The organism is Flexithrix dorotheae DSM 6795, assembly GCF_000379765.1.
Classification (GTDB): domain Bacteria; phylum Bacteroidota; class Bacteroidia; order Cytophagales; family Flammeovirgaceae; genus Flexithrix; species Flexithrix dorotheae.
On the sequence record NZ_KB903460.1, the window covers coordinates 1 to 48,821 of the forward strand.

Annotated in this window: 35 protein-coding genes; 10 read left to right on the forward strand and 25 right to left on the reverse strand. The window is 36.3% G+C overall.

Translation table 11 applies throughout. The features are described from left to right. Nucleotides 1-152: 152 nt before the first annotated feature. The 4 genes from A3EM_RS0125805 to A3EM_RS0125820 form a co-directional block, all read right to left on the reverse strand. A complete protein-coding gene (locus A3EM_RS0125805; protein WP_020531140.1) occupies nt 153-2,399 on the reverse strand; it encodes a TonB-dependent receptor in 2,247 nt (748 codons plus the stop codon). A 57-nt stretch (nt 2,400-2,456) separates the two neighbouring features. Continuing rightward, nucleotides 2,457-3,815 (reverse strand): tetratricopeptide repeat protein, encoded by a 1,359-nt coding sequence (locus A3EM_RS0125810; RefSeq protein WP_020531141.1) that lies wholly within the window; start codon nt 3,813-3,815, stop codon nt 2,457-2,459. 392 nt (nt 3,816-4,207) lie between these two features. After that, complete coding sequence (locus tag A3EM_RS46280; protein ID WP_020531142.1) at nt 4,208-5,068, reverse strand: DUF4331 family protein; 861 nt, start codon at nt 5,066-5,068, stop codon at nt 4,208-4,210. A 99-nt stretch (nt 5,069-5,167) separates the two neighbouring features. Beyond that, nucleotides 5,168-5,911 carry a DUF4331 family protein gene (locus tag A3EM_RS0125820; protein WP_020531143.1) on the reverse strand — a complete coding sequence of 248 codons (744 nt, stop codon included), beginning with the start codon at nt 5,909-5,911 and terminating at the stop codon, nt 5,168-5,170. A gap of 938 nt (nt 5,912-6,849) precedes the next feature. Between A3EM_RS0125820 and A3EM_RS0125830 the strand changes: the two genes are divergently transcribed. After that, nucleotides 6,850-8,532, forward strand: a complete 1,683-nt coding sequence (locus A3EM_RS0125830) for a PAS domain S-box protein (RefSeq protein ID WP_020531145.1) — start codon at nt 6,850-6,852, stop codon at nt 8,530-8,532. Further along, on the forward strand, nt 8,529-9,188 hold the full coding sequence (locus tag A3EM_RS0125835) for a response regulator (RefSeq protein WP_020531146.1): 660 nt from the start codon (nt 8,529-8,531) through the stop codon (nt 9,186-9,188). The genes A3EM_RS0125830 and A3EM_RS0125835 overlap by 4 nt, the downstream gene beginning before the upstream one ends. A gap of 55 nt (nt 9,189-9,243) precedes the next feature. Here the strand turns inward: A3EM_RS0125835 and A3EM_RS0125840 are convergent, their stop codons facing one another. The 14 genes from A3EM_RS0125840 to A3EM_RS0125925 form a co-directional block, all read right to left on the reverse strand. Continuing rightward, nucleotides 9,244-10,431: a PepSY-associated TM helix domain-containing protein gene (locus A3EM_RS0125840; protein ID WP_157638090.1), complete on the reverse strand. Its 1,188-nt coding sequence runs from the start codon at nt 10,429-10,431 to the stop codon at nt 9,244-9,246. Nucleotides 10,432-10,924: 493 nt separating this feature from the next. Continuing rightward, nucleotides 10,925-12,415: a RagB/SusD family nutrient uptake outer membrane protein gene (locus tag A3EM_RS0125850; protein WP_020531149.1), complete on the reverse strand. Its 1,491-nt coding sequence runs from the start codon at nt 12,413-12,415 to the stop codon at nt 10,925-10,927. Nucleotides 12,416-12,439: 24 nt separating this feature from the next. Beyond that, complete coding sequence (locus tag A3EM_RS0125855; protein ID WP_169513405.1) at nt 12,440-15,778, reverse strand: TonB-dependent receptor; 3,339 nt, start codon at nt 15,776-15,778, stop codon at nt 12,440-12,442. Nucleotides 15,779-15,964: 186 nt separating this feature from the next. After that, nucleotides 15,965-17,002, reverse strand: coding sequence for a FecR family protein (locus A3EM_RS0125860; protein ID WP_020531151.1), 1,038 nt, complete (start codon nt 17,000-17,002; stop codon nt 15,965-15,967). 202 nt (nt 17,003-17,204) lie between these two features. Further along, the gene (locus A3EM_RS0125865; RefSeq protein WP_020531152.1) at nt 17,205-17,774 is read right to left on the reverse strand and encodes an RNA polymerase sigma factor; all 570 of its coding nucleotides are present in this window, start codon (nt 17,772-17,774) and stop codon (nt 17,205-17,207) included. A gap of 280 nt (nt 17,775-18,054) precedes the next feature. Then, nucleotides 18,055-19,107: a serine hydrolase domain-containing protein gene (locus A3EM_RS0125875; RefSeq protein WP_020531154.1), complete on the reverse strand. Its 1,053-nt coding sequence runs from the start codon at nt 19,105-19,107 to the stop codon at nt 18,055-18,057. Nucleotides 19,108-19,199: 92 nt separating this feature from the next. After that, a complete protein-coding gene (locus A3EM_RS0125880; protein ID WP_020531155.1) occupies nt 19,200-19,601 on the reverse strand; it encodes a VOC family protein in 402 nt (133 codons plus the stop codon). A gap of 340 nt (nt 19,602-19,941) precedes the next feature. Beyond that, nucleotides 19,942-20,676: a glycine-rich domain-containing protein gene (locus A3EM_RS48060; protein WP_020531156.1), complete on the reverse strand. Its 735-nt coding sequence runs from the start codon at nt 20,674-20,676 to the stop codon at nt 19,942-19,944. 7 nt (nt 20,677-20,683) lie between these two features. Then, on the reverse strand, nt 20,684-21,208 hold the full coding sequence (locus tag A3EM_RS0125890) for a GNAT family N-acetyltransferase (RefSeq protein ID WP_020531157.1): 525 nt from the start codon (nt 21,206-21,208) through the stop codon (nt 20,684-20,686). Nucleotides 21,209-21,569: 361 nt separating this feature from the next. Beyond that, nucleotides 21,570-21,797: a hypothetical protein gene (locus tag A3EM_RS0125900; protein ID WP_020531159.1), complete on the reverse strand. Its 228-nt coding sequence runs from the start codon at nt 21,795-21,797 to the stop codon at nt 21,570-21,572. A gap of 348 nt (nt 21,798-22,145) precedes the next feature. After that, nucleotides 22,146-23,105 (reverse strand): ParB/Srx family N-terminal domain-containing protein, encoded by a 960-nt coding sequence (locus A3EM_RS46290; protein ID WP_020531161.1) that lies wholly within the window; start codon nt 23,103-23,105, stop codon nt 22,146-22,148. A 5-nt stretch (nt 23,106-23,110) separates the two neighbouring features. Next, on the reverse strand, nt 23,111-23,869 hold the full coding sequence (locus tag A3EM_RS0125915; protein WP_020531162.1) for a ParA family protein: 759 nt from the start codon (nt 23,867-23,869) through the stop codon (nt 23,111-23,113). A gap of 183 nt (nt 23,870-24,052) precedes the next feature. Then, nucleotides 24,053-24,847, reverse strand: a complete 795-nt coding sequence (locus A3EM_RS46295) for a BRO family protein (RefSeq protein WP_020531163.1) — start codon at nt 24,845-24,847, stop codon at nt 24,053-24,055. A 28-nt stretch (nt 24,848-24,875) separates the two neighbouring features. Then, entirely contained in the window at nt 24,876-25,832 is a 957-nt protein-coding gene (locus A3EM_RS0125925; protein ID WP_020531164.1) for a hypothetical protein, read from the reverse strand. A gap of 1,110 nt (nt 25,833-26,942) precedes the next feature. Here A3EM_RS0125925 and A3EM_RS0125935 point away from each other — a divergent pair. Then, nucleotides 26,943-27,809, forward strand: a complete 867-nt coding sequence (locus A3EM_RS0125935) for an Rpn family recombination-promoting nuclease/putative transposase (RefSeq protein WP_020531166.1) — start codon at nt 26,943-26,945, stop codon at nt 27,807-27,809. Nucleotides 27,810-28,190: 381 nt separating this feature from the next. On the opposite strand, the gene A3EM_RS0125945 is transcribed toward A3EM_RS0125935, so the two are convergent. Further along, entirely contained in the window at nt 28,191-29,342 is a 1,152-nt protein-coding gene (locus A3EM_RS0125945; protein WP_020531168.1) for an alpha-hydroxy acid oxidase, read from the reverse strand. Between the two features lie 277 nt (nt 29,343-29,619). After that, entirely contained in the window at nt 29,620-30,504 is an 885-nt protein-coding gene (locus tag A3EM_RS0125950) for an AraC family transcriptional regulator (protein ID WP_020531169.1), read from the reverse strand. A gap of 74 nt (nt 30,505-30,578) precedes the next feature. On the opposite strand from A3EM_RS0125950, the gene A3EM_RS0125955 reads away from it, so the two are divergent. The 4 genes from A3EM_RS0125955 (at nt 30,579) to A3EM_RS43730 (ending at nt 37,497) form a co-directional block, all read left to right on the forward strand. Next, nucleotides 30,579-32,078: an L-fucose/L-arabinose isomerase family protein gene (locus tag A3EM_RS0125955; protein ID WP_020531170.1), complete on the forward strand. Its 1,500-nt coding sequence runs from the start codon at nt 30,579-30,581 to the stop codon at nt 32,076-32,078. Beyond that, entirely contained in the window at nt 32,075-33,523 is a 1,449-nt protein-coding gene (locus A3EM_RS0125960; protein WP_020531171.1) for a sodium:solute symporter, read from the forward strand. The genes A3EM_RS0125955 and A3EM_RS0125960 overlap by 4 nt, the downstream gene beginning before the upstream one ends. A gap of 5 nt (nt 33,524-33,528) precedes the next feature. Then, nucleotides 33,529-36,564, forward strand: a complete 3,036-nt coding sequence (locus tag A3EM_RS43725; RefSeq protein ID WP_020531172.1) for a glycosyl hydrolase — start codon at nt 33,529-33,531, stop codon at nt 36,562-36,564. Nucleotides 36,565-36,723: 159 nt separating this feature from the next. Beyond that, nucleotides 36,724-37,497 (forward strand): cupin domain-containing protein, encoded by a 774-nt coding sequence (locus A3EM_RS43730; protein WP_020531173.1) that lies wholly within the window; start codon nt 36,724-36,726, stop codon nt 37,495-37,497. Between the two features lie 293 nt (nt 37,498-37,790). Here the strand turns inward: A3EM_RS43730 and A3EM_RS0125975 are convergent, their stop codons facing one another. The 3 genes from A3EM_RS0125975 to A3EM_RS0125985 form a co-directional block, all read right to left on the reverse strand. Beyond that, complete coding sequence (locus A3EM_RS0125975; RefSeq protein WP_020531174.1) at nt 37,791-38,276, reverse strand: SRPBCC family protein; 486 nt, start codon at nt 38,274-38,276, stop codon at nt 37,791-37,793. Nucleotides 38,277-38,417: 141 nt separating this feature from the next. Continuing rightward, complete coding sequence (locus A3EM_RS0125980; RefSeq protein ID WP_020531175.1) at nt 38,418-38,738, reverse strand: ArsR/SmtB family transcription factor; 321 nt, start codon at nt 38,736-38,738, stop codon at nt 38,418-38,420. Nucleotides 38,739-38,919: 181 nt separating this feature from the next. After that, a complete protein-coding gene (locus A3EM_RS0125985; RefSeq protein WP_052323389.1) occupies nt 38,920-40,335 on the reverse strand; it encodes a BNR repeat-containing protein in 1,416 nt (471 codons plus the stop codon). A 348-nt stretch (nt 40,336-40,683) separates the two neighbouring features. On the opposite strand from A3EM_RS0125985, the gene A3EM_RS0125990 reads away from it, so the two are divergent. Next, entirely contained in the window at nt 40,684-43,011 is a 2,328-nt protein-coding gene (locus A3EM_RS0125990; protein WP_020531177.1) for a TonB-dependent receptor, read from the forward strand. Nucleotides 43,012-43,063: 52 nt separating this feature from the next. Here the strand turns inward: A3EM_RS0125990 and A3EM_RS0125995 are convergent, their stop codons facing one another. Together A3EM_RS0125995 and A3EM_RS0126000 are read right to left on the reverse strand one after the other, a co-directional pair. Next, nucleotides 43,064-43,819 carry a hypothetical protein gene (locus A3EM_RS0125995; RefSeq protein ID WP_211212015.1) on the reverse strand — a complete coding sequence of 252 codons (756 nt, stop codon included), beginning with the start codon at nt 43,817-43,819 and terminating at the stop codon, nt 43,064-43,066. 302 nt (nt 43,820-44,121) lie between these two features. Beyond that, entirely contained in the window at nt 44,122-46,575 is a 2,454-nt protein-coding gene (locus tag A3EM_RS0126000) for a TonB-dependent receptor (protein ID WP_157638089.1), read from the reverse strand. Nucleotides 46,576-46,895: 320 nt separating this feature from the next. On the opposite strand from A3EM_RS0126000, the gene A3EM_RS0126005 reads away from it, so the two are divergent. Together A3EM_RS0126005 and A3EM_RS0126010 are read left to right on the forward strand one after the other, a co-directional pair. After that, the gene (locus tag A3EM_RS0126005; protein WP_044239855.1) at nt 46,896-48,017 is read left to right on the forward strand and encodes a sensor histidine kinase; all 1,122 of its coding nucleotides are present in this window, start codon (nt 46,896-46,898) and stop codon (nt 48,015-48,017) included. A 3-nt stretch (nt 48,018-48,020) separates the two neighbouring features. Next, nucleotides 48,021-48,749, forward strand: coding sequence for a LytR/AlgR family response regulator transcription factor (locus A3EM_RS0126010; RefSeq protein WP_020531181.1), 729 nt, complete (start codon nt 48,021-48,023; stop codon nt 48,747-48,749). Nucleotides 48,750-48,821 lie beyond the last annotated feature (72 nt).

A 48,821-nucleotide genomic window follows, 5' to 3' on the forward strand; every position in this document is an offset into this window, starting at 1 on the left:
AAGAATAACTAAGAAAAGTGCAAAATGGAATCAGGTTATCCAAATCGCAAAATATGGAAAAATGGCGGCATAATTGGGATGTTTTTCGTACACCCAATTAAATGGTTGTTATTTCTGTCCACCTCCAACTATAATTTCTATACAAGAACCAGTTAAAAACTATAAGTAATACTTCCTTTCACAAACACGGGGGTTCCAGGTGTAAAATGAATCTCAGTTACAGGAGCGGGTTCATTTTTTAGTCTGGAAGTAGTCGCAAATTGAGCTTCATTCCATTCAGTATTGAAAATATTTTCTACCGATGCTCCAAATTGAAAGTTTTCAATCGTATAATTTATCACTGCATCCGAAATAAAATATCCTTTAGCCACTAGACTATTGTCTTCATTGGCAGGTCGGTCGTGTAAGTACCTGTATCTTAAGCTCCCGCTTAAACCTTTACTTACTTTCCAGGTGATTCCCCCTGTAGAAGTGAAGTTTGGTGCCAGGGGAATATATGCTTCATGCTCCTCTTCCTCAGTGGCCCGGGCTCTTGTGAGGGTAAAATCAACATCGGCAAATAATTTAGGATTAATTTGATACCTCAAAGAAGTTTCAATACCAGTTCTAAACGTTTTTCCGGAAGGTTCCACAATACCCTCATCCCCCACATACACAAATTCCTGGTCCAGTTTTAAAGCCCAAAGCGTCCATTCCAAAATAAAGTGTGGGGTGGGTTTAATTAATCCTCCCAGATCAATTCCATATGCTCTGGGCAATGTTTCTGCCCGGTTTTCCTTGGTGACGGCTACCCTGGAATCATTGGAATGAAAACCAATCCCCGATTTTAGATAAAAGGTAATTTTATTATTCAAGACATAATCAAAATTCAGCTTAGGGCTAAGCAATAGGTGATTTTTGTCGCTTTCAGTTTGAGCCAGTTTATCCTGGTAATTGAATTGGAAATAATCCAGCCTTAAACCAGTGGTCATATTCAGTTTAGAAGCCAATGGCCAGGTTAAATCACCATAGGCAAAAACATTTCCCTCATTGACATCACCCAGTGAAATTCTTTCTTTTGTAAAAGACCGGTTGATGGTGCTACTAAGTTCATTGTCATTTACATCATCATACCGAAAGCCAATTCCGCTTGTGGAAGATACCGTTAATCCGGCCAGGTGAAAATGTCTTCTATATTCAGAGGTATAGCCAAATAAATTTCTTTCCTCTTTCTGGCGAATCTGGTCTCCATTTTCCGGATCGTTCAGGAAGAAGGTAAAGTTGGAATATAATTCAAAATCATAATGACTGTAATAAATTTGATGCGACAGCCAGCCCTGATCACCGGTTTTGTGCATAAATTTTAGATTTACATTTTGCCTGCTGGTTTCCCCCCCTTCGGTATCGTCTATCGCACCGAACCTGGTAATTTCCCCGCTTTTCACTGCCCTTTCCGGAATCTGACCAGAAGCCATCCACTGGCTGTAAAAGTTGGAAACCGTTGCTGTAAGCCAGCTGTTATTGCCTACTTTTCCATGGTATTTGCCCAAAAAATTCATCCTTTTAAAATCCTGCGGGCTTTCAAAGTACCCATCAGACCGAAAAAACTCTCCTGCCAAATAAGCATGTTGATGTTTTTCCTGCATTTTTTCAGGCAGTATGTTTATCATACCCACCGTTCTAAAAGTTCCAAAAGCCCCGGCTTCCAACTTTAGCATGTTTCTGTCCAAAGTTTTTTTGGTTTGATATTCAGCAAAGCCAGCTGTATTGAAATTCCCTTTGTTCGCATAATAAGGTCCTTTTTCAAAATGTAACTGCTCTATGGTTTCTGGAATAATAAAATGCAGATCAGAATAACCTTGTCCGTGGGCATGGGAAACCATATTTATTGGGATTCCATCCACTGAAAGTGTGATATCAGTTCCGTGATCGATATCAAAACCCCTTAAGAATATTTGCTCCGCTTTTCCTCCTCCCGCATGTTGAGCGATAAATAAACCAGGAACTGCCCGCAAAATTTCCTGGGCATTATTTACCGGTCTTAATTGTAAATCTATGGCACTGATGAGGTTAACCTCTCTTTCCTTATTGGCAGAAATGGAAACCTCTTCCAACTCAAGTTCCCCCTCTTCCAGGGTTAACTCAAAACCTTCATGAGATTTGGAATTGATGGGAATTAACCTTGTTTTAAAACCAATGTGGCTGACCTCTAATAAAAATTCATCTTTTAGAGGGACAAGACTGAAATATCCAAAAGGATCGGTAACTGTTACAATATCCTCTTCCACCATTCTTACATTTGCTCCATGGACAGGAAGGTTGGTTTCATCCAAGATCCTCCCTGTAAAAACAGGGTGTTGTGCATGGGCATTGATATAAATACACGAAAAAATAAATGTGATTAAAAAGGTAAGTTTCATGTGATTCTCTTTGATCATTAGAAAGTATAAAATCCTGGAAAATTAAATGTTATCTGATTATGGTAGTGGAAAGGGTTTCTCTGCTGCAAACATAAAATCGAAATTCTTTTCTTTTGATAATTCCACTAACTTTTTTTCCTTCAATGGCCCTAATTCAAAAGAACTCTCTTCCGCCATGGCCAATAAGGTTTTGGCTCTTTCTCTTTTCTTGTTTATAAGATAAATTATACCTGCCTGGTACAAAATTTCCGGTTCACTACTTTTCCCTTCTACCTTTTGCTGAATGACCGCAAGTGCTTTTTCCTTTTCACCTGAATGCAGATAAGCCCAGGCAAGTAATGCATAAGTTTCCGGGGTTGGCCGGTTTTTCACTTCTTTTTTGGCAAGTTGTAATGCTTTTTCTGGTTTTCTTAATTCCTCGGAATAGGCCAAAATCAAATATTTATTGTACATATCTCCATATTCAGGCTCAGATGCTATTTGGCAAAATTCATTTAATAATTTTAGCCTTTTACCCTGGTCTCCTTTGTGTCCAGCCAATTCTGCCTTTAACCACAACAAATCCGGAATAGATTTTTTAATGAATAAAGAATCAATGATGCGGTTTGCGGCTATGGTATTTCCATCATGGGCATAAGCCATCCAGGCCAGTCCTTTCCATGCGTGATCGTAGCCCGGATCTTGTGACAATACTTTCAAAAAAGCTTCATACGATTTTTTAATTTCTCCTGCATGTCCGTACATGTCACCCAGATTTCCCAAAGTCCAGGTATAAAGTGGATGGCTTTTGTTGTTTTTGACCAATTCGAATGCCTTTTCCATTAGAGCAATGGCAGTGGGTAAATCCCCTTCATGGTCTTTAAATTTGGATTGTCTGATTAAGATATCAAAATCTTCCTGTTCTTTGAAAAGCTCAAGAATTTCTGCGGCTTTCCCATACTCTCCCAATTCCATAGCCACATCAAAAGCAACCAACTTGGAGGGAATAACAAAATAGTGAGTCTCGGCTGCCAGGTTAACATAAGTTTCAGCTTTTTTGAATTGGTGTTGGGTGATGGCATTTTGAGCAAGTCTGAGATAATCAGCTGCTTTTTCCTTATCATTCAGGTAAGGCAAAACTTTTTGGAGTAAACTGTCTACCCTCATTAAATCCTCACCATTTCCCGTAAGTTCAAACCTTTCCTCAAAAGCATCAGCCAGTTTTTGGTAATAGATATACCCGTCTTGCCTTTGGTTCAGTTTTTCTTCCCAAAATTTGATGGTCAGGTTACATTGTTCCAAATCCGTCCCATGTTTTTTCATAGAAGTGATTAAAAACTTGTCATAATCCTTAGAGGATACAATTTGCTCCTTTTGCGCTGAATTACAAGCAGACAGGGCCAGGGCAATCAAAAAAAATAAGATTATCGTTTTCATTGAATTTAAAGTTTTGAAATTAAACACCAGTGCTCCGCACCGGGTACTCCATACCGGGTACTCTATACCAGGTACTATTATTTCCGAGAAATAGTAATCTCTCTATAAGTCTTTTAGGGCAAATTTGAATTACTACTTAAGTTGCAGTGATGAAGTCGAATCGATTTGTTGAAATTGGCACAAGGTTGGACCTTGTACCAATTCAGCCCATCATTATTTTGTAAAGACTACCTGCCTGCCTAAGTCCCAAATGGTGGATCATCATTATAGTTAACACATAGGTTCCCAGGGGGATATCTTTATTCCCAAAGGCAAATTCCATAAAAGCTTGGAGGCAGGTAGTGTGTTGGTTAGCTGGTTATATTTTTTAAGCAATCACTCCCCGCATTGACTTAGTGTGGTGCAGCCACATAGGGGAATTCATTGTTAAAGGATTTATCATTTTCCTGAACATTATCCGAGATTAATCCTTTTTGCACATCGTTTAAAGCCGAAAGATCATTCCCGGCAAAGGCCAAAATCAGAGTTACATCAATGATATCATCCTGAAGTTTTCTGCCATTTAAAACATTTACAAAAGGCTGTGGATTATCCAAATCGGAGGGTCCATAAGTGGATGGAGCAGTAATATTGCAATTTAAAACATCCACGGCCAGAATTCCTGAAGTTGTGGAATTATCCAGTCCTAAAACGTTATTATAGGCACTGGCATCCAGACCGATATAGCTTTGCAAGGCATCCAGTATTCCTTTAAATGGAGTCGCATTGGCAGAACCTTCAGTAGGTATTACCTGATTATAACCATTTTTGGCATCGGCATCACCAAAGTAATTAAATACTGTGTTTATGGTTGGTCTTCCCATCTGATCTGCCAAAGCAAAAACAGGATCATCTGCAGATACCGTAACCATATCAGTCATGGTTTGGTCACCCACTTTTACCATAAAATCAAGTATATAATCTCCCTCCACATCCGGGATAAAACTTGGAGTAAGTGTAGTAGCATCCATAATGGTGGCATTACTTCCGGAGGGTACATTGTTAAATGCCCATTGATATGTAACCTGAGCATTAGGATCACTTACCGTAGCACTACCGGAAAGTGCAACCTCATCATAAATTTCTACCATTTTCTCATCACCTGCATTTGGGGTAATGGTAAGCGATGGCGTCATGTTTTCGTCATCTTTGCAACTATACAGGAATAGCATACCCAGGGCGATCCCTGCGATCTTTAATTTCGATAAATTCATTGTTTTAAAATTTTAAAGTATTGATGCTTAAGTATGGTCAGTTAAGCACAAATTCCAGGTTTGTAATTAAGGATTGAATAATTGTGATGGATAATTCAATTACATTTTAATTTTTGATTCGGACCAAACGGAAAAATTATCCGCAGTACCTAACATTGTTTTCGGTACTTCTACCACAATACTCATCACATTGGTTCCTGCCAAAGCATCAGTTGCTTCTTCAGCTGGTAAAAATCCAGCAGGATAAGGTTCGCCATCCCCATTTAATCTTTCCGGATCATAAACACCCGTATTATTCTCATCTCCCAGAGAGGCCCCTACCCCATTCACAATTGACCTGAATTGAAAAAGATCGAAGAAAAATGGATCATCAGATGGACCGGCAAAAGCTTTTACCCCATTATTTGAGCCTACTTTGGGGGATTCGTTATAAGGCGTCACTTCTACTCTAGTCAGGTTGGCCGTTCTTACCAATTTGCTGTCTCTACCCGATTCCGATGGAGCAATTGGTCCATAAACGTGTAACATCCCATTCCTGACCCTGCACTGAATAACTAAGTCTTCTACATTGTCAGCATCATTATCAATGTTAAATTCATACATTACATTTTCATCAAATGAAACATCTCCGGTTCCTGAAGGTGGCAGTAACCCCGAAGCAGTCACTACAAATACATAATTTTCTGAGTTGGCCGGACTTTCAAAGGCATATAAGTCGGCAATGTCGGCAAGCGAACTTCCTTCAGTGAGTGATCCAACTGCCGGAGCATCCACATGGTCAGCTCCAATCACCCAAATCCCAATACTGATGAGCAAAGATGCTATAAGCGCTGTTTTTTTCATTTTAGTTAACTGTTTTATTAAAAAATTGAATTACAGCATAGCTACGAGGTGACTTCAGCATTTGGATTTTTTAGATTGAAAAAAACAATGAAAACAGGCTTATAAAATTGAAATAAGGATTATAATCGACTGATTATTAAAAGATTATATCAATAATAATTCTTTCCAATTAAGATAAAAAAATGTAGAAATAAAATGATTACGTAAACCAGCAAGGGAAAACCCTTGAAAAAATCAAGTCCCTTTTTCTTTAATTCAGGGAGTTACTCCATATTAACAATTATGCTTAGTTCCAATATTTGCAGTACAATTAAATCATTTAATTTAAAATTTACAGCTTTGAAAACTGCTTACTTATTCACTTTAGTTTTTTTTCTTTTTGGTATTTGTTTCTAACTGTTTAACTGAATTCATTTCTCAGGTGAATTCAAAATCAAGATTTAAAGTAGGACATGGCCGAAAAATCTTTTGAAACTTAAATTGAAGAAAAGGGAGATGAATAAAAAACTTTTAATGGAGGCCAAAGTATAGGAGCAGGTATTTTTGGAATATGATGCCAAATTTAAGGCTCTGGCTTGTAAATCCATTTCATGATTATGTGCGAAAGTGTGAACTTGTTAATCACCGCTTTCTGGTTAGAATAATTCGGTTATCACTAAAAACATTGTATTTCAGTTCTTATGGAAGTTTTTTCCTGAATACGATGTAGATAACCGGATTTTCTACCTTTTTCTAATTAAATCCTTTAAATTGTATTGTTGTTATTAATTTCTTGATGAAAATCAGAATGACAAAAACATCTGGTTATTCAAAAATTACAACAAAACCAGAGCCTTCAAACACACACACAATAAAGGGTGGGTTTAAAATAATTCTCCAATAATCTAAACAGAACGGGGGAAATAAAACTAAAGGTAAATTGATCTATCGACTGAATAATGACAAATCAAGGGAACCTACAGCAAAATATAAAGGGTGAAATTCAAAGGACAAAGGGAGCCATAATTGACAAGGTAATTTTGGCTTCCTTTATTTTTGGAATAATGTCCTCCTCTTTTGGCGCCCTTAGAGATGAAGTGGCTCAAACACTTAAGTTTCCTACTTCCTGGACAATTATCATGAATGCCTGTTCATTATTGATCCTGGTTGTAATTTACTATTATCGGAAAAGTCTGAATATCACGACTAAAACCCTTATCCTTTCTTTTATATTTTTAATTGTTTTTGTGAGGGGCACCCTGAACTATGGCTGGATTGTTAATGGCTATGTTTTTCTAGGGTTTTGTAGTTTTATTTTTGTCATTTCATTTCAATATAAAACCAGTATCATTCTGAATTTTTTAATCTGTTTGCTCATTCCTTTATTGGGTTATTTTATTGTAAACAATTACATTATTTATGATTATGACTTTCAGGGTTTAATTCAAAATAAAATTCACTGGCTATCAGGCTTCTTTATTTACCTGTTATTTTCATCGGTTATTATTATTGGGATTGGCCAGTTTCAAAAGGAGTTGTTCAATAATTTCATATCTATTAATAACCGAAATCAGGAACTTCAAAACCTGGTAAATGAATTAAACAATCAGGTTCAGAAAAAGGAGAACTATCAGCAGGAAATGATTTTCAATGAAAATAAGTTTAGGAGCTTATTTGAGGCAAGTGGAGACGGTATTTTACTTATTGATGAAAATAGAAATATACTGGAAATAAATCCTGCTTTAATAGAGATAACAGGATACGATTTCGAAGATGTCCAACACATTAATGCATTCGATGTAGTCGCTCCTGATTTCAGAGGTTTAATTGAAGACCGGTTTAGCAAGATTTTGGAGGGTACTACTTATCCTCCTACTGAAATTGAAATTCTCAAAAAAGATGGTACAACAATTTCAGTAGAAATTTACAGTAAACTGATTTTAAATGAACCCTATTCTATGATTCTTACCTCTGTACGGGATATCAGTTTGAGGAAGGATTATGAACATAAAAAGCTGAATGCAGTAGTGGAAGCGGAAGAGAAGGAAAGAGAGCGGTTTTCAAGGGATTTACACGATGATCTGGGACCAATTTTTAGTACTGTAAAACTTTACCTTCAGTCCTTATTGAAAATGGAAGAAGACTTGAGTAAAAAAATAATTCTGGAGAATCTTTCGAATGTGGTGGACAATAGTGTGAAACAGGTGAGGGAAATATCCCATAACTTAAGTCCTTACATATTGTGGGACAAGGGATTAATAGAGGCTATAAAACATCATATTGATAAAGTAAATCAATCGAGTAAAGTTGCGGTCTTTTTTACCGAAAAGCGGGAATACTCCGCAAGGCTTGCTGAAAATGTGGAAATATTGATTTACAGGGTTTTCCTTGAACTACTAAATAATACCATTAAACATTCCGGAGCAGACAAAGTATCTATAGATCTTTTTATCTCTAACCATAAACTGGTTTTGGATTATGTAGACAATGGCCGGGGATACGATATAGAAACTATCCATCAGCGTGCTGGTGGGGGAATTGGCTTGAAAAACATTGTCACCAGAATAAAGGCCTTCAGGGGAAAAGTTACTTTTGAGTATAAAAACAGTTTAATGAAAACAAAAATTTCCATTCCGTTATGATTAAGGTAGTGATCGTTGATGACCATAAAATGTTTAGGGATGGTTTGCGCTTTGCCTTATCTCAAGTACCTGACTTTGAGGTAGTAAAGGATTATGAAAATGGCTTAAACTTTATTGCGGATTTTCAAAAAGCAAAGCCCGATGTAATCCTAATGGATATTGGAATGCCTGAGATGGATGGAGTTCAGGCTACAATTGAAGCTTTAAGGTTGTTGCCCAAAACAAAAATTATTGCCCTATCGATGTTCAGTGATTCGGAATATTATCACAAAATGGTTTCCATAGGTGTAAAAGGATTTCTGATGAAAGAAGCTGGAGTTGATGAACTTGAAAAAGCTATTCGGGTGGTACATGCCGGAAAAACCTTCTTTTCTCAGGAATTACTCCAAAAAATCATCATGTATATCTCGAATCCGAAAGTGAAAAGCCCGGGGAAAAATTTAGTTGAAATTACCCGAAGAGAAGAAGAAGTATTAAAACTCATTTGTAAGGGATATGATAACAAGGAGATTTCTGAACTTTTATTTATTAGCCAAAAAACAGTAGAAGGACATAAAACCAACCTTATGGCCAAAACCAATACAAAAAACTCAATCAACCTGATGCTGTTTGCCATTAAGCATAATTTGATCGATTTAAACCAGCTTAACAATTAAACTCCATCTTCTGAAAAAGTTTGGAAATCCTTTCTTTTACCCTGACTTAATGATCTTATACTTTCTGCATTAAAGGTCTGCTCCTCTTGGGTTCATTAACTTCACTATTCAAGCTTATTTTACTTTTTTTATTTCGCCCCCACCATAATAAAAATCCAGTGATGGGTAAGGAAGCTGCCAACAGACTTATAAAAAAAGCAATAATTTTCCCAGGTAAGCCCCCAATTGCCCCTACGTGAATATCGTAATTCATCCTCATGACTTTATCGGCAATGGATGCACGATTATATTTTCCATAGATTCCGGGCGTTTCAATTTCTTCCAGGGTATACTGGTCAAAAAATCTATAATCAGAATTATAATAAACCCCTGATTGGCTGGAAATTTCCACATAAATAGAGGAAGAATCTGCATGTGGATAATGTAGTTCAAAACTCTCATATTCCGGATATTCCTCCACCAACTTTGCAAAAAGAAAGTTAATAGCAGGTTCCCGGGTATCAGCCTCCGGACTTTGAGTCAGGTTATTGGGGATTAAAAATTGAGGAGTCTTATCTCCTCCCCAGGTTTTGTAAGTTACAAAATAAACCCAATCGAATGCCATTACAAGCCCGGAAAAGGCAATGATCAGGGCAAGTGAGGAAATGTAAAATCCAAGAATGCTATGGAGGTCAAAATTTTTCCTTCTCCATCTGGTGGAGGATTTCCAGAGAAATTGCATCCTTTGCTTTCTCCCCTTTTTATTTTTGGGCCACCATAGAATAATTCCGGTAATCAATAAAATGACAAAAACCATTGTCCCGTATCTGGTTAATTCGGTTCCGATTGCTTTTGGAAGCCATAGATATAAATGTCCTTTTAACACAAACCAAAAAAATCCCGAGCGATGATTTTTTATCTCCAATACTTCCCCACTATATGGATTTAGAAAAACAGACTGGTAAAATTCCGGTTCAACTTCATAAAAAATAACTTCTAAAGGGTCAGAGGAATGTCCATACACGGTACCATGGACCTGTTTTTCCGGAAAAACTTCTTGGGCAATTTGTTTTGCTTTTTCGGGGGAAATAAAAGGTTTATTTTCTATTTGGACTTTCCTTTCCCCTTCTATTAATTGGGTAAATTCTTCCTGAAACACCCAAAAACATCCTGTCAGGGATACAATTAGAACAATTATCCCAGATACAAGTCCCAAATAAAGATGAATCTGTCCTGTAATTTTTTTAAATCTTTTATTGCCCATTTTCAATGACATTTTTTTAAATTGGATTGGGTAGTTTTTTATTACCTGGACATGAAAAATGAACCAAATAAATACCTAAAGAAATCAGCTCTTTTTTCACCCAGATCAGTTAGAACCCCTAAATCTGACCTTTCTATCAAAATTGTGATTCCAGTTGCAGGTATTATATCCGAAGCCGGTTTTATTCCAATTTGGAAATCACTATAATCAAGAAAAATAAGTGGGTGAAAATTAATTAGAACAATTCTAAACAATGGCAAATATCAGTACTAAATCTTGGATGACCAATCGCTAGTCTTAGCTATTTTAGCTTCATAATTATTAGCTATTAGTAGGTATAAATGATACCAATTAGACAAAACGATCGGTTATGAGGCCATAAACTTTGATGTGGACGCTTTTATGATAAGGTTATTCTAAAATAAAACAAGTGAACAGCCCTTTTCAAAAGGCTATTCACTTGTTACATACTTACTTTAATAAAACAATTTACTTACTCAGGAGATTCATATCCAGGATTTTGAGTGATAGTGCCTTGAGAGATTTCCACTTCTCTGTTAGGAATAGGCATTAAAACGTGAAAATTCTGGATGTTATCAGAAGGAATTTCCAAAAATGGTGAGGTAGAATTTCTAATAGTTTCCACAAAAATCCCCCATCTCAGCAAATCATATTTTCTATGACCTTCAAAACCCAATTCAGTGGCTCTTTCCTTTCTCAATGCTTGCCTGAAGCTTTCCTGAGTAAGACCAGATAATCCCGCTAAACCGGCTCTTTCTCTTACCAGATTAATATATTGATACGCATTTCCCGGACCGTTCAATTCATTTTCAGCTTCCGCTTTCATCAATAAAACATCGGCATACCGGATTACATAAGTGTTCTGGCTATTGTTATTATTTTTAGGTGTTTCGGCATAGTCAATGTACTTTCCGGTAATTGGGCCTGCTCCCGGTGTTCTTGGTGATTCTAATACATTACCATCCAATACGGTTACATAACTTTTTTCCTTTCTCAAATCACCCTCTTCAAACATGTCCCCATATTCAGGAAGCGGCAACATATTCTCCCAACCACCGCCTGGTGCATTAACCGCTCCAACAATGTCTACATCTCTGGAGCCTACCCATGAAGTCACAAAACCATTTCTTTCATTTTGTTTCCATTGAATATCGAAAACATTTTCATTTACAAGATTTCCATTTTTATCAGGTTTCATCACATGTTCATTTTCTATTCCCCACAAACTGTTATAATCTGCAAAAAGTCCATAGTTTCCCGATCCAATAACTTCATCAAATTTGCTACCTGCTTCTCCCCATTCCTTTAAGGTAAGATGTACTTTCCCCAATAAGGCAGTTGCGGCTCCCCAGGTTGCCCTTCCTTTCTGATCTGCGGGATAAGAATCAGGTAAAACAGGAATAGCTTCAGTCAAATCCTTTTTTATAAAGGCATAAACTTCCTCCACACTATTACGGGTAATTCCTACCAAATCCTCCGGACCATTATTGAGCTGGTCCAAAATTGGCACCCCACCATAAATCCTAACCAGGTCAAAATAATAAAAAGCCCTCAAAAATTTAGCTTCTCCAATTATGGCATCTCTTGTAACGGGGTCCATATCTACATCAGGTACCAGGGAAATCACGGTATTAGTTCTCAATATTCCTTCATAAGCCTCTCTCCACATACTATTGGCATCACCATTCAGGGAATTGAGGTTAGTAAAATAACTACTTGGCCGTTTGTTATGAAAACCCTGGAAGGCTATATCACTTGGGGTAAAACTATAATACCAGGTAATAATACTGCTATTTAATCTGGAATAAGCGGCATTTACTGCAGCTGTAGCATCCTTTTCGTTGGCAGGAAAAGTACCGGGTGTCAGAAAACTTTTAGGTTCTTCTGTAAGAATGTCTTCACAGGAAGTTCCGGAGAAACAAAAAAGCAGAAGGATTAAATGTATCTTATATATCTTTTTCATATTTATCAAAATTTTATGCCTTATTTAGAAATCTAGTTTTAAACCCATAGTCAGTGTTTTCATGGCCGGGTCCTGAGCCAGGTCGTAACCTCTTTTGGTATTTTCAGTCCCCCTGTTAATTTCAGGATCATATCCACTGTATTTATCGAATAAAATCAGGTTAGTACCTGAAGCATAAATTTTGGCTTTACTCAACCAACTGATTTTATCCACTGGAAGGTTATAGGCAATATTTAAATTTCGTAATCTTAAAAAGGAACCATCTTCTATCACAGAGGTATTCGAGGTAGTTAAAGGCCTTTCTACTCCCTGAGCTGAAGGAATATCCGTATCCATATTATCAGGTGTCCACCTGTTCACAAATCTTTGGAAGGTATTGTTATCAAATGCAACTGCCAGTCTGGAATCGGTCTCATTGAAAATTTCATTTCCATAAATGAAGGAGAAATAAAGGTAAAGTTCAAACCCTTTCCAGGAAAGGGTATTGCCAATACCTCCGAAAAAATCAGGGTTAGGATTGCCTATGATTTGCCTGTCTGCCGTAGCATCAATTACATTATCTCCATCAAGGTCTGCATACCTTCTTGCTCCTGGAAAAACTGAAAAACCACTCAATCCGGAAGCATCAATTTCAGACTGGGAATGCCATATGCCTTCTGAAACCATACCATAGAAAGTACCCATGGGCTGGCCTTCCTGCAATACAGCAGAATTTACACTAACTCCTCTTCCTATTGGATTGATGAAAATTTGACCTTCTTCCGTATCAAGACTGGCAATTTTGTTTCTATAAGAAGATATATTAAAATTGGTTTCCCAACGGAAATCTTTACTGTCGATATTTATAGAGGTTAAAGTTAATTCAAGTCCTTTGTTAGTTACCTCACCAAAGTTACTTAAGGAAGTTTCAAAACCAGTTAACCACAGTAATGGCACATCTACCAATAAATCCTGAGTGGATTTGGAGAAATAATCGAGCGAAGTTTGCAATCTGTTGGATATAAAAGAGGCATCAATTCCTATATTAAACTGCTTGGTGGTTTCCCATTTGAGGTTATCATTTCCGAAGGTATTCGCAGCAATTCCGGCCACTATATCCTGATTAACCCCCAAAATATAATTATTTCCTACCTGACCCAGCCTGGTTAAAGAAGCTCCCGGATTCACACCAGGATTACCAAGTTCTCCATAACTTGCTCTTAGTTTTAAATCATCAAAAAAGGAAGTATTCTGCATGAAATTCTCTTCCTTAATTCTCCAGGCGGCTGCTATTGAAGGAAAAACACCCCATTTATTATTTTTGGCAAAAACAGAAGACCCATCAGCTCTGGCGGAAATGGTTAATAAATACCGGTTGTTGTATTCGTAATTTGCCCTAAATAAATAGGATTCCAAACCTTCCTCCTGAAAATTAGAACCCGCTCCGGATCTTATGGTACCCGCTCCAAGGTTATGGTATGAATATGCATCCGTAACAAAACCTGTAGTCTGAACATTACTACTTGTTTCAGTTATAGTCTGTCTGGTATAACCCAATAACCCACCTACTTGATGCTTTCCAAATGTTTTGGAATAATTTAAAGTATTTTCAATTAATAGGTTTAAAGATTCAAAGTTTGTGATCGTAGCTGTTCCCTGGTTGGCCGTTTGGGAAAATAAGGTAGAAGGGGCATATTGCTCCCGTCTTGTATTATACAAGTTTGCCCCAAGATTTAATTTATAGGATAATCCTTCTATTATTTCAAGCTCACCAAATACATTACCCAATATTCTGGTTCCAGTTAATTGATTCTGATTTTGCACAGCATTACTTACCGGATTATCCGCAGACAATTCTGAACTTACCGTCTGGTAGGTAAAGTTGCCATCCGCATCTTTCACCGGAATAGAAGGATCCCAGCCCAATAAGTTCTCTGCTCCTGAGGTTCTTTGGTTATTAATCGTTCTGCTAATGGTAAGATTTTGACCAAGTTTAAATTTTTCGCCAATCTTATGGTCGGTATTTACCCTTAACTGATATCGCTTGAAATTACTCTCAATATGAATCCCATCCTGATCAAAATAATTTCCAGAAATATAATACCGACTTTTTTCATTTCCTCCATTGAATGAAAGGTTATGGTTAACCATTAAGGCATTTTTCTTATAAACTTCATTTTGCCAGTCAGTTCCTTCCCCTAATTCACCCGGGTTGGGAAACACATTTGTGCCTTTCACCTCGTTTATCCAATCTCCGTATTCTGAAGCATTCATCATGTTCAGCAATCTTGTTGGGGACTGTACACTGTAATAGGTATCGTAAGTTAAGGTAGACTTGCCGGAAGAACCTTTTTTAGTGGTAATGATAATTACACCATTCGATCCTCTTGACCCATAAATAGCAGTGGCAGAAGCATCTTTTAATACTTCTACTGAGGCCACATCATTCATATTGATGTCATTTAAATTTCCTGCTCCGATAAATCCATCAATCACAAAAAGTGGTTCATTATTGGCCTGAATAGAATTGCTTCCCCTTATTCTAATTGTAGCAGCAGCTCCAGGTGCGGAAGATGTCGGGGTAACCTGTACACCGGCTACTTTTCCGATTAAGGCCTGATCTAACCTGGCAGTAGGTGTGGCATTCAGTTCTTTGGCTTTAATGGAAGACACCGATCCGGTGAGGTCACTTTTCTTTTGCGTGCCATATCCGATCACTACCACTTCCTCCAATTGTTCCATATCAGGATTTAGTGCAACAATGAGTTGAGTCTGATTTCCAAGCTGAACTTCCTGGGTTTCAAAGCCAATATAACTGAATTGTAAGATGGAATTTTCCGGAACTTCCAACACAAATTTTCCATCAAAATTGGTTGTAGTACCCAGGGAAGTTCCTTTTACTAAAATACTAACTCCTGGAAGCAATTCGCCATCCTCTGCGGAAGTGACTGTTCCGGAAATTTTCAACTGCACAATTTCTTCTGGTTCAGGCACTACCTCAGCTACCGGACTATCAAAAATACTTTTCTTTCCGATGTATATATTGTTATTAATTCTTTTAAACCTCAGGTTTGTATTCTTAGAAATTACCCTAAGCACATCGGCAAGTGATTCATTTCGCACGGAAAAATTTAATTTTGTGCTCTGGTTAATTAAATCCTTTTTGTAAGCAAAGAAGAAGTCTGTTTTCGACTCTATCTTTTCAAAAACTTCCTGTAAACTGTTCTCCTGAATATTTAAGGAAAGATGTATTTCCTCAAGACTTGATTTTTGGGCATTTCCATTTCTGGCCATTATAAATGAAGCCAGAAAACACTGTAGAAATATGCCATATAAAGCAAACTTTGACATGAGCAGAATTTGTTGTACTCCTTTCAATTTCATATTTTTATATGTTTTTGATTTAAAAAATTGTAATAGATCAAAGGCTTGAATTTCCATTCAGTTTGTGACATTTGGCGATGGGGCAAACCGAATAAAATTCAATAAAATTAAGGCCAGTTATCCCTTGTGATAACTGGTTTTTTTTAGCTTGTATTTGTTTTCATTTTCATCTGATAATTTATTTGGTTATTTAATTAGAACAATGTCTTTTTCAATACTAAAATCAAAATCTGCAGCATAGCTCAAACCTTTTAAAACAGTTTCCAGAGATTCTTTTTCAAATCTTCCGGTAAAGCCCTGACCAAAATCAACCTGCTTTTTAACCCTAAACTCCACCCCATACCACCTTTCCAAAACCTCCTTTATTTCCTCAAAACCAGCCTCATGGAAATAAATCACTCCCTTCTTCCAGGCAATCACATCATCTGGATTAAAACTTCCTTTTTCAAATAGCCTGGTAGATTTATGATAAGTGGCCATTTGGTTGGGAATCAATAAAACTTCTTCACCAGTCTCCAGACTGTCTAAATTTCCAACCATCACCTTTCCTGTTACCACCGCAATTTTTACATTCTCATCTTCAGGATAACTTTTGATGTTAAAGGAAGTCCCCAGCACTTTGGTTTTTATATTACCTGTTTTAATGATAAATGGCCGGCTGGAATCTTTGGCTACCTCAAAAAATGCTTCTCCAATGAGCTCCACTTCCCTCAAATCACTTTTAAACTGTTCAGGAATTCTAAGAATACTTTCTGCATTTAACCTCACTACTGATCCATCTTTTAATTTTATGGTGGAATTTTGACCTTTTGGATTTATCTTTTCAATTATGGCAATGGTGGTTTCCTGTATTTGTTCAACAGGAAGAGAAAAGTACCAATAAGAAACTCCGGCCAACAGGATAAAAACAATGGAGGCGGCAATTTTTTGAATCCCGAACCAACCATTTTGATTTGTAGAAGAAATTTGGATAGATTTAGATGCGGACTGCCTTCCTTTTAAATCTACCAATAGTTCCTCCAGGTCATTTTCTGAGAATTCTCTTTCTTTTGACTTCAAACCTAAAAGAATTGATTTTGCTGTCTCAAATTCTTTAATTTTTTCAGGATAATTTGCTTGAAAATTATCCCATAAATCACCTTCCTCGGTAGAATTAAACAAAACATAATCAATAAATGATTTATCTTCTAAAAAGTCTTCAGTTTTATATTTCTGGAGGTTCATGGATAAAAATTAATACTATTTGACTTTTGTTTAATGGTATATAGACCTCCTCATTCAGGATATACTGGAAATTTTAAACTTTTTTTTGTAAAAAATTATAACCGATTGATTATCAAGAAGTAATTTTTAAAAAAAATAAAGGAAAGAAGTATTTACATTGTTAGACCTAGCGGAGAAACCAGGATTTGACCTAATGCCCGGGTTATTTTTTTTTAAATATATTTTTTAATCCCTTAATGCCTTCGTAAACCAATGAGCGGGTAGATTGTATATTAATTGACATGATTTCAGCAATTTCTCCATAATCCAGGCCATTATAGAATTTCAGGTAAATTGCTTCTTTTTGTCGTGAGGTAAGTGTATTTATCCCATTTTTTAACAATAAAAATTGCTCCTGAGACCTTTCTAAATCCATTTCTTTGGCTTCTACAGAAAATTCAAAATAGAAATTATAATGGTTTTCATCGATCCTATTCGTGAGAGACCGCTTGTGGTTTTTTAATGCCCGAAGTAACTTTCGTTTAAACGATTTGAGTAAGTAAAAGCGAATGGAATAGGCATCACCCAGGTTTTGCCTGTTCTTCCAAATAGTTAAAAACAATTCCTGAAGGTTATCTTTTACCAAATCCTCATCTTCACAAAGTTTTATACCATAATTAAACAAAGAAGGAAAATGTTGTTTATATATTTTGGAGAACACCTCTTCACTGCCTCTCCTAAAGGCTTCCCACAGTTTTTCATCTTCTTCACTCGAATAGTTTACTTTCCCCATTAAGGTATCAATACTTTTAAAGTCATATCGGTGGAGTTCTCGTTATCTGATAATGGCTCTCTATTTTGAATGACCATAATACAGGAAAATTACAGCCTTCAAACTTCACTGTACTCCACAAATCTTAAAATAAAGATATAATATCCGAATAATCAAAACATGATGTCCACAGAACAGGATTTAAACTGGCACAAATGAAACCTTTCTCACTTGAAGTTGGAGGGTTAATAATCGGAATCAAAAATTTTATTCCTCAAAAAATTATTTTTTTAAAATATTTTTAATTTTTCAATAATTTTTGAGTCAATTTTATCATTGTTTTAAATGAAATATCAGGGTGGGCCACCTGATTAACTGTTCCAACAATATAAATACCTTCTTTCGGACTGAAATAAGCCAATGCACCTGAAAGTCCTGAATGCCCGATAAAATATGGTACAGCGCCTGTGGGATTAAAAAACCAGGGAAGTTTAAATAAATGAATGCCTATTCCTGACTTCATAGGAAAAAATATTTTGTTCCATTCTTGTAATACATTAATGTATTCAACTGGGAATAACCTGCCTGAAAAAAATGATTCAATAAAAATAAGTATATCAGCTGAAGTTGACACAATCCCACCATCTGAGCCGAAGGATGCCATTGCCTTGGGAATTCTTAAAACCCCCTCTTTAAAATATAAAGGTTTTGGTGTTTCGTCATTGTAATCCTGATAGAGATAGGTATGACGTAATCCCAGCGGCTTAATAATTAAATCACCACAATTTTCAGAATAGGATTTATTCGTAATAGTTTCAATGATTTTCCCCAACAACTGAAAATTGGTATCAGAATAATTGGCTTTTTTCTTCGTGCCTGGAATAAAAAGCGGTTTCATTGCTTTAGATCTTTCAATCGCTTGTTCAAATGTCCAGAGTTGGTCATTTCCACTTTTAAGCTCCTCTTCCAGACTTTTACCATTTGTTCCTTTCCCTTGGAAATAATCAGGTAGTCCTGAAGTATGTGCAAGTAAATGTTTGATGGTTAGGTCTTCAGCATAGGCTTTACCTTTGTACAAATGTAAACCATCCAAAATGGTTTTATCCAGATAATGACTGATGCAATCTTCAAGAGATAATTTTTCTTGTGATTTTAAGTGCAAAATAATAGCAGTGGTAAATAATTTTGTAGTACTCGCTATAAAATAAGGTTGGTCGTTAGATAAATTACCGGAAGAACCATGCCAATTAAAACTACTTTTTTTTATAGCGAAGGAAACCCCGAATACTTTTTTTTCATCCACAATTTTATCCAGGATAATTTGTAATGATTTTTCTTTTTCAATCGTATTCATGCGGTATTAACTGGTTTGAAGACAGTCATTCTTGAAATTAATGTAACAGATTTTTTTATGATATGGTAGCGAATATAATAGAAAGCAATACGCTATTTTTCCGGATTAACCTGCGTTCCAATTGACCAGTAATTCCCGGCAAAATCGTAAAAGGATCCTCTCATGTCCGGGTCATTTTCTTTTTGAACAGGCTCTTGAATTACCTCACCGCCATGGGCAATGGCACGTTCAAATACCCTTCTGACATCATCTACGTAATAGTGCAACATTGTTTTATGAGCAGGGTATACAGGCGTACTGTTTGAGATCATCAAAATGGAATCGTCCAGCTTAAGTTCTACATGGCTAATTCTTCCGTTTTCATCTTCAAATCTTCGAAATTCTTTAGCATCAAAAACATGAATTAAAAAATCAACAAGCTTATTCGCATCATCAACAATTAAATAGGGGGAAAGAGAATTGTACCCTTTGGGTTTAAATGTTTTAGTCTTCATTAATTTAATTATTGCTGTTTATTTTTTAACTGATAAACATGATTCACAACTTTCCATATAGCTGTACCCAAATATCTGAATGTTCTTTTGGACTCCCAATTTTTTTTAATTCCTTTTTTAAGATACGCAAGCGAATTTCAATTTACGACTCCTAAATGAACCCTATTTGGAGCTTTAGTTTTCTGCTTATATGCACATTGTTAAACCTGGTTTGAAAGAATAAGAATTAAGAAATCTTATCTGATGATTCCGCTTGTAAAATAAGGCTTTTTCAAGGAAGTGAAATTTTTATTTTAATGAATACCCACTACAATTCATTTTTAGCATTATTGGCGGAAAATTAATCACCACCACCTCCACATCCGCTACAACCGCTACAACCACTGCTACAACCCGAATCCCCATGAAAAGTGCATCCGGTACTGCAACCAGAATTATCCCCCCCATTATTCCTATCTCCTGTATAAAAACTGATTAAAACAATTACCAAAACAATGAGAAAAGGAATTACAATAGAAAAATTACCCTCAGCCCGAATAAATAATATTGGCGTAAATATCCCAATTACCAATAACTTAATAATCGTTTGGAGCTTTTTTGATGGCTTTTTTATGAACCAAAATTCATCTAAATTGATTCTTTTGAAGTTTATTTCCCGGAATCTACTTTGTTTATTCAACCAAATTAAATTCGGAGGATTATGCCTAAATTCAGATTTATAAATTTCAAATGTGGCGTCATAACAATCTGAAAATTTCAATCTTTCACGGTTGCCTCCTTTTGTGGGATTGTGGTGTATCGCTTTTCCAATAGTATGCATACAAAAATCTTCCCAATAAGATTTAGTATAGGTTAAATGTAAATGCCAAACCTGATCTACGGCATCAGAGGGGGTTATCTGTCTATCAGAAATACAGCACAAATAAATGAATTTCCGATATTCCAGAATAGCTTTTTTTGTAAAATCTAAACTCCAATTGTTTTCTCTGGCTAGCCTTTTTGAAAAACTGAATTCAGCATCCTTTTCATCAAACCTGAAATTTTTAATTTTTTCCCAAAGTAATTCGTCTTTCATTTTTTTGTTAATTGATTTTGCATCTAATTTTATAGGAAGGATGATTTAATCCTGTAGGTTCATAAAACTGATCTCCTATATATTTAAATCCTAATTTCTCCAATAGTTTTTCAGATCCTTTATTGTTTGGATGATGTCCTGCAAACAGTTCCTTAATGTTTAATTGGTTAAAGGCAAATTTAATTATTCTTTCTGCGGCTTCTTTCCCAAATCCCCTTCGCCAATGATTAGGAAGGATATGAAATCCCACCTCATAAATCCCATTTTTGATATCATAAGGCTTCAGTCCACAACAGCCAATGAACTGGTCATTTTCAAGTAGAAATATTGGGAAATACTGAAGACCAAATTTTTCCTGGTTATTTATTTCATATTTTAATTTTTCAAGTATTTGGGCCTTACTTAATTGCCCTCTTGAGTCTATAAGTTTTGTGACACTTAAATTTCCCCATAATTTTTGAGCAAAAGGAAATTTTTCCTCAGACCATTTTGAAAATCCTAATCTTTCGCTTTGTATAAAATAGTTGTTCAAATGATATATTCTTTGTTTTAGTTAAAGCCTTTTATTGCCTCACACCCGGGAAATCAGACATGAATTTAAAAATATTTCAGGACTTTGCATTAGCAGGATAAGATTCCGCTTTTTAATAACCAAAAACTTGTGGAAATCTGTGGGAGAGGCACTGGCGGGCTTTTTGGGTACCGATATTGATCACAAACTGAATTCAGTACTGATTGAATGTGCTAAAAAGTAATCATAAGTTACTTGTTAGGCTGCTACTCAGACACAATAGGTTGTGGATTATATACTTCTCTTAAGGCTTCTGAAAAGTGAAACCTTTCCCCTTTTTTATTTACGGTATTAATTATTGATATCTTTAGCTCCTGAAAATTCAGTCTACCGGCTCAGCCAAAAAGAATTTCCCTTTTTTAGGACTGGCTCTGCCAGTTTCCCATTTAAAACCATATTTTTCAGCCATTCTTTTCCAAAAGGCTACTAATATCCCATTAGGAACGATTCCCTTATTATTTCCTTCACTCAAATCACAAATTTCCTCGTACTCTATGTCGGTTAACTCGTATTCCTTATATATCAATGAAGAGGCTTCTTCTTTTTTCATAATCTTTTTCTTACTAATTGCACTGTAAATTTCCTTAAATTAATGCCCTAACGCAACAGTACACTAACATTAATTTTCACCATTTTAGTTTAGCCTAACTATATATTTCCCTCTGAAAGCTTTTTGATACAGTGTATTTTAAAAGCTTTCCTACTCCTTGAAACCGGAAAAATCATATTATAGTTTTGAATAATGTTGGTCTTATTATTCCAGGTAAATCCAAAAGCAGGAGTGCTCCCTCCTACTCTTCTAAACTCACCAGCCAACCTTGGGATGTTAAATATTCAATACACAGAAGAGAAAATCAAATTGTATTTGATCTGTTTCAAAAAATTAATAGAAAAAAACTCACTCCTTCCCTACTATCTTCTTTAATTCATCAATAACCTTTTGCAAATCTTTAATAGACTTGGTATCGGTAATTTTCATGGTTTTAAGAATATTAGTGGCTTTCTCCTTTTGTTTTTGGAATAGGATTTCATTTTTGGAAGAAACTGAAGTTTGCCTGGCTTTTCTGGGTTCAACCTTATTTAAAAAGATTTTGATATCTTCCGTCTTTTCTATCTTTAGTGGTGCCTTACCTTCATATTTCCCTACCTTCTGAAGAGCCGATTTATTTACCTTTGCTGCCCCTGCCAGAATTTCTCTTTTTAAACTCGGATTTACCCTTCCTACCTTTTCCAAACCTTTGGCAAAGTCTGCATCACTAAGGATAGTATTTTTACTTACACTGTATTCTTTGGCTAGCTTCTCATGGGTTTTTTCTTTTTTGGATTGGTCATTTTCAGTCAAGTCCCAAATTTTGGAACTTGATTTTCGGTTCCCTCCATGCTTTCCTTTTTCTCTTTCATACCTTAGTCCCCTCAAATAACTTCTTTGAGCATCCGTTAGGTTTCTTCTCCCCAATTGGTTAATGATCATCCAGTCTTTTACAGATTCAAAATCAGGATATTTCTCTTCATCTAATATGGTGACACCGTAATCAATTTCTTTTCCCTCAGCCTGAATTTTCTGGATAATATTGTACCTGTTATGGCCATCCACAAGGACGTGCCCTCTTTCATCCTTCCACAAAATCAGGTCTTCCCTTAAACCTTCTTCACGAATACTATCTTCCAGTAATTGTCTTTCCTCTTCACTTAAAGGCGGAATAAACGAGCGGAGTTCAGGATCGATTATGACTTCCTTTTTGCCAAACTTCCCTATCACTCCAGAGAATGCATTTAAGACCTTTTCTTTTTGGAGAGGCTCTGTTTGCTCATCCTCAAATTTATTCGCTATTTGCTTTAATTTTTTTAGCTTGGACATTCCTATTACGCTTTTATTCTACTAACCACTTCTTTTGCAAGATCCATATGATCTACAGCTCCATGACAATTTTTATCATAACTGAAAATATCCATTCTTGCAATGATAGATTCTTTTACCGTAGTATTCCTTCTTACATTGGAATTAAAAATCAGGTTATCATATGAACTTTTTAAAGCATCTATCACAAATTGATTGGCATTGGTTTTTTCATACATGGTAATTAAAAGCCCCAAACAAGATAGGGTAGGGTTCATTTTTTCATCTTCCCTTATTTCAGAAATAATGCTCTCCATGCTTTTCAATCCCTGAATTGAGTATTCATCCCCAGCCTGCACCGGAAATAAATACCAGTCACTTGTCATAAGGGCATTGGCTGTATATACCCCAAGTGAGGGAGGGCAATCAATAAGGATATAATCAAATTCCTTTTTAATATTTTTCAGCCCTTTATACAGCTTATAATTTCTGTTCATGGCACTATTCAGTTGGTTTTCGATCAAAGCCAATTGAAGATCCGAAGGTGTAGCAAAAAAGCCATCTGCAATTTCTATTACCGGCACAGGCTCATTTTCACCATAAACATTATAAATAGATTTTGATGGCTTTGTAATACCAATTCCCCTTGTCATATTTGCCTGGGGATCATTGTCAATAATCAATACTTTATTGCCCAGTAAAGACAATGCTTTCCCCAAATTAATCGTTGTAGTAGTCTTCCCAACGCCTCCTTTTAGATTTAAGATCGATATAATTTCAGCCATTATTTTCTTTAATTTATTTTGACTTTAAAATTAGAAAAATTTCTTTGTAATAAGATTTTATTCGGCAAAATTCAGCCCGGAGATTAATCGTATTCATCCCCTAAAAAACTAAAACTAAATTTGATTTTATTGGTGAGTAGCCTATTGATATTTTTTCTCCGATAAACTGTTTTACAAAAACAATTATTTTGGATTGTCTGAATCTGTGGATTTAATCTGCTTATTCTTTATCTTACCCTTTAATTTCTTGATATCCTCTTCCGGAGGGATATCCTCAGGTTTTATACCTGTATTTTCAATTAAATATTCTCTTATGGCCTTGCTGTTGCCTTTATGTTCATCTGAAATATCCAATTCTCCTTCCAACGCTTTTTTCAACATGTTGAAATCTGTGGTTTCCACAGCCAAGTCTTTCCCTTTCAACAAAAGCGTTCGCATATAATCATTAATATTATCTTCCTCACTTATACCATACTTCCCGTGAATATCTTTTCCATCAAATAAAGACTTGTCCCCCTCTTTTAAAATCCTTGAGACTCCTTCTTCATCTACTCCTCTCTGCTTTGCATTTTGAAAGAATTTTTCTTCAGATTCCTGCAACTTTCTTCTGGCTGCAAGGCGTTTATTTGTTTTCTCATCAATATGTTGTGCTCCAACATTTGCCAACCATATTTTAAAAGGTTCGGCTTTGGGGGAGGGGATAGATTGAATTATCCGAAAAAGGTTCTCCTTGGAGGCACAATCAGTCTTATAACTTTTTCCGTCTTTAGCCTGAACTTTTAGTTGTCCGCATAATTCGGACAACTGTACTCCGGAATTCTTTTTTTCCTTGCTTTTTAAATCACTCCAGTATTTTCTGGGTCTGGATGAATCTGTAAGTAGAGCAATGATATCGATCACAACAAAATACCATTGTTGTTCCTCTTCCACCCAAACTCTTCTTACTTCCTGATTTTCAAATAATAGAATCTCATTCATGATACATCCAAAAACTTTAAAGTAAATATTAATTCGAAAAATGAATTACATATTTCTTATTCCCGTACTTTCCCGGAACAATATCTATATTATTGACCAATCCTATTTCCACAGCCACTCTAAAAGCATTTTCAATAGTCTTTTTAATCCTGCTATAATGACTGTTCTTTTTATACCTATCCAAATTCATCACCTGAATAAGTGTATTGTAATAATACTCAATCTTTGAATTTTTAGAACAATGCTGGGCCTGGTACAAATGTTTTACAAATAATTCAATTGAAACATTAGGTCTCCCTTTTTGCGCTTTTCTTAATTTCTGATTGATATCAGCAGGAAGTAAAAAATAAGTATTTTGTTTCTTTTCAGATTTATAATCGAAGAAACAAGAATACACCTGAACTAAAAAAGTGGTTTCTTCCTTCTGATCCAAAAATTTATAAGCCTCAATAAACTGAACTAACCTTACAATTTTAAAACCTACTTTTTTTCTGTTGTCTTTCTCTCCGGTAACAGGCACCATAAATTCTTTATAGTGCAAGCTTGCCAAAGCATCTTTTACCTGTTCTCTGCTTTTTTTGTTATAAGTGGAAGAATTTATGCCCATTAATTTATAGAGCATTCCCAATTCAAACTCAAATTTTGCATGGTGATCATCTTCCTGATAATAAAGAAAGTTACTGGATTTGGCTAATTGAGCCATCCCAACCACAGCAGTTAGTGCCCTTAATTCATAGCCTGTTAACTCGCTTGTAACTTTGGTTTTAAGCTCTTCATTTTTAAGCTTATCCTTAAAATAATCAGGAAGTTCAATAGAATATTTGTCTTCTCCTTTTTTATGAAGCGATAATACCCTGTCAATGGACCTGTTAATTTCTTTGATATGTTCAGTATCCGATTCAAACAATTTCAATTGGAAATCATCGAACTGTTTCCGAGACTCCACCTTTAGAAGCCTGGTTGGATAATTTATTTTTTCTATCATTATCAATCCATTTACTAAGTTTGAATGATCCAAATATATGTGAATAAAATAAGCTTTTGGCTTATTCACCAGTACCTTATGGCTTATAAGTATGCTCTCATAAGGCTCTAATCCCAGTACCTTATGGCTTATCAGGCAGTACCTTTTGGCTTATTTACCAGTACCTTGTGGATTAATTAACAGTACCTTGTGGATTATTTACCAGTACCTTATGGATTATTTATTAAAGCGCAATGTGCTTATTATCAACCACTTATGTAAAATATTACTTTGCATTAAAATAATTGCCAGTACCTTATGGCTTTAAAAATAAGTATTATGGCATAAACTACCAGTACCTTATGGCTTATTTTATATTTTCCCTTATTTTTATATTTCCCAGTACCTTATGGCTTATTAGACAGTACCTTTTGGCTTAGTTGCCAGTATCTTTTGGATTATCAGGCAGTACCTTATGGATTATATCCCAGTACCTTATGGATTACTCCAACAGTACCTTTTGGCTTGCTTTACCAGTACCATAAGGCTTATTTACCAGTATCTTATGGCTCTAATACCAGTACCATTTGGCTTTTCTACCAGTACCTTATGGATGGTTTACCAGTTCCTTTTGGCTTATGTGTTTTCATAAATAACTGATAATCAGGATTTAGTGTGCTTTGTTACATGTATATAATATATATAAATTATAGAACTAATATAATTTATAGACGAGACCTGATTTTTTTGATAAAATCAGCCTCTAAAAATAGTAAAATTGAAATAAAGATTCTTAGAGAGACTATTAAGTTCTAAGTAATGGCTGTTTTTATGGACTTTGCTCAGAACAAGGTAAAATAACAAATTGGGTCAAAGGGGGATAGGTGTTAGAAATGATTCCTAGGAGTTTTAAGGCGAGTCTATACTGGTGGAGCACTGATCTGAATTTACTAAACCAAAGCAGTTTTATGCAAAAAATTACTAATATGTGAAAAATACTATGCTTTTGGATTTTCATCCTAAGGCCTCAATTTTGGTTAGAGTTTTTTTGAGGAAATTTGAATGGATACCAGGTTAAGTTGAAAATTATAAAAAAACGAGTATCCAAAAATTATTTTTTAGCTTTGGTTTATGGAAAAATCTCAGGAAAATAAACGGTTCATATCAATGCTTTCCGATTATGGTTTTAAAAAAACATTCGGAAATGAGGAGCATACCCGGTTTCTGAGAAAAGCTTTGCAGGCCTTAATTGTTTCTGATGTTCCCATCCTTTCAGTGGAGTTTACCAAAAATGAAGTAAGTGGAACCACAAAGGAAGGCCGAGGAGGTTTGTTTGATTTGACTTGTGAAGATGAAAAAGGAAGGGTATTTATTGTAGAAATGCAATTGTTTGATTTTAAGCACTTTATCCATCGTGCCAAATTTTATGCTTTCCACAAATTCAATACTATGGTGCATAAAGGGCGATATCGATTTAATGATTTAAGACAAATTTATTCGATTTCCTTCCTGGCTGGGTCAGCGTTTGAGACATCTCTTTATCATCAGAAAGGCACAATAAAAAATCAAAAAGGCGAACGAATTGATGATCAAATTACTTATATTATCGTTGAACTGGATAAGTTCAAAAAAATGTTACCTGAAGTGAAGACAGATTTAGATAAATTGTTATATACCATGAAATTAACAGATACAGCCACTCCAGAAGTAAAACTGCCAGATTTCTGGGCGGAGAACTGGCTTGATGAAGCTTTGAAGGAACTGGACAAAGCCAATTTGACTCCTGAACAGCGAAGTCAATATGAAATGGTAATTGCAGGGAATATGAGTGAAAAAGTAGCGATGGAGTTGAAAATAGAGGAAGAAGTGAAAGAAAAAGCAATAATTAATGCTTTAAAAATGAAGACATTTGATGAGAAGCAAATTGCATCCATATTTGAAGTGTCCATAGAAAAAGTAGAAAGATTGGCAGAAAAAGTCTCAAAGGGAGAAGTTTAGGAGAAAATGCCATGCCTGTTCAGCGATAAATAATCCACCTCCTCTGGGAGGTTTTATTAAATTTCTTTCCAAAAAATCAGAAGCTGTACTTCCCTTCCTTTTTTTTAAATCAGCATTGAAAGCCAGTTTGTTACAATAACATATTTCAGAGTAAGTGATTTTCAAATGCTTTTTTGTTCGGGGTTAAAAAAACGGATCTTTAACCTAAAACGAATTTTATTTTTCGATCCTCAGCGTGATTGGATATTTTTTGAAAATGGATAGGGGAGAGGTAGAGAGGAATTGATTCAATATGTTTTGAAATTGAAATAAAAAGAAAGCACTCAGAAAGGATCTGGGTGCTTATTTCATTTATTGAATGTCAGAATTTTTAAATTATATTTAAGAGGCCAAAGTCTTTTTTAAATCGTTTACTTTCTCAGCACAGACCTGCTCCATAACTTGTTGAAGTTGTGTTTTTAAAAGGGAAATAGCATGGTGTCCTCCTTTATTTCCCAGTGCTGCCACACTATACATAAAAGTACGTCCAAGAAAAGTAAAATCAGCCCCACTGGCTAAAGTTCTGGCAATGTCAGGCCCAGTCCTGATCCCACTATCCATCATTACTTTGATCTGATTGCCATATTTAGAGGCTATATTTTTAAGAGGCTTGATGGTGGATTCACCTGCATCCAATTGCCTTCCTCCATGATTGGAAACAATAATACCATCTAACCCTAATTTAATGGCTTTTTCGGTATCTTCTTCACTGGCTACCCCCTTCAACACAATTTTTCCTTTCCACATTTCTCTTATTGGGGCTATCTTTTTTTCGTTTAACCGACCGGAAAAGGTCTGATTCATGAAAAGCCCCAGTTGTTTGAGGTCCAGTCCTTTAGGCATATAAGGTTTTAAGGTTTCAAATGCAGGTTGGCCATTCAGTAGGGTTCGCAAAGCCCAGTCTGGCTTTCCCATAATTTGGAGAATATTGGATATTGACATTTTTGGAGGCATGGCCAGCCCATTTCTAATGTCTCTTGGTCGAAATCCGAAGGTAGGTACATCACATAATAATACCAATACTGGGCATTCTGCTACTTCCGCTCTTTTGATAATGCTATCCCTCAGGGAATTTTCAGCAGGGTGGTACAGTTGAAACCAGGCTTTGCCCTCAGTAATTTCACTTGCCTTTTCAATACTCATGGTAGTTACTGTACTGAGAATGAAAGGAATATTAAAATCAAAAGCAGCTTTAGCCAAAATTTCAGGTGCTTTTGGCCACATGAGCCCCTGGAGACCAACCGGAGCAATACCAAATGGTGCATCATAGGTGTGTCCAAATAATTCAGTTTTCATTTCCGAATGTGTATGTTTGGAAAGGTATTGAGGAACCAATTGTACTTCCCTTAACTCTGTGGTGTTTCTGTGTAGATTTACATCCTCATTACATCCTCCATCCAAATATTCAAAAGCAAATCTTGGTATTTTCTTTTTAGCCTTATTTCTCAAGTCATCTATCCCCGGGTAATGACTATTATAAGTTTTTTTACTCATTTTCCCTTTTAAAATTTAAAGCCCATTTTCATATTAATAAACCTTTTAATTATGCCTAAGCAATTAATTTAAAGCTTTTTAAGCATTTACTACAATCTTTTCTTTTTCCGAAATACAAATATACACCTCACATTTTAGGACCGTACAGTGTTTAGGTTTTTTCCAGGTGCACAGGTGTGTCTTGTATTGTAATATTGTTCTTCTGGGTTAAGGGTGATAGGGCCGAATTATCATATATTCCTTCTCATTTAAATAGGCAAAGTATAAAAAGACAATTTTAAATATCCTTAAGAAGCATTCTTTTTTGGTATTCTCCTGGAGCCATTCCCATTTTCTTTTTAAATATCCTTGAAAAATACTGTGGAGTTTCAAAACCAAGTTTAATTGCAACCTCCTTAATACTTAAATTCCCTTCATTGAGTAAATTACAAGCAAAAGCAATTTTGTGTTGCATAAGAAATTGGCCTGGAGCAAGTCCTGTATAATCCTTAAATAATTTTCTGAATTTTGAATAACTGATGTTTAATTCGGCTGCTATTTCCTCCATTTTTATGGTCCAAATATTTTCCATCATCATTGATTTGGCCATTTGGATGATTTTGTCCACATTTTTTTCTTTGAACACTGCTCTTCGCTGTATGGCATGAATCCAACCCATTAGTTTTAAAACTTCTCCTGCCAATACCTGTTGATAACCAGAAAACTGGAAGTGGCTGGTTTCCATTATATCCAGAAAAACTCCGACAATTTTCTCCTGGTAGCCAATTGCCCTTACAGGAGATGCAGGAGTCAGGTTTAATTTAGGTATCAGGTCTAAACAAAATTTTCCATCAAACCCAACCCAGTAGGTTAGCCAATCGGTATTGGGAATTGGTTTATAACGGTGCCAGCAGTCTGGATAAATTAAAATAATACTACCTTGTACTAAAGGAATTGATCCGCTTTCCTTACTTTCAAAAATGCCCTCACCTTTAATCAGATAAATGAGCTGATATTCATGAAGAATTCTGCCTCTTTCCCAATTGAATAAATATTTTTCAGGATGATTTAGTGAAGGATATTGTCCACCAGCAGGGATCCTGGAAATGCCACAATCAAATAGATGCAGGCCCCAGGTCTGATCTTTTTCACTAATTGCAAAGTAATTACTGACTGAATTCATAAAATATCAAAAAGTGCAATTAAATTGTCAAAAACCGTAATTCATAGAACTATACTAATGATTAAATTTGATTTATGATAGTATTGGAAAAAAATATTAAATCAAAAAGTATTCATACTTATACGGTTAAGCGTATCAAACCACTTAATGCCAGGGTGGGAATTCTCGGAGTTGGCCATCACACCTATTGGGGCCAGTTCGAAGGATTGTTGGAAGATATTTTAAAAAAAATGGATTTCTTTGAAGAGAAGGTGAATACCTGCCAGGTAGAAACAGTGAACCTGGGTATTTCCGATTGTGCAGAAAAAGCTTATGCCCTCATCCCAAAAATAAAAGCGGCAAATCTGGATCTCCTGTTTATTGATATGGTAACTTATGCCACCTCCAGTTCCATAGCTGCGATATTCAGGGAAATTGAAATTCCTATGGTAATGGTTGCACTACAACCGCTCAAAGCAATGGATTATGAAAAGGCATCCACTTATATGCAATTGATGAATGATGATATTTGTGCCATTCCGGAATTTGCCAATGTGGCCCTAAGATTTGGAAAAGCTGTTCCTCCAATCATCATCGGAACATTGCATGATGACCCGGAGGCAGAAAAACAGATAAAAGAATATTGCCAGATTGCTAAAGTGCTGCATAGTTTGAAAACTGCCAGAATTGGACAGATGGGCCATGTCCTGGAAGCCATGTTGGACATGCATACAGATTCTACCCTATTAAGTGCCGCTTTTGGCTGCCATATTGTACAAACCGAACCTGATGATATTCTAGCACATTATCAAAATGCTGCTGAGGAGGAAGTCATTGCGTATGAAACACAAATTTCAAAATTTTTTGAAGCCCCCGACCCTAAATCTGATCCTATTACTGAAAAACTAAATGCTGAAGATTTAAGAACTGCAGCAAGGGTAGGAGTGGCATTGAATTATTTCATAAAGGGAAAAAAACTGGATGGCCTTGCTTATTATTATGAAGGAAAGGAATTTTCAGAAATTAGAAAAGTAATCACCAATTTTATTGTTGGAAATTCCCTGTTAACCGGAGGAGGCTTTCCCATGTGTGGAGAAATGGATTTGAAAACCTGTGTTGCTATGATGATTATGGACCGGCTGGAAATGGGAGGAAGTTTTGCAGAGTTTCATCCTGTTGACTTTAAAGAAGGGTTTGTTTTGGTAGGACATGATGGGCCTCACCACATCAACATTGCTCAGGGAAAACCTGTAATCAGAAGTTTAAAGAAATACCATGGAAAACCCGGCTCTGGCGCAAGTGTGGAATTCAAAATTAAAGAAGGGCCTATTACCATGCTGGGCATTTCACAAAAAGCTGATGGCAAATTCAAATTTATTATCGCTGAAGGAGAATCAAAAGAAGGACCTATTCCGCCCACAGGTAATACCAATACAAGAGGATTTTTTGCTCCGGATGTCAGGACTTTTTTAACCAGATGGTTTAAGGAAGCCCCTACACATCATTTTGCGCTTGGAATTGGTCATCGGGCAGAAACAATACGTCAGATCGGAGAATTTTTGGGAATAGAAACTGTAATCATTCCGAAAATATGACCACGGCTTATGTTTCGGTTGTAATCATTTTATATTTTGCAATGCTTTATGTTATTGCCCGCCTTTCTTCCCGAAAGGCCAATGCAGCCACCTTTTTTATTGCCAACAGAAATGCTCCCTGGCCTTTGGTTGCCTATGGCATGATAGGAGTATCCATTTCAGGTATCACTTTTATTTCGGTTCCGGGGCAAGTGGTGGATAATCAGTTTTCCTATTTCCAGATGGTGATGGGGTATACGGGAGGATTGATTGTAGTAGCAGTGGTCCTGCTTCCTGTTTTTTATCGAATAAAAGCGATCTCCATTTATGCTTATCTCAGGGAAAGATTTGGAAAAGAGGCACATTTGACCGGGACCGTTTTCTTTTTGATTGCCCAAACGCTTACAGCTTCATTCAAATTATTCCTGATGGCTCATGTATTACAGGTTGTGCTTTTTGGACCTTTAGGAATGCCTTTCTGGATCACCGTTGCGGTAACACTGCTGTTAATCTGGGTTTATACATACAAAGGGGGAATTAAAACAGTAATTTTTACGGATATACTTCAAACCACCTTCTTATTGGCCAGTGTGTTGGTGAGTGTTTGGGCAATAAGTCAGCATCTGGATTTATCAGTTACAGAATTGTACTCCAAAATACAGGAAAGGGACATGGGTAAAACCTTTTTTTGGAGTTGGGATAGTCCTCATAATTTCTTCAAACTTTTTTTAACAGGCTTGTTGATGACTGTAATGACTAATGGGTTGGACCAGTCTGTGATGCAAAAACACCTTACCTGTAAAAATATCCGGGATGCTCAAAAAAATCTGTTTGTACTTGCCGGTATCATCTTGATTGTCAATGCCTTTTTCCTTTATTTGGGTGGATTACTTTATTATTTTGGGGACAGTATGGGAATTGATTTGCCCGAAAAAACGGATAGTATTTATCCTATGCTGGCAATTTACCATTTGGGGCCAGTGGTAGGTACATTATTTATATTAGGTATTGCCGCTGCGGCCTATTCTTCAGCTGATTCCTCTCTTACAGGATTAACCACTTCTTTTTGTGTTGATATTCTTGGTTTTTCTGAAAAAGATGAACATCAGGTAAAAAAGAGAAATAGCATTCACTTTGGGTTTACACTATTAATTTTTCTGATTATTTTAATATTTAATAAAATCAATAATGACAGTGTACTGGCAGCCTTTATCCAGACTACTGGATATGTCTATGGTCCTCTGGTAGGTTTATTTGCTTTTGGTTTATTTACCCAAAAAGAGGTTAATGGCAGATGGATACCTTTTTTGTGTATTGCATCACCTGTTTTATCCAAAACACTGGATTATGTTTTACCTAAAATTTTTGATGGTTATCAATTGGGGTATGCTGTTATGGTGGTAAATAGTTTAATTACCTTCTTTGGACTAATAGTGCTTTCAAAAACTGCCAAAAATAAACTTTAGTAAATATGAAAAAGAGACAAACAACTTATCGGTTAGGGCTACTTACAATAATCCTTTTCTTTGCATTTCAGGCAACTGCTCAATCAAATTTGGAACAATTGTTTGTAAATCCCCCAGATTATGCAAAGCCCAGAGGATACTGGATTTGGGGTCATGGGAATTATGATTATTCCACTATTAAAAGGGAATTAAAAGCCTTTAAGGAAATGGGACTGGGAGGTGTAGACATTTTTGATATGGGAATTGCTGATCCTTATGATATCATTCCTGACGGCAACCCATTTCTGGGAGAGAAAATGCTGGATGGAATTGCATTTGCACTGCAGGAGGCCAATAAATTGGACTTGAAAATGGGCTTTTCAGTTTCAAATGGCTGGAATGCAGGAGGTGACTGGACTGCTCCAGATGAAATGCTTATGCAGTTGCTTTTCTGGCAGGATACCCTGAAAGGACCTGTAAAAATAGAAGAAGTTGGTTTTCCGGAACTACCTAAAATATTTAAAAAACCTTATGGTACTTTTGAGCTATTTCCCCAACTTAATGATGAGGGTTTTCCAGAATTCTATGAAGATGTCAGTTTGTTGGCCTACCCGCTTTCAGCAGATAATAAAATAGCTGATACCGAAAAAGTGCTCTTTTTTAATGTGGATGACTTGAAAGGGAATAAAATTAAGCTGGATTTACCTGAAGGAAATTGGGTATTAACCAGGGCTGTGGTAAGCCCGTTGGGGCAGAAAATGTGGATGCGAAGTAGTAACTCCAACGGGTTTATTATGGATCATTATTCCAAAAAAGCGACAAAAAACCATTTTGAACATATTGTAGGCAAACTGGAAGAAAGACTAGGGGATTTAGGAGAAAGTAGTTTGGAGCGTCTGTATTTATGCAGTTTTGAAGCGGAGGATTATATCATCTGGAGCCCGGAATTAAAGGAAGAGTTTTTTGCACAGCATGGATATGAACCGGATGTTTATATGCCTGTTTTTACCGGACAAAAAGTACTGGATGAAAATACTACCAAGCGATTTCTCCACGATTACAGGTCTACAGTTTCAGAAATGTTTGTCAATTATCATTATAGGCAAGCCAGTCAAATTTGCAGGGACCATGGATTGTTGCTGGCATCTGAATCCGGAGGTCCCGGCCCTCCATTGCATTATGTGCCAACGGAAGACTTAAAAGCTCTTGGAGCGGTTGATATTATGCGGGGAGAATTCTGGAATATGCCACAGCGGTGGAAAGATAAAAAAGGCCGGGATTTATTGCAGGTGGTGAAAAACATAGCTAGTGCCGCACATATATATGGACATAAAGTAGTGGAAATGGAATCTTTTACCAGCCAGACTAAACACTGGCAGGAAGCCCCTTACGACCTGAAAAAAATTGCTGATCAGGCTTTTTGCCAGGGCATGACCAGAGTGATTTACCATACCATGCCCCACAGCCCTCCTGAAGCTGGTGTGCCAGGATGGAGTTACCAGGCTGGAACACATATTCATCCAAAGATGACCTGGTGGGATATGTCGAAGCCATTTCACACCTACCTGGCCAGATGTAGTGCCTTGTTGATGCAGGGAAATTTTGTGGCTGATGTAGCTTTTTATTATGGCAGTGATATTCCGAATTTTGCCATTGGTTCCAAATATCCCAGAGAAGGATTAGGAGAAGGCTATGATTATGATGACCTGAATACCGAAATTTTATTGCAAACCGAAAAAGTTGAAAATGGGAAAATCATACTTCCTTCGGGTATGCAATACCATGTTTTAGTGCTTCCGGATAGTGCTGTAATGGAATTAAGAGTCTTAAAAAAAGTGGAAGAATTGCTACAGAAGGGAGCCACTATTATAGGGCCAAAGCCTAAGTTTGTTTATGGCTTAAATCAGTTTGAAGCGCAGGAAGTGGAATTAAAGAAAATTGCCGATAATATTTGGGGGAAATCATCAGCTAAGCGAAAAAGAAAAAAAAACTATGGGAAAGGTACTATTATTACCGGTTATACAGCAAGGGAAATCCTTGAAGAAAAGGGGATTTTTCAGGATTTCAACTATAAGGTAGCCTCAAATCAATCTGCTCCGCTGATTGATTATATCCATAGATCTACAGGAGAAGAGGAAATTTATTTTATCCGAAATATGGACACCTTAGCACTTATAGCCAATTTAAATTTTAGAATTCCCCAAAATATGAAACCAGCCATTTGGGATCCGGTTTCTGGTGAAATTTCCCAGCCTGCTATTTTCCGTTTTCATGAAAAAGGATTGGAAATGCCATTAAAACTGGAAGGTTTACAATCCTATTTTATTGTTTTTTCCAAAACAAATGAAAGTTTGTCCTTTATCAATAAAATCACAAAAAATGGAGAGATTCTATTTCCGGCTGAAACAATGGAGGATTTCGACTTCAGTGCGAAATTTCAGGAGAATCAAGCCATTGTTTTTCAAACCTCATTGCCCGGAGAATACGAACTGATACGTAATAATGGGGCTGTAGAAAAAGAGAATTTTTCCACAGCTCCCCAGATTAAAATACTGGAAAATTCCTGGCAGGTACATTTTCCTTATGGATGGGGTTTTGACCCTGTTCAACAATTTGATGAACTCATGGACTGGACTGCTCACCCTAATTCTGCATTAAAAATATTTAGTGGAAAAGCTTCCTATAAAACCTCTTTTGAAGTAGAGGATGAATTTTTAGAATTAAAAAGTAACTACTTTCTGGATTTGGGAGAACTAGGGGATGTGGCCACTGTATATCTTAATGGGAAAGAGGTTGGCACGAGTATTTTTCCTCCACATCAGTTAAATATCGATGGCATTATAAAATCAGGATTAAATTACCTGGAAGTAGAGGTAGCCAATACCTGGCTAAACCAACTGATAGGGGAAAGTAAAAAACCACTTGATGAGCAAAGGACAAGAAGCAATTTAGGGAATACAAATGGAGAAAGACCCTGGTCGAATTACTCTCCAAAGCGTTCTGGGTTATTGGGTCCTGTCAGGATTATTTCCCGACCATTCATGGAATTTCCCAGGGAATAATCACAGAAAATCCATATAATTTCTTTAATTATATTGCTAACTTTAAGATCGGGATAAATACAAGCAGGTTTTATCATTTGTGTTTATAATTTGATAAAATCCACAAAGACCAGCAAGAAAACATTCTCCTCTAATTTTCTTCAAAAACTGAAATGAAATATGAAAATTTATCATCTTCTATTTGCTATTACAATTAGCTTTTCTTGTGTGGGTCAATCTACTTCGCAAAAACTTTCGGGGGTTTATCAGTGGAATCAAAAGGCTGTAAAAAAAAGTGATGGACAAGAAATCAAAACTTTTATAAAAGGCCCTTCTACCCATTTTGAAATGTTGGATCTTCATGCTGTAACGCTGGGTTCTGGGGGCAAACTTACTCATGAAAGCAATCATGAGGATATGGAAGAAGTGATCATTGTAAAGGAAGGATTACTTCAGGTAACTATTGATGGGAAACAAAATACTTTAGGTCCGCAGGGAGTAGTCCAGTTACTGCCTGGAAAAGACCATACCTTCGAAAATGTAGGGGAAGAAAACCTGGCTTTTTATGTGATGCAATACAAATCCAGAAAGCCTGTAGATATGGAGCGTGGTGTTTCAAATGGAGGATCATGGGTGTACAATGCAGATTCTTTGATATTCAAAAGAAGCATTAAAGGTGGAGGCCGGGCATATTTTGACCATTCTACTGCTATGTGTGAAAGGTTTGAGATGCATGTTACCCAATTGAGTGCAAAAGGGCCTAGTCATGCACCCCACAAACACGATGAAACTGAAATCATTTTAATGATATCCGGAAAAACTGATATTCTTATTGATGGAAAGAAATATAAAGCGAAAGCAGGGGATTTCTACTTTATGGATTCAGGATTGATGCATGGTGTGAGTAACATTCAAGATGAACCATGTACCTATTTTGCCTTTAAGTGGAAATGATAAAATTATCAGTTTAATTTTTATAACAACTAGCTCTTCATGATAAACATAGCCTTAGTCCCAGGGGACTTTCCTTATCAAATAATAATAGAAAAACGAAATCAAAGGTTCATTTATCACAGTTTTTACGGTTATTGTTTCCATTGTTTTTTGGTGTTTATTTAGGTGAGATTCCATAAATGGGCGTTTTCAGCCTAATAGTTACAATTTAAACATGCTCAAATTAATCATAGAAATTCATTGATCTTGCTACATTTTTACTGGCAAATTGATAAATAATGGTTTCATGGTCATCAGCTTAAATTTTTCAGAACACCGTCAAGATTGTCGTAAGCCATCGAGAGGCCCTCTTTCATCCCCATCTGAATAACCTGCTGCAGATGTTCTTCTGACGCGTATTTGGTCGTTACAATTACTGTGGTATTAGCAGCTTCATCTAAAAATTGATTGTCAAATTGTGCTACAGGCAAGCTGTTATTCACAATGCCTTCCTTATCGCAAAAGGCATCTTCTCCAGTGAAGGAATGACCTGTTTGAATTTGGTTGTAGGTAGTCAAGCCCCAATGCTCTTCTCCTTCAGGTCCAACCATGGCATACAGGCGCTGGCCTCCTGTTTTGAAATTCATGCTTTTAGTCTGAGACTTCCAGGGTTTCGGGGCCCACCATTGATCAAGCAGGTCTGCTTCTGTCCAGGCTCTCCAAACCAGGTTCACGGGTGCTTGAAATGTTCGGGTTACGGTAAGCACATTTTTGTTCGCAGTAAATTTGGTGTTTTTCATTTCAGTTAATTTTTATATTTATTGAGTTTTTCTTTGGCCCAGAATCACCTTTGAAGGTCTAATCATTTTTTTCATATGGAGGAAGTTTTCAGTGATGACTTGGGTATTCATTTTTATTGCAATTAAGGTCATTGATCTATTCTATTTTTCCTTTGATTTGAGTTCTTCCAATAGATTATCTAATTTTTTGAACCGAGCTTCCCACAGCTCCTTGAATGGCTCCAGCCAGTTTGAAATTTCAGATAGTTTATTTAGCTCCAGGCTACAATAGCGTTCCCTTCCCTGTTTCTCAATAACAATCACTCCACATTCTTTTAGGTATTTTACATGCAATGATACCGCCTGACGAGTCATGTCAAATTGTTTTGCAAGGGCATTGACATTTCTCGATTCTTTGGTCAATGACATTAAAATATCTCTTCGGGTAGGATCTGCAATAGCTTGAAATACGTCTCTTCTCATTCCTTTTGATTTAATACGCAAGTAATTGCTTGCTAATATAAACGCAAGTTTTTACTTGCGCAAATATTTTTCTAAAAATATTACTGCAATTCGAAAAATTATACCAGATGAAAGGCAGACTGTTTGGTGTTTCCTGGTAAAAAAGCGGGATCGGCTCAGTTTGTACTTTAGTGGGGCGCCTTTATAAATTTCTATCTGGAACGCTTCCTTTTTTGAGCTTGTATAAGTACAATTGACTTGCTTCGGGCCAGGGTTTGGGACGGGGTTTATCCCGGTTTCTGTTCAGGGTTTCCCATTTCAATACGTAGCGTGTATCTTCATTTCCGGAATCGCCCAGGTCATTGGAAGTGCGTACTTCAAGTCCTGGAAAAGAGCCTTCAATTTTTAAATCAGATCCAAAAGGTTCTGCTTTTTTTACCTGGCCTATAGCTTCAAATTTATTGTTGAGCAGAATGGTTCCGCTGCCATATTTAATATGCCAGAAATCAATTTCATAATTTCCATCATTACGTTTGTTGAAATCTTTTATCCAGACTTCAGAATTGATACTTCCATTACCAGAAAACTCCCATCGATAGTCCCAGTCAGTAACTTGTTGGTATTTCCACTCCTTATTTTTGATTTGTGCAGTATAAAACTGCAGGTTCCCGACAGAGTCGTATTTGTGATAGGCGAAAACAGGTTTATTCTGGTCGTCCAGGCAAAGTTTGGCTGCAAGATTAATTATACCACCTTTTTCAGGGATTGGATCAACAATAACCAATTTTTTATCAAAGGTTACAGGTAAATCAAATTCTTCATTGAAAGCATTGTACCAGTGTTTTAAATCAGGGCTTTTCATATAAGATAAATCGTGATTGGTAGAACAATCCGGAGTATTTCTCCATACCCAATACATATGATACCATCCATCCTTCATTATTGTCGGTTGGGTTTGATAGGCATTCATTAACCCCTGACCGTCTGTTAAAGGCACATCCAGCAAACGTGACCATTTTTTATTTTCACAGGAATAAATATTATATATTTCGTTTCCATTACCACTACCTCCATCACGATAATGATATAATAGCTCTCCTTCTTTTGTAAGCATAAAATGAGGATATGTAGACCTTTTCTCATTTGTACCTACCATTTCCATTTCTTGTTCAAGGGTAGAAATATCATATGGCTTTTTACTTTTAAAGTAAGTAATAGGGTGAACATGCATATTACCAGAAAGATGAATATAACCCTCTTTGTCAATGCCCAGGGTTACAAAATTGTGGCTATCCCAACCCAGTACTGTGCTGGTTCCACCACTGGTTTCCCGGGATGTTCGGGGTAATACATGTAAGGAAAAATTTTCGTCCTCAAGATTTCTTTGCCCTACAACCATACTACGCTCTGCATTATAATATGCAATGAATTGCCTTTGGCCCTGGGTTAGTAAACAAAAACCCACAGGGTGCCCCGCCCAAACAGAGTCGATTTTAATCACCTGATCAATTGATTCAGTAATATTCGATTCATCAATTGTTATGGGTTCGGATTGTTTTTTCTGATTACAGGAAAAAAGCTGAACAAGACAGAGGAGTAAAAATAATTGTAGTTTCATTTTCAATTTATTCAATGGTAAAATTCCCTTTTGGTAGATTTTAGGGAGAGGATTTCCAGATCGTAAAATACTCAAAAAAAACGGATTTACTTCTTTTATAAAAAATAATAAAAAAGTTGGTTTGGCCTATGTCCTAATATAGAGTAGGTTACACCTCCATCGCCCTTCAAATGAGATGAGGTACTCAGGATACTTTAATTTTCCTTCAGATTTGCCCCTTATATTATAGTAAGATCAACCAGCTCATTATTCTATTGCAATTTAAAAGATTCATAACAATTACAAATTGACATTGTTGAATAATTGTGGGTTGATTTGAATTTTCTAAAATTTCTACTAAAACATGTTATGCGAGTTTTTATCCAATTATGCCTTTTACTATCCTTTATTCCATTTTTCACCTTTGCCCAGGAAACGTACCAGCTAAGTGGTACTGTAATTGACAGCGAAAATAATGAACCCGTTCCTTTCGCTCAGGTAGCCCTTTTTGCAAAAGGAAATGAAACACCTATTGCCGGTACAGTTACCAGAGACAACGGAGAATTTCAGCTGAAGGCTGAAAAAGGGAATTACGAAATGGAGATCGTATTTGTAGGCTATGACAAAAAAGCCATTGAAAAAATATCTTTAAACCAAAATAAATCCATTGGAAAAATTGTGCTTTCACCTTCTTCTCTTAAACTGGATGAGATAGTTGTGGAAGGAAATGAAGTCCGAAAACCCATATCTACTACATTCGAAGGATTGAATGTAAAACCTGATCAAACCTTGTCAAATGTTGGGGGAAGTGTACTGGATGTATTGAGAAATACGCCTTCAGTAAATGTAGACCAGGAAGGAAGTATTTCCCTGAGAGGGAGTGGGAATACCAATATTTTACTGGATGGAAGAAACTCCTCCCTTACCGGAGATTTGGAGCAAATACCGGCAAGTATGGTGGAATCTATTCAGATTGTGAATAATCCCAATGCCAAATATGATGCGGAAGGTGCTGGTGGAGTGATTAATATCAAATTGAAAAGAGGAAGCGAAAAGGGTACCTCAGGAAAAGCAGAATTAGCTATAGGTACCAGGATGAGAACCAATGCTTCGGTCCGTTTATCCAGAAAAACCAAGGATTTTAATATTTATGGGGGATACAGTTACAGAAGCTGGCCTAGTGTGGGGTACTCCACCACAGAACGCTTTTTGTATAGTGAGGATGAAAAATTGACCCAGAATGTTGACAGAAGTCGAAATGACTTTGAACATACTTTTAATTATGGTGGGGATTATTTCTTTGGAAAAAACAAACTGAGTTATGAGGGTGCATTCAACATGGAAGATGAGGAAGATTCCGATAATACCATTTCCAAAATCAGTTCGATAGCTACCAATGATTTATTACTACAATACAGGCGGGAAAATTCAGAAATAGAAGACAATTATTCGCTGGACAATGCCTTGATTTATGAAAGAGATTTCGATAACCCAAACCAGGAATTCAGAGCGCTGATCAGCCATTCCTATAGAAATCAACTGGAAACTCAATTTATTGATATTTATGATAATATTCAAAATGAGGAAGTTTCCAGAAATGTACGGTCTTCAAATGATGATTATAATAGCACCATTGTAATGCAGGCCGATTATGTTCATCCCCTTTCAAATGGAAAAATTGAAGCGGGTTATAAATCAATATTCCGGACCATAGACACAGACTTTACCTACGAATCAAGAGATGATCCAAATGGAGATTGGATTTATGGCTCAGATATCAGTAACAGGTTTAGATATGAAGATAAAATATTTGCCCTTTATGCCATATATTCAGGAAAAATAAATGAGAAACTTGAATATGCTTTAGGAACCAGGGCAGAACAGACATTGGTAGATACCAGGCTTTACAATACGGAGGAAACAAATCAACAGAATTATCTGAGTTTTTTCCCAAGTGTCCAGGCCCAGTATATGTTGAATGAGAATAATTCCCTGAAATTTACTTACAGTAGAAGGATTGATCGGCCAAGTTCCAGGAGGCTAAATCCCTTTCCTGATATCTCCGATTCCCTGAATATCCGGGTAGGTAATCCAAACCTCCAACCCGAATTTATCAATTCTTTTGAATTCGGGTATATGGTGAGTCGGGATAAATTCGATATTGCAGCCAATACATTCTACAGACACGTAAATGGGGAAATAGACTGGATTGTAACAGTAGAGGATGGAATTTCTTACCGCGGACCCATGAACCTAAATAGCTCAATGACTTACGGATTTGAAATTATCAACACTACTCAATTTACCAATTGGTGGAGTATTAACGCAAGTTATTCCTTATTTCAAAGAATAGTTGATGGAACTAATATTAATTCCACCTATGAAAATAGTGGGGTCTCTTGGTATGCTAAACTGAATAGTGATTTTAGTTTGCCATTCGATGTTGACATGCAAATAACAGCCAATTACACCGCCCCAGAAATTGAAGCCCAGGGTAAGGATCTGGCCAGGTATTATATGGACCTTAGTTTCCAACGTTCTTTTTTCAATGATAAGGGAAGTGCCAGTTTGAGTATTAGAGATATTTTCAATACTAGAAACTTCAGGGGAGAGAATTATGGAGAAGATTTTTTCCAAAAATTTGAGTATAAAAGGGAATCAAGAATCGCAATCCTAAGCTTCAGTTATAATTTTTAAATTGTCCTGTATTACCCAACATTTTTGTGGTAATCCCAACTCCCGGTAATTTTTATACTCTGGTAGGATCAAAAGGAAAATTGTCTAAATTGTCAATGGTGCCATCACCATCTGAATCTTTTACGGTTTCTCCATAAAGGAGCTGAAACCCAATAGCTAGGTAAACATCAAATATGAGGGCATCGAACTGATTGGAGGGGCCAATCGAGACCTGAACATTGGTATGGGTGGTGCCCAATCCCTCCACATTTGTGGCATTAGCAGCAATTAAGGCAGTAAACCCATCCGCATTAATTAAAATATTTGAAAAATTTTGAAATATGCCTGGGGCAGGGGTGTTGGTGCCCTCATTTACACAAACTGTCTCTACATTTCCACTTAAACTCAAATTTTGAATCATTTGATTGATTTCGAAATCACGCACCTGTCGTGCATCTACAAATCCATTGACTGAGGTGCTAAACCAACGCCATAGCCCTCTTCCATCATCCCTTACTAAATTTACGCCTACAGTATGCAGACCGGAAAGGGTAACAGGGCTCCAACCTGTGGGATAGGTGAATCCCAATAAGGGGAAATTAGGATGTGAAAACACACCTCCTATATTATCCACTATTGGAGGAACCCCATTGGGTAAATCAGTACGGATTATGCCATTGGATAAATCCCAGAAAATTGCTTTCGAACCAATTACCTGATTACAAATTTGTGAACTGGCATTTTGTACCTGGTTTAGATCGGGATCATCTTTACATCCCCAAAAAAATAAGGTAACACAGCTTAAGAAAAAAAAACAGTGTTTTTTCATCAAAAGGTGATTCCTGGGATTTCGCGAATTGGGTATCATAACAGATTGGTTAATATAGATGAACAATGGCTGGTTAAAATCAGGATATACCATAATACCCGGTCATACAATAAATATTCATGCATATTGAAAAAAGCATAAATAGAAATTGATTCATGATTTGAACCAGCCAGATATTTCCTACTATAATTTAGGGAGAAACTTTGAAAAGACCTCGAAAAAAAGGATGAGATTTAATTGATTCTATCAGGAATCGGATAAACATGCTGTTGGGTATTATATTTTCAGAATCTAAAAACAATTCATCCTTTATTCACTCTTGATTTTTCTTCTGAAGATTCATTCTGGCGTTCTTTTTTACCTTTCACTTTGGTGCTGCCAAAGGATTTGGTAAAAGTCAATCTGTAAATTCGGTTATTTCCCGATTCTGGCTTAAATTTCACTACAAACTGAGTATTGAAAGCTTCTTCGGTAAGTGTTCCCATTTGATTCTGGTACATCATGGATTGGAGGACATCTGTAATGGAAAATTGAAAACTGCCTTTATCGTTATTTAAATCTTTTTTCAAGCCTATGTTCAATTGCCCAAATCCCTTGACTTTCATGCTACCATAATAATGATCTCCATTGTAAAAGCCTGAAACTTCTGCTGTAATATCAAAAGGAAGTGAAAATGTGCTGGTACCATAAGTATTATAAGCAAAATAGTCTTTCACTATTTGTTCTTTGGTATGTTCCATTTGAAATTCGCGGAAACCTATACTACCCCCAAAATTCACTGACCACCAGGTAAAAAGTTGTAAGGGGATATTAGTTTGCAGGGCAAAACTTTTCTGATATTTCATATTTTGTGGAGCAATCACTGTTAAATCTGATTCATCCAGTGAAGAATTCTGAAATCTCACAATAGGATTGCTTTCATAGGTATAGACCAGAGAAACATTCACATCTTTGATTAAGTAACTTAATCGGAAATTATCGGTTATGGTAGGCTTTAAAAGCGGGTTCCCTGCAAAAACAGAGGTAGGGCTGTTATAGGTCAAATTGGCTGCAAGATCATTATAGCTTGGCCGGGAAATCCTTTTATTATAGACGAATTGTAAACTTGTAACAGGTGTCAGTTTTCTGTTAATAAATAGAGATGGAAAGAACTCTGCGTTGTCCTGATCCAGTTCAGGGTCACTAAAGTCTCTGGCCCACCTTTCGTACCTGATTCCAAGATTTATTTGTGTATTTGTATCTAATGCATAACTAAGGGAAGCATAGGCAGCTCCTATTGTTTCATCAATTTCAGATGAGGTTGAATTCCTTGGCTCGTTGGTCCAGTCTCCTGTTTGTGATTCTTCGATTATGGCAAAATTATTTGTGACGGAATAAGAACCTTTCACACCTGTTTCTAATTTCAGTTGATTATTGATGTCCTTTTCCCAATCCAGTTTTGCAATTCCAATATTGATATCCGTACTGCTTTCCCCCCTGTTTTGCTTTGCGAAAACCTCAAAGGGGGGAATTATAGGATTGCCCTGCTCATCATAATAGGCGTTTTGCACAAAGGTTGGGTAATTGTTTTTATAGTAAAGGTAATCGGCATCAAATTTAAGTTTTGATTGATCTTTAAGGTTTTTTTCAGCGTAAAGTGTCCCATTGAGGTTATCCCAGGTATTTTGCCCATTTATTTTAATTTGAGTATTTATATATGGGGAATTTGTAAACCAATTTTTCCCCATATTTTGAATATCACTTTTACTTACAGAATGATTGTATAAAAGAGTGGTTCCTACAAAAAAAGTGTTACTTAATTCTTTTTCCATTCCCAATTGCAAATTATGGCTATTGTTTTTTTGTTCGGTTTGGTTTTGGAAATCAAATGCATTTTCACCACCAAACACAGGGTTATTACTTGTACCTATGGCATGCCAACTATAGTAAGTATTGTCATTGGAAAAAGCGTAAGTTCCAAAGTAATTGGTATTTCCTTTTCTATGATTCAGGTTTAAACTCACCATTTCTTTGGCTCCATACCCATAGCCAAGACTTGCAGATACAGATCCATTAGTACCCTGTGTGTCATTTTTCTTTAAAACAAGATTGATAATTCCCGCTCCTCCATCGGCATCATATTTAGCTGATGGATTGGTAAGCAGTTCTATTTTTTGGACATTATCCGCACTCATGCCTTTCAGTAAATTGGTGATTTCTTCTGAAGACATTCTAATGGGTCGTCCATTAATCATGATCAGGGTACCATTTTGCCCATTTAGCGTAAGTGTATTATTTCTTTGATCTAAAATAACACCCGGAGCTCTTTCAATGAGTTGCAAAGCTGTACTTCCCCTGGACATAATACTATTCTCTACATTCACTACCATTCCTTCGGGCTTTTGTTCCACCATTAATTTTTGTGCTTGTATTTCTACTCCTTCCAGGTAGGTAGCCTCAATATCCAATTCCACCTCATCAAATGTTTGAACTGAATGGGCTTCATTAATGGTAAAAGCGGTGGTGTATTTTTTAAGATAACCAATGGAGGATAGGCTTAGAAAATAATTTCCATGTGGAATATTATCTATTCTGAAATGACCATCCAGGTCGGAGACTACGCCTTTTACAAAGGTAGAGTCCTGGGCCTGAATTAAAACAACATTGGTAAAAGGGAGTGGCTCACCATTAATATCTTTGATTTTGCCACTTACCTGAGCCATGGACACAGCAATTGAAAAAAAGAATAAAACCAGCGTAAAAATAATTCGATTCATGGAATTCAAAGTTTGGGAAAATGTAATTTCCAGAAATTCAAAGTGAGTGAAACCAATGCCCTTCTGGAATCTTTTTAATTGAGTTTTCAGCAAAATAAAATGAGATGGACACGGACTTAAAATTGTGTTTGATATGGAGGAAAATAAAATTGATGAAATGCCTTTTTTGGAGATAATCTGCTAAAAACCAGTTATTTTGGACAGGAAATTCCCTTGATAATCCTTGTGGTGTATTTTATCATTAAATAGCTACCTGTTGTCAATAAAGAAGTGGATTAGCATAGAATTTTTATAAATTAGATCTCTCAATGAGTTAAATTATGATTGGAGCGCGTAACCACAACTGGATATTCAGATATAAACTACATCATTTAATCTTCTGGTTCTGTTACCACTTTATGTGGTGGTTAGTTTTTGAAAATGGAGATGCGGTAAAAACAGTTAACAATATTTCCTATCCTCCTTACGCCATTAAATTTTCTTTTTATGTGATCTTTCAGGCACTGGGGGTATATTTCTGTCTGTATTTTTTAATCCCAAAGTTTTTAGAAAAGGGCAGGTATGTTTACTTTTTTTTAAGTCTGGGAGCCTTGTTATTGGCAATCTCTCTGTTAATTATTCCAGGCTATTTTTTAGGTCCATATTTATTCGAAAAAGATTTAAGTATTTTTTATGGAAGGGAAGATTTAACTGCAAAATTTCTCTTTTTACATAATACTTTACCCTCTACTATTGCCAGTATGAGTATGGGAATGAGCATAAAACTGGCTAAAAATTATCTGGAATCCCAAAAGCGTGAAGAGACTCTGGCCAGGGAGAAGTTGGAAACGGAATTGAAGTTTTTAAAGTCACAGTTTAATCCTCATTTCCTGTTCAATACCATTAATTCCATCTTTGTACTCATCAACAAAAATACGGATTTGGCTACTGAATCTTTAGCTAAATTTTCGGGGTTATTGCGCTACCAACTTTATGAATGCAATGAAGCACAAATTCCACTTTCAAGGGAAATTAATTACCTGGAAAGTTTTATTGAACTGGAAAAACTGAGGATGAATACAAATTTTGAGGTGAAGGTGGATATTCCCGGCTATTCTTCAGGTAACCTCACGATTGCCCCTTTCATTTTAATGCCATTTATTGAGAATGCCTTTAAGCATGTGTCAAAATATGATTTACAAAAAAACTACATTGATATTCATCTTAGTATTGAAGGGAAAAAGCTGAGTTTTTGTGTAAAAAACAGCTATACTTCCAGCCTGGTAAAAGCAAAGGAAGCCATTGAATATGGTGGACTTGGTTTGGAAAATGTTAAGCGGAGATTAGATTTAATTTACTTCGATCGGCATACCTTGCAGATCAATAAACCAGAAGGACTGTATGAAGTGAAATTGTCCATAGATTTACAAGAGAAAACCATAAATGAACCTATCCTTTCTTAAAAAATGAAGATCAACTGTGCAGTGATAGATGATGAACCGCTGGCTCGGGAATGTATTATAGATTATGTCCATAAAATTGATTTTTTGGAGCTGTCAGGAATTGGTAATAATCCAGTGGAACTTACCAAATTAATGGAGCAAAAAAATATTGATCTGGTTTTTCTGGATATACAGATGCCGGTATTAAATGGAATAGATTACTTGAAAGTAACTAAAAACCCTCCCATGATCATCATCACCACAGCTTACCCCAGCTACGCTTTGGAAGGATTTCAGCTCGATGTGCTCGATTATCTGGTAAAACCGATCACCTTCAATCGATTTTTTAAAGGAGCCACCAAGGCAAAAGATTACCATGATTTATTAATGCACTCCTCAAATAGTAACACTGCATCCGACCTCCAAAATGAATACTTTTTTGTAAAATGTGATTACAAATTTGAAAAGATTTTCTTCAATGAAATTCAATACATTGAGGGCATGCAAAACTATGTGACCATTCATACCGATAACGGAAAATATGTTACTTTGCTGAATATGAAAATGATTGAAGAAAAACTAAAGGGCTATCCTTTCATGCGGGTACATAAATCCTATATCGCCTCCACTCAAAAAGTGCAATCTATAGAAAATAATGATTTAGTGATGGATGGAGTGCGCATACCCATCAGCAGGAATTACAAAGAAGAAGTCCTTCAGCAGGTTTTAGGTGGAAAACTTTGGAAAAAGTAGTGTAAAGTTTGAGGGTTTCAATTTCTGGAAGTGCCTAACCAAAATAGGGAATGAATTACTTCCTGTAAAAAA

Coding starts and splice junctions, on each gene's coding strand:
- A3EM_RS0125805 (WP_020531140.1), bottom strand. CDS start 2,399: ATGAAACTTACCTTTTTAATCACATTTATTTTTTCGTGTATTTATATC.
- A3EM_RS0125810 (WP_020531141.1), bottom strand. CDS start 3,815: ATGAAAACGATAATCTTATTTTTTTTGATTGCCCTGGCCCTGTCTGCT.
- A3EM_RS46280 (WP_020531142.1), bottom strand. CDS start 5,068: ATGAATTTATCGAAATTAAAGATCGCAGGGATCGCCCTGGGTATGCTA.
- A3EM_RS0125820 (WP_020531143.1), bottom strand. CDS start 5,911: ATGAAAAAAACAGCGCTTATAGCATCTTTGCTCATCAGTATTGGGATT.
- A3EM_RS0125830 (WP_020531145.1), top strand. CDS start 6,850: ATGACAAATCAAGGGAACCTACAGCAAAATATAAAGGGTGAAATTCAA.
- A3EM_RS0125835 (WP_020531146.1), top strand. CDS start 8,529: ATGATTAAGGTAGTGATCGTTGATGACCATAAAATGTTTAGGGATGGT.
- A3EM_RS0125840 (WP_157638090.1), bottom strand. CDS start 10,431: ATGGGCAATAAAAGATTTAAAAAAATTACAGGACAGATTCATCTTTAT.
- A3EM_RS0125850 (WP_020531149.1), bottom strand. CDS start 12,415: ATGAAAAAGATATATAAGATACATTTAATCCTTCTGCTTTTTTGTTTC.
- A3EM_RS0125855 (WP_169513405.1), bottom strand. CDS start 15,778: ATGAAATTGAAAGGAGTACAACAAATTCTGCTCATGTCAAAGTTTGCT.
- A3EM_RS0125860 (WP_020531151.1), bottom strand. CDS start 17,002: ATGAACCTCCAGAAATATAAAACTGAAGACTTTTTAGAAGATAAATCA.
- A3EM_RS0125865 (WP_020531152.1), bottom strand. CDS start 17,774: ATGGGGAAAGTAAACTATTCGAGTGAAGAAGATGAAAAACTGTGGGAA.
- A3EM_RS0125875 (WP_020531154.1), bottom strand. CDS start 19,107: ATGAATACGATTGAAAAAGAAAAATCATTACAAATTATCCTGGATAAA.
- A3EM_RS0125880 (WP_020531155.1), bottom strand. CDS start 19,601: ATGAAGACTAAAACATTTAAACCCAAAGGGTACAATTCTCTTTCCCCC.
- A3EM_RS48060 (WP_020531156.1), bottom strand. CDS start 20,676: ATGAAAGACGAATTACTTTGGGAAAAAATTAAAAATTTCAGGTTTGAT.
- A3EM_RS0125900 (WP_020531159.1), bottom strand. CDS start 21,797: ATGAAAAAAGAAGAAGCCTCTTCATTGATATATAAGGAATACGAGTTA.
- A3EM_RS46290 (WP_020531161.1), bottom strand. CDS start 23,105: ATGTCCAAGCTAAAAAAATTAAAGCAAATAGCGAATAAATTTGAGGAT.
- A3EM_RS0125915 (WP_020531162.1), bottom strand. CDS start 23,869: ATGGCTGAAATTATATCGATCTTAAATCTAAAAGGAGGCGTTGGGAAG.
- A3EM_RS46295 (WP_020531163.1), bottom strand. CDS start 24,847: ATGAATGAGATTCTATTATTTGAAAATCAGGAAGTAAGAAGAGTTTGG.
- A3EM_RS0125925 (WP_020531164.1), bottom strand. CDS start 25,832: ATGATAGAAAAAATAAATTATCCAACCAGGCTTCTAAAGGTGGAGTCT.
- A3EM_RS0125935 (WP_020531166.1), top strand. CDS start 26,943: ATGGAAAAATCTCAGGAAAATAAACGGTTCATATCAATGCTTTCCGAT.
- A3EM_RS0125945 (WP_020531168.1), bottom strand. CDS start 29,342: ATGAGTAAAAAAACTTATAATAGTCATTACCCGGGGATAGATGACTTG.
- A3EM_RS0125950 (WP_020531169.1), bottom strand. CDS start 30,504: ATGAATTCAGTCAGTAATTACTTTGCAATTAGTGAAAAAGATCAGACC.
- A3EM_RS0125955 (WP_020531170.1), top strand. CDS start 30,579: ATGATAGTATTGGAAAAAAATATTAAATCAAAAAGTATTCATACTTAT.
- A3EM_RS0125960 (WP_020531171.1), top strand. CDS start 32,075: ATGACCACGGCTTATGTTTCGGTTGTAATCATTTTATATTTTGCAATG.
- A3EM_RS43725 (WP_020531172.1), top strand. CDS start 33,529: ATGAAAAAGAGACAAACAACTTATCGGTTAGGGCTACTTACAATAATC.
- A3EM_RS43730 (WP_020531173.1), top strand. CDS start 36,724: ATGAAAATTTATCATCTTCTATTTGCTATTACAATTAGCTTTTCTTGT.
- A3EM_RS0125975 (WP_020531174.1), bottom strand. CDS start 38,276: ATGAAAAACACCAAATTTACTGCGAACAAAAATGTGCTTACCGTAACC.
- A3EM_RS0125980 (WP_020531175.1), bottom strand. CDS start 38,738: ATGAGAAGAGACGTATTTCAAGCTATTGCAGATCCTACCCGAAGAGAT.
- A3EM_RS0125985 (WP_052323389.1), bottom strand. CDS start 40,335: ATGAAACTACAATTATTTTTACTCCTCTGTCTTGTTCAGCTTTTTTCC.
- A3EM_RS0125990 (WP_020531177.1), top strand. CDS start 40,684: ATGCGAGTTTTTATCCAATTATGCCTTTTACTATCCTTTATTCCATTT.
- A3EM_RS0125995 (WP_211212015.1), bottom strand. CDS start 43,819: ATGAAAAAACACTGTTTTTTTTTCTTAAGCTGTGTTACCTTATTTTTT.
- A3EM_RS0126000 (WP_157638089.1), bottom strand. CDS start 46,575: ATGAATCGAATTATTTTTACGCTGGTTTTATTCTTTTTTTCAATTGCT.
- A3EM_RS0126005 (WP_044239855.1), top strand. CDS start 46,896: ATGATTGGAGCGCGTAACCACAACTGGATATTCAGATATAAACTACAT.
- A3EM_RS0126010 (WP_020531181.1), top strand. CDS start 48,021: ATGAAGATCAACTGTGCAGTGATAGATGATGAACCGCTGGCTCGGGAA.